Here is a 55,998-nt window from a genome sequence, read left to right as displayed (position 1 = left end):
TCGACCCTGAACCAGATGGAAGCACTGGACATCCTGCGCGAGAAAGGCGTCAAGCGCGTCGGCCCGTACCGCGTCACGCGGACCATGGGCAGCACCGTTTCCGCCTGCCTGGCCACGCCGTTCAAGATCAAGGGTGTGAACTACTCGATCTCCTCCGCTTGCGCCACCAGTGCTCACTGCATCGGTAACGCCATGGAACAGATCCAGCTGGGCAAGCAGGACATCGTTTTCGCCGGCGGCGGTGAAGAAGAACACTGGAGCCAATCGTTCCTGTTCGACGCCATGGGCGCCCTGTCCACCCAGTACAACGAAACCCCGGAAAAAGCTTCCCGTGCCTACGACGCCAAGCGTGACGGTTTCGTCATTGCCGGCGGTGGCGGCATGGTCGTGGTTGAAGAGCTGGAACACGCTCTGGCCCGCGGCGCGAAGATCTACGCGGAAATCGTCGGCTACGGCGCGACCTCCGACGGCTACGACATGGTTGCCCCGAGCGGCGAAGGCGCGATCCGCTGCATGCAGCAGGCGCTGTCCACCGTCGATACCCCGATCGACTACCTGAACACCCACGGCACCTCGACCCCGGTCGGCGACGTCGCGGAAATGAAAGGCGTGCGTGAAGTGTTCGGCAACAAGGCTCCGGCCATCAGCTCCACCAAGAGCCTGTCGGGTCACTCCCTGGGCGCCGCCGGCGTTCACGAAGCGATCTACTGCCTGCTGATGATGGAAGGCAACTTCATTGCCGGTTCCGCCAACATCGACGAGCTGGACCCTGAAGTGGCCGACCTGCCGGTGCTGACCAAGACCCGCGAAAACGCCACCATCAACACCGTGATGAGCAACAGCTTCGGTTTCGGTGGCACCAACGCCACCCTGGTACTGAAGCGCTGGGAAGGTAAGTAATTTCCCGCTGCCGAGCCGCACATGAAAACGCCCCGACTGGTTCGGGGCGTTTTTTTTGCCTGGAGAAATTCGCGCGGCAAACACAAAACCCTGTAGGAGCAGCCTGCGGCAGCTCCTACAGGGGGGCGTGAGGCCTCTGGAGATGAAGCTTTTGTCATGAAACTTAACGCCCTGCGACTGAATGTCGCGGATTCCGCGGGCTGCAGCACTGTTTCCGTTTTTGCAAAAAACCATTACCAAACTCAGTCGTTTACTTAGCAAGCTACCAAACTCTATAACAGAGGCCTGCACACGCCTTGCTGCAGATAACAGAGATTGGAGCTAGCAGATGACTGTAAAAGTAACTGAACGCGACGATTCACATAAATCCCACGAGGGGGTAGCCGCCGGTATCCGGATCTGGGATGTGCATCAACAAGACCTGCTGGTCGGGATGTTCCATTCCGAGACCGATGCGCAAAACTACAAGGCCGAACTGGAAACCCTGGAGCAGCAACGCGAATTGCGTTCCGCATAGGCAAACACAGCATTGAAAGCGACAAACCCCACCATGAGCGGGGTTTGTCGTATTGCAGCCTTCAGCGTGTTACCACATCAGATCATCAGGGATCTTATAGGCGGCGTACGGATCATCCTCGACACTCACTTCTTCGGTTTGCACATTCAGCTGCACGATACGTTGAGGGTCGCGCTCCTGAATCTTCAGTGCCGCCTCGCGCGGAATCACTTCGTAGCCGCCAGCGTGATGCACGATGGCCAGCGAACCGCTGCTGAGCTTGTTGCGCATCAGGGTGTTGACGCTGATGCGCTTGACCTTCTTGTCGTCGACGAAGTTGTAGTAATCCTCGGTCGTCAATTTCGGCAGGCGCGAGACTTCGATCAATTGCTTGACCTGCGCGGCACGGGCCTTGGCCTCGGCCTTCTCCTGCTGCTGGCGGTTGAGTTCCTGGTCGCGCTTGACCTTCTCGGCCATGGCTTCCTGCGCCGCGCGCTGCTGGGAGTCATCCAGCTCGATCTGGCCTTTGTGGGCCAGGCGTTGTTGTTTCTGCTTGTCTTTGCTGACCTGCTTGGCCTGCTTCTGGTTGACCAGCCCTGCTTTGAGCAACTGGTCGCGAAGGGAAATGCTCATGGTGCTTATTACTCACTTAGGCCACTGCTCAACCGCAGCTGGGCAAATTCTTTTCCTGACGTTTGGCTTCGCCCCACAAGGCGTCCAACTCTTCGAGGGTGCAATCTTCCATGGGACGGCGGGTGTCGCGCAATGCCTGTTCGATAAAACGAAAGCGTCGTTCAAACTTGCCGTTGGCGCCACGCAGTGCGGCTTCCGGATCGACCTTGAGATGCCGCGCCAGATTGACCACGGAAAACAGCAGATCGCCGATCTCGTCGGCCACGGCTTCGGGATCGTTTTCCGACATCGCTTCGAGGACTTCATCGAGCTCCTCACGCACTTTATCGAGCACCGGCAAGGCATCTGGCCAGTCGAACCCGACCTGCCCCGCGCGCTTCTGCAATTTTGCCGAACGGGACAACGCTGGCAGTGCGGCGGGAACATCATCGAGCAACGATAGCTGTTCGGGCGCTGAAGATTTCTCCGCGCGCTCCTCGGCCTTGATCTCTTCCCAACGCTGTTTGACCTGCTCTTCACTCAAACGCGGGACATCCAGCGGCGCATACAGGTCACCGGTGGGGAACACGTGGGGATGACGACGGATCAGCTTGCGGGTGATGCCGTCGACCACGCCGGCGAACTCGAAGCGCCCCTCTTCCCGAGCCAACTGACTGTAATAAACCACCTGGAACAACAGATCACCCAGCTCACCCTGCAAGTGATCGAAGTCGCCGCGCTCGATGGCATCGGCGACTTCGTAGGCTTCTTCGAGGGTGTGCGGGACGATGGTGGCCCAGGTTTGCTTGATGTCCCACGGGCAACCGTACTGCGGGTCGCGCAGGCGGTTCATCAGGTGCAACAAATCTTCAAGGCTGTACATCTGCGACTCTCGTCAAACACCCTGTAGGAGCTGGCTTGCCAGCGAAGGCGCTCGTCATGCCAGCGCAAGGCTCAAGGCTGCCTTCGCCGGCAAGCCGGCTCCTACAGAGAGGGGTGGGTCATGGCGTACGGTTACGCCGGGTTTCGATGATGTTCGGCAACTGGGAAATCCGCCCCAGCAACCGCCCCAATGCGTCCAGCCCCGGAATCTCGATGGTCAGGGACATCAACGCGGTGTTGTCCTCCTTGTTCGAGCGGGTGTTGACCGCCAGCACGTTGATCCGCTCATTGAGCAGCACCTGCGAGACGTCACGCAGCAGACCGGAACGGTCGTAGGCGCGGATGACGATGTCCACCGGATAGGTGAGCACCGGCACCGGCCCCCAGCTGACCTGGATAATTCGCTCGGGCTCGCGCCCGGCCAGCTGCAGCACCGAGGCGCAGTCCTGGCGGTGAATGCTCACGCCGCGACCCACGGTGATGTAACCGACGATTGCATCGCCCGGCAACGGCTGGCAGCAGCCGGCCATCTGGGTCATCAGGTTGCCGACACCCTGGATCTGGATATCGCCGCGCTTGCCCGGCTTGTAGCCGGTGGCCTTGCGTGGAATCAGTTCCAGCTGCTCGTTGCCACGCTCCGGCTCGACCAGTTGCTGCGCCAGGTTGACCAGTTGCGCCAGGCGCAGATCCCCGGCGCCGAGGGCGGCGAACAGGTCTTCGGCGGTTTTCATGTTGGCCTTGTCGGCCAGCTTGTCGAAATCCACCGCGGGCAGACCGAGGCGATTGAGCTCGCGCTCAAGCAGCGTTTTACCGGCCGCGACGTTCTGGTCACGGGCCTGCAACTTGAACCAGTGAACGATCTTCGCCCGCGCCCGCGATGTGGTGACGTAACCCAGGTTCGGGTTCAGCCAGTCGCGGCTCGGGGTGCCGTGCTTGCTGGTGATGATCTCGACCTGTTCACCGGTTTGCAGGCTGTAATTGAGCGGCACGATGCGCCCGTTGATCTTGGCGCCACGGCAGTTGTGACCGATTTCGGTGTGTACACGGTAGGCGAAGTCCAGCGGCGTCGCACCCTTCGGCAAATCGATGGCGTGACCGTCCGGGGTAAAGATGTAGACCCGGTCGGGCTCGATATCGACCCGCAGCTGTTCCGCCAGGCCACCGATGTCGCCCAGCTCTTCGTGCCATTCGAGTACCTGGCGCAGCCAGGAGATTTTCTCTTCGTAGTGATTGGAGCCGGACTTGACGTCGGTGCCCTTGTAGCGCCAGTGCGCGCACACACCGAGTTCGGCTTCTTCGTGCATCGCATGGGTGCGGATCTGCACTTCCAGCACCTTGCCCTCGGGCCCGATCACCGCTGTGTGCAGCGAGCGATAGCCGTTTTCCTTGGGGTTGGCGATGTAGTCGTCGAACTCTTTCGGAATGTGCCGCCAAAGGGTATGGACGATGCCGAGCGCGGTGTAGCAATCGCGCATTTCCGGCACCAGCACGCGAACGGCTCGAACGTCGTAGATCTGGCTGAACTCCAGACCCTTGCGCTGCATTTTGCGCCAGATCGAATAGATGTGTTTGGCCCGGCCGCTGATGTCGGCATCGACGCCGGTGGCCTGCAATTCGTTTTTCAGCTGGCTCATCACGTCGCTGATGAAGCGCTCGCGATCGAGTCGCCGCTCGTGGAGCAACTTGGCGATCTGCTTGTACTGGTCCGGCTCCAGGTAACGGAAGGACAAGTCCTCCAGTTCCCACTTGATGTGACCGATACCCAGGCGATGGGCCAGTGGCGCGTAGATGTCGAAGACTTCACGGGCGACGCGGTTGCGTTTTTCGTCGTCGGCGGTCTTCACCGCACGGATGGCGCATGTACGCTCGGCCAGTTTGATCAGGGCGACGCGAACGTCGTCGACCATGGCCACCAGCATCTTGCGCAGGTTTTCCACCTGGCCCTGGGTGCCCATCACCATGGATTTGCGCGGACTCAGGCTGTCGCTGATCGCCGCCATGCGTTGCACGCCGTCGATGAGTTTGGCCACCACCGGGCCGAAGCGCTGGCTGACTGCCGGCAACGGGATCTGGGCTTCGCGCACGCCCCGGTACAGGACCGCGGCGACCAGTGAGTCCTGATCGAGTTTGAGATCGGCGAGAATCTCGGCGATCTCAAGGCCGGTACGGAACGTGGAGTTCCCTTCCGACCACAGATTCTGTGCCGCATTGGCTTGTTGTTCGGCCTCGCGAGCGTACTCGCAGGCCTCTTTCAAGGCTTCGCGATCCAGTGCCAGATCGACACTCACCGCGTGATCGAGCCAAGCCTCGAGATTGATACTGCCGTCGGTGTTGATCGGCTGGTGTGCTCTCACCTGTACCATCTTGCTTACCTTCCCTACGACGCAGATTCAATGCGTCAAATCGCTGACCTTCGTTGCCCGTGCGCCCACATCGGGCTGGGTGCGCGGCTGCACGGGCGGGCCAGTCGGACCAGACGAGCATCCTAGCTCGCTTCAAATAACGCCATGGCCTCGACATGTGCCGTTTGAGGAAACATATCGAGAATCCCGGCACGTTTTAACCGGTAGCCCTGCTTGATCAATTCGACCGTGTCACGCGCCAGAGTGGCCGGGTTGCACGACACGTACACCAACCGTTCGGCGCCCAGGGTCTTGAGCTTGCGAACAACCTCGAAAGCACCGTCACGCGGTGGGTCCAAGAGTACCGCACAAAAGCCTTCGGCGGCCCATTCGGCGTCCGTCAAAGGCTGGGATAAATCGGCCTGAAAAAACTTCGCGTTATGCAGATTATTGCTAGCCGCATTCGCCGCTGCCCGATCGACCATCACCTGCACACCTTCGACCGCCACCACTTCGCGAGCGGCCTTGGCCAGTGGCAAGGCAAAGTTGCCCAGACCACAGAACAGATCGAGTACGCGCTCATCCGCTGTCGGCTTCAACCAGTCCAGCGCCTGGGCGACCATCGCTTCGTTGACTGCGGCGTTGACCTGGATGAAATCCCCGGGACGGTATGCCAGCTCCAGACCCCACTGTTCAAGACGATAACCCAACGACTGATCGGCCTCGACCGGCTGCGGTTCACCGTCGCCATGCAGCCACAACTGGGCTTCGTGGAACGCGCAGAAATCCTTGAGGATCGTCAGGTCGGCGTCGGACAACGGCGCCATGTGCCGCAGCAAAATCGCCAACGTCGAGCCGCTGAACAACTCCACATGCCCGAGTGCCTGAGGTTTGCTCAAGCGTCGCAGCATCTGGGGCAGGCGGGTCATGATTGGTTGCAAGGGCTGTACCAGCACCGGGCAATCATCGATGCCAACGATGTCCTGGCTGCCGGCGGCGCGGAACCCGACTTCGAGTTTCTTCGCCTTCATGTCCCAGCGCACCGCCACACGGGCGCGACGACGGTAGCCGAATTCCGGACCGGTCAATGGTTCGGCCCACTCCTCGGGCGCGACACCGGCGACCTTGGACAATTGCTCGGCGAGCATGCGCTGTTTCAGGGCGAGTTGTTCGTTGTGGGGCAGATGCTGCACGCTGCAGCCGCCGCAACGGCCGGCATGGGCGCACGGTGCCGGGCGGCGCAACTCGCTGGCGTTGAACACCCGCTCGGTCCGCGCCTCGACCACTTTACCGTGGGCACCGAGTACGCGAGCCTCGATTTCTTCGCCGGCCAACGCACCGATGACGAACCAGGTACGGCCTTCGAAAAACGCGATGCCGCGACCGTCATTGGCCAGGCGCTCGATGGTCAGGCGCTGTTTTTTGCCGGTCGGGATTTGCGGGGCCTTGCTGCCGCCGGTGGGCTGGAAGCGCAGGCCTCTTTCATGTTTGGCCATCAGTTGGGCGCGTCGAAAATGCCGGTCGACAAGTAACGGTCGCCGCGGTCGCAGATGATCGCGACGATCACCGCATTTTCAACTTCTCTGGACAGGCGCAGCATTGCCGCCACGGCGCCGCCCGAGGACACGCCACAGAAAATGCCTTCTTCACGGGCCAGGCGACGGGTCACGTCTTCGGCTTCGCTTTGGGCCATGTCGACGATCCGGTCCACGCGATCAGCCTGATAGATCTTCGGCAGGTATTCCTGAGGCCAGCGACGGATACCCGGGATCGCCGAACCTTCCATTGGTTGCAGGCCGATGATCTGCACGTTGTCGTTCTGCTCTTTCAAGTAGCGCGACACGCCCATGATGGTCCCGGTGGTGCCCATGGAGCTGACGAAATGGGTGATGGTGCCCTGGGTCTGACGCCAGATTTCCGGGCCAGTGGTGGTGTAGTGCGCCTCGGGGTTATCACCGTTGGCGAACTGATCCAGTACCTTGCCGCGACCTTCGGCTTCCATGCGCTGGGCGAGGTCGCGGGCACCTTCCATGCCCTCCTCCTGGCTGACCAGGATCAGCTCGGCGCCATAGGCGGTCATGGCTGCCTTGCGTTCGGCGCTGGAGTTGTCCGGCATGATCAGGATCATCTTGTAACCCTTGATCGCAGCGGCCATGGCCAGGGCGATCCCGGTGTTGCCCGAGGTCGCTTCGATCAGTGTATCGCCGGCGTGGATCTGCCCGCGCAGTTCGGCGCGGGTGATCATCGACAGCGCCGGACGGTCCTTGACCGAACCCGCCGGGTTGTTCCCTTCGAGCTTGAGCAATAGGGTATTGCTGGTGGCGCCGGGCAGGCGCTGCAAACGGACCAGCGGAGTGTTGCCGACGCAATCGGCGATGGTTGGGTACTGCAAGGTCATGGCGTATTCGCAATCCAGACTGCGGGGGCGACTATCATACCGGCAAACGTTCGCAGGCCATATCACGCAAAGTGTGGTGCTTATGGTTTATGGGAATAAGCAGATATTTTGCGGTGAACATGAGGGCCTCATCGCGGGCAAGCCCGCTCCTACAGGGGACTGAGGTGATCACATATTTTTCGCTTGAAACACAGTCAATGTGGGAGCGAGCCTGCTCGCGATGGCGTCGTCACGGGCACCACCATCATCCGCCAACAGACGCATATTCAAGCGCAACCCGGTCCCGGTGTTCTGCGCCCACAGCTGTCCACCCTGACGCTGCACCGCATTCCGGGCAATGCTCAACCCCAACCCAAACCCACCATCCCCCGGCCGCGAACCGTCGAGCCGGGTGAACGGCAGGAAGATCCGCTCCAGATCCGCTTGCGCCACTCCACCACCCTGATCCTCCAGCCACAGGTGCCAGAAATCGCCATCACGCCGTCCGCCCAATTGGACGATGCCTCCCGTCGGCGAATGACGAATGGCATTGCGCAGAATGTTTTCCAACGCTTGGGCCAAGGTATTGAGATGACCGCGAACCCAGCAGGATGCATCCACCGTGCATTGCAACTGCGTATCGGGCCAGCCACTTTCATAGCAGGCGTTTTCCGTGAGCATTTCCCACAGGGCCTGGATCTGAATCGCCTCGTCGGGCAACCGGGTGCGCTCGGTGTCCAGCCATGCCAGTTGCAGCGTGTCTTCCACCAGGCGCTGCATGCCATCGACCTCACGACCGATACGTTCGCGCAATGGCTCCAGCCCCTGCTCGCTTTCACTGGCCACCCGCAGGCGGCTCAAAGGCGTGCGCAATTCGTGGGACAGGTCGCGCAACAGTTGCTGCTGCAAGGCCACAGTGCTTTGCAGGCGCTCGGACATGTGATCGAACGCCCGCCCCAGCTCACCCAATTCATCGGAACGATTGGTGGTGCGGCTCGATAGGCGCACATTCAGTTGGTCAGCACGCCAGGCATTGGCCTGCTCACGCAAGTGATTGAGCGGCACTACCAGCAAACGGTAGAGCCCGACGCACAGCAGCAAAGTGAACAACCCCGGAATCACGCCGTTGGTGATCACCCGCCAGAACACCCGGTATTGCCCAGGCAAAAAGCGTTCGGGCAGTTCGATCACCAGGCTGCCAGTGGACGGGTCGCCGGGAAACGGTATGCGTATCCACGGCCGGCCTTTCTTGTGAATGGGCCAATCGAGGCCGCGCAAAAAAGTCAGGCGTTCGACTTCCTTGTCCGTCAGCGATTGGTTGCTCAAGGACTGCAAATCACCACCGATGACACCGACCCAGCCTTTTTCCCGCTGACCCATGCCTTGCAGCCAGTCATCGACACCGGCGCTCTGGCGCTGCTTCCACGCCTGCTCGGCTTCGGCGGCATAACCGGACAGGGTGCCGCGGGCCTCATCGGAGAGGAACTGGTTTCGCTCCTCCATGTAACGCCCCCATGACCAACTCAACCAGATCATCAGCAGACAGAAAGCGACCAATAGACAAGCCAGTTTCCAGAACAGCGAGTGCCTGCCCGGCACGTTACATTTCATCGGCGGCGCTCAGGATGTAACCCTTGCCCCATACCGTACGCACTTCGCGCTCGGTGTAGCCAATGGCCTTGAGCTTGCGGCGGATCTGGCTGATGTGCATGTCCAGGCTGCGGTCATGGGCCGCATAACCGCGTTGCAGCACCTGTTGATAGAGGAAGGCTTTGCTCAATACTTCGTCGACGCTGCGGTGCAGCGTCTCCAGCAGCCGATACTCGCTGCGGGTCAGGCCGCCAGCCTGTTCGCCATAAAACACCTCGAAGCTTTCATCGTCGAAACGCAGGCTGTCCATCAACGGGGCTGGCACTGCCGGTGCGGGTCGGCGGTCGAGTGCCACCCGCCGCAGAATGGCTTCGATGCGCACCCGCAACTCCACCATGCTGAAGGGCTTTGGCAGGTAATCATCGGCCCCCAGGCGAAAGCCGCTGATGCGATCGGCCTCGGCACCGAGGGCCGACATCAGCAACACCGGGGTGGAATGACTCTGGCGCAATTGAGTCAGTACCGCCAGGCCGTCCATGCCCGGCAGCAGGATATCCATCAACACCACGTCGAAAGGCTGCCGGCGGGCAATGTCCAGGCCTTCCTGGCCGTTCTGGCACCAGGTCACCTGGAAGCCGCTGCGGTCCAGGTGCTCGTGAACGTAGGCGCCGAGCACAAGGTCGTCTTCGATGGACAGGATTCGGGGGAGGCCAGCAGTGATGGGAGTCATGACTATCTGCAAACAATTCTCAGTTGAGCGATTATTCAAGATTGCCTCGCCAGGGGCAACCCACGGTTTGTCCGTATCGCCAAAGAGTCGCCCGGGCCGACGAATGACTGCACCATTTTTACGAAGATTGCCCGCGAGCAAATCGCTACACTGCGCAAGTGGTGCATGGCGGATGCATGTACGGGTCTATAAATAGCGGGATGCAGGAGAGATGCGTGCTCAAGAAACTGGGAATCAAAGGCCGCGTGCTGTTGCTGACCCTGTTGCCAACCAGCCTGATGGCGTTGGTGCTGGGGGGGTATTTTACCTGGATGCAACAGGCTGACCTGCAAACCCAACTCATGCAGCGCGGCGAAATGATCGCCGAGCAGTTGGCTCCACTGACGGCGCCAGCCATGGGCCATCAGGACAACGAACTGCTCGAACGCATCGCCACCCAGGCCCTGGAGCAAACCGATGTACGGGCAGTGACCTTCCTGGCTCCCGACCGCACGTTGCTGGCCCACGCCGGCCCGACCATGCTCAATCAGACGCCCTCTGGCAGTGGCACGCAAATGCTGCGCCACAGCGGCAGCGATGCGACCCGCTATCTGCTGCCGGTATTCGGCAAACACCGCAATCTGGCCGGAGACGTGATTCCCGAAGAAGCAGACCGCCTGCTTGGCTGGGTCGAGCTCGAACTGTCCCATAACAACATGCTGTTGCGCGGTTACCGCAGCCTGTTCGCCAGCTTGATGTTGATCGCTACGGGACTGATCGGTGCGGCGCTGCTGGCCCTGCGCATGGGCCGCACGATCAATCGGCCGTTGAGCCAGATCAAGCAGGCCGTGGCCCAACTCAAGGACGGCCACCTGGAGACCCGCTTGCCGCCCCTCGGCAGCCAGGAACTGGATGAACTGGCTTCCGGCATCAACCGCATGGCCGGCACCCTGCAAAATGCCCAGGAAGAATTGCAGCACAGCATCGACCAGGCCACCGAAGACGTGCGCCAGAACCTGGAAACCATCGAGATCCAGAACATCGAGCTGGATCTGGCGCGCAAGGAGGCCCTGGAAGCGAGCCGGATCAAGTCCGAATTCCTGGCCAACATGAGCCATGAAATCCGTACGCCGCTCAATGGCATTCTCGGCTTCACCCACCTGTTGCAAAAAAGCGAGCTCACCCCACGCCAGCTCGACTACCTGGGCACCATCGAAAAATCCGCCGACAGCCTGCTGGGCATCATCAACGAGATTCTCGACTTCTCGAAAATCGAAGCTGGCAAGCTGGTGCTCGACCATATTCCGTTCAACCTGCGCGACCTGCTCCAGGACACCTTGACCATCCTCGCCCCGGCCGCCCACGCCAAGCAGCTGGAACTGGTGAGCCTGGTGTATCGGGACACGCCGCTGTCACTGGTAGGCGACCCGTTGCGGCTCAAGCAGATCCTGACGAACCTGGTGAGCAATGCGATCAAGTTCACCCGCGAAGGCACCGTCGTCGCCCGCGCCATGCTCGAAGAAGAACACGAAGACACCGTGCAGCTGCGCATCAGCATTCAGGACACCGGCATCGGCCTGTCGAGCCAGGACGTACGCGCCCTGTTCCAGGCCTTCAGTCAGGCTGACAACTCGCTATCGCGGCAACCGGGCGGCACTGGCCTGGGCCTGGTGATTTCCAAACGCCTGATCGAACAGATGGGCGGCGAGATCGGCGTCGACAGCACGCCGGGGGAAGGGTCGGAATTCTGGATCAGCCTGAGCCTGCCGAAAACCCGTGACGATGCCGAAGACCTGCCCGCCGCGCCGCTGCTCGGGCGCCGGGTGGCGGTGCTGGAAAACCACGAACTGGCCCGGCAGGCGTTGCAGCATCAACTGGAAGACTGCGGCCTCAACACCACACCGTTCAACACCCTGGAAAGCCTGACCAATGGCGTCACCGCCGCCCACCAGACCGATCAGGCGATCGAACTTGCAGTGCTCGGCATCACCAGCAACGACATGCCGCCGGAACGCCTCAACCAGCACATCTGGGACCTCGAGCATCTTGGCTGCAAAGTGCTGGTGCTGTGCCCGACCACGGAACAGACGCTGTTCCATCTTTCCGTGCCCAACCCCCACAGCCAGCTCCAGGCGAAACCGGCCTGTACCCGCAAGTTGCGACGCTCCCTGTCTGATCTGGTCAACCCGCGCCCGATGCGCCGCGAGCCGGGCGAACCGTTGTCCAGCCGTGCACCGAAGGTGCTTTGCGTCGACGACAATCCGGCCAACCTGATGCTGGTGCAGACCCTGCTCGAAGACATGGGCGCCAATGTGCTCGCGGTGGAAAGCGGTTTTGCCGCCATCAAGGCGGTGCAGAACGAGACATTCGATCTGGTGTTGATGGACGTGCAGATGCCCGGCATGGACGGCCGCCAGAGCACCGAGGCGATCCGCCAATGGGAAAGCGAACGCCATTGCACGCCGCTGCCGATCGTGGCCCTCACCGCCCATGCCATGGCCAACGAAAAACGCGCGATGCTGCAAAGCGGCATGGACGACTACCTGACCAAACCGATCAGCGAACGGCAATTGGCGCAGGTGGTGCTGAAATGGAGCGGCCTGGCGCTGCGCAATCACAGCCCGGAACGCTCCGGCGATGGGCATGCTGGCGCCCACGACCTGTTGGTACTCGACCACGACGAAGGATTGCGCCTGGCCGCCGGCAAGGCTGATCTGGCGGCGGACATGCTGGCGATGCTGCTGGCGTCCCTGGAGGCTGACCGCGAAGCCATCCGCCTCGCACAGCAAAGCAACGACCACAACGCCCTGATCGAACGCGTCCATCGCCTGCATGGCGCGACGCGTTACTGCGGCGTACCGCAATTGCGTGCGGCCTGCCAACGCAGCGAAACCCTGCTCAAGCAACAGGACCCGAATGCCGGCGTGGCACTGGAGGAACTCGACCGGGCGATCAATCGCCTGGCGGCCCAGGCGCGCATGAATGCTTGATGCAGCGCAACTGCGTCAATCAAACATCAGCGTAAGCTCAGCGCAAACCCTGTAGGAGCTGGCTTGCCAGCGAAGGTGGCCTCAGAGACAGCACAGGGTTTGAGATCCTCTTCGCAGGCAAGCCAGCTCCTACAGAAACGGGACAGAGAGGACATCATGCGTACGATTTTTTTCAGCAGCCAGAACTAYGACCGCGACAGTTTTCTAGCTGCCGAACAACCGGTCGGCATCGAGCTGCAATTTCAACCTGCGCGCCTGAGCCTCGACACAGTGGCGCTGGCCCAGGGGTATGAAGCGGTCTGTGCGTTCATCAATGATGACCTCGGCGCGGCGGTACTCGAACGCCTGGCCGCCGGTGGCACTCGCCTGATCGCCCTGCGCTCGGCCGGTTACAACCATGTCGACTTGCCGACGGCAAAACGTCTGGGACTGGCCATCGTGCGCGTCCCGGCCTATTCGCCCCACGCGGTGGCCGAACATGCAGTGGCGCTGATCCTCGCACTCAACCGCCGCTTGCCCCGCGCCTACAACCGCACTCGCGAAGGGGATTTCAGACTGCAGGGGCTGACGGGTTTCGACCTGGTGGGCAAGACCGTCGGCGTGGTCGGCACCGGTCAGATCGGTGCCACCTTCGCCAAAATCATGAGCGGATTTGGCTGCCAGTTACTGGCCTGTGACCCCTACCCCAACCCGCAGGTCGAAGCCCTCGGCGCGCGCTACTTGAGCCTGCCGCAGCTGCTGGCCGAATCGCAGATCATCAGCCTGCACTGCCCGCTCAACGAGCAGAGCAAGCACTTGATCAACCGCCAATCCCTGGCGCACATGCAACCGGGCGCAATGCTGATCAATACCGGACGTGGCGGCCTGGTGGACACCCCGGCGCTGATCGATGCCCTGAAAGACGGTCGCCTGGGTTACCTGGGGCTGGATGTGTATGAGGAAGAGGCGCAGTTGTTCTTCGAGGACCGCTCCGACCTGCCGCTGCAAGACGATGTACTGGCCCGGTTGCTGACCTTCCCTAACGTGATCGTCACCGCACACCAGGCCTTTCTGACCCGCGAAGCGCTGGACGCGATAGCCGCCACCACGTTGCGCAACATTGCAGCCTGGACGGCGGGCACCCCGGAAAACCAGGTGACGGGAGACTGAAACGGATCGAAGGTCATCTGCCTGCGCGATGCGGTGTCCAAGCCCGTGATAGCATATCGCGCATATTTGGAGGACCCATGGTCGAACACGATTTCCGCTACAGCCTGATGAACCCGCAACACACCCTCACCGAATGCCGCGCCCTGGTGCCAGGGCGCTATCAGGTCACCGGCAACGGTGGCTCGATTCGCAACAACGACGTGCTGGTCGTGACCCTCAAGGGTGCCAAGGACTTGTCCATGCGCCTGACCGTCGAAACGGTTCGCCACCTGATCAACCCGCCCGGTCAATGGGTCGCGGTGGCCAGTGGCCCGGTATTCGGCGAACTGGCGATTCATACCTGGCAAGTGAACTGTGACAGCTGCGCCAAAGAGCTGAGCTTCGAGTTCGCCGTCGATGCCAAGCTGGCCAACAAGGCCGAAAAGCCTGCCGCCACTGCGCGGATTGCCGAGCTGGGCTGGACCACCGTTGGCGAGAAACACCTGTGCCCGAAATGCCAGGAGCCTGCGTGATGAAACGCCTCGCTCTGAGCGCGATGGCCGGTGCCAGCCTGCTGGGCTGCGCCGCCGAGCCGGTGCAGTTGCAACAAAACCGCAGCTACATTCTGGAATGGATCGGCGAACGGCCGTTGATGGACTACAGCCACCTGACCATCACCCTCGCTGAAGACGGCCGGGCTTACGGCAATGGTGGCTGCAATCACTGGTTCGCGCCGTACACCCTCGATGGCGACAAACTGACCTTCGGCAAAATCGGCAGCACCCGCAAACTGTGCGCGCCGGCGCTGATGGAACAGGAAAAACGCTTCCTCCAGGCCCTGGAAAACGTCCAGCGCTGGGACGTCTCCCCGATCGAGCAGATGCGCTTCTGGCCAGCCGAAGGCAAGCCGCTGCGTTGGTGGCTTGAGGAGGGTTGATCCCCTAAAAGATCGCAGCCTGCGGCAGCTCCTACATGGATTGTCGTACACCCTGTAGGAGCTGCCGCAGGCTGCGATCTTTTCTCTCAAGAACAACTCAATTCTTCGCCTGCAATGCCTCAAGCTTCGCCATCACCCCCGCCGCCGTCTGTTCCCCCATCAACTGCTCACGCACCTTGCCCTTGTTATCGATAATGTACGTCACCGGCAACACCTCGCTGCGCGGCAGCTCGAACAGCTCGGTAGGGTCCAGCGCCAGCACGGTGAACCTGATTCCCAGCTTCTCGCTCGCGCCCTTCAGCTCTTGCCCCTGGACGTTGTCGAAGTTGACCCCGAACACACCAATTTTCTTGTCCTTGAGCTGCTCGGCCAAGGCATTCAACTCCGGGATCTCGGTACGGCAAGGCCCGCACCATTCTGCCCAGTAGTTAAGTACCAGCCATTTGCCGTCCAGTCGGTCGGCGGCGATCTTGTGGCCGTCCTGGTCGATGCCATAGTCATTCCCGCAGCCCCCCAGCATCAACGCCCCGATGATCGCCAATGCCGCTGCCAGTCGCCTTGTCATGTCGTGTTCCTTGTCAAAAATTGAATGCGCCTGCGACCCATCGCCTCTCACGGTTCTGGATTGCGCGCTGCACAGTTAGAATAGCCGCCACCTTACGCAAGATGCGACCCGCTCATGACCGATCTGACGCTTTATCACAACCCGCGCTGCTCGAAATCCCGCGGTGCGCTCGAACTGCTTGAAGCCCGTGGCCTGACGCCTACCGTGGTCCGTTACCTGGACACTCCGCTGGACGCCGCGCAAATCCAGAGCCTGCTGGGCAAACTCGGGATCAGCGCCCGGCATTTGCTGCGCACCGGCGAGGACGAGTACAAAACCCTCGACCTGGCCGACAACAGCCTGAGCGAAGCGCAATTGATCGCCGCTATCGCCGCCCACCCGAAACTGATGGAGCGACCGATTCTCGAAGTCGGCGACAAAGCCATCATCGGCCGCCCACCGGAGCAGATCCTGGAACTGTTGCCATGAGTGCACCGTACATTCTGGTTCTGTACTACAGCCGCAGCGGCTCGACCAACGAAATGGCCCGGCAGATCGCCCGCGGTGTAGAACAGGCCGGGCTTGAGGCCCGCCTGCGCACGGTGCCGGCGATTTCCAGCGAGTGCGAAGCCGTTTCGCCGGAGATTCCCGACGAAGGTGCGCTGTACGCCAGCCTCGACGACCTGAAGAACTGCGCCGGCCTGGCACTCGGCAGCCCGACCCGCTTCGGTAACATGGCGGCGCCGCTCAAGTACTTTCTCGACGGCACCAGCAACCTGTGGCTGACCGGTGCGCTGGTGGGCAAACCGGCGGGTGTATTCACCTCCACGGCGAGCCTGCACGGTGGCCAGGAAACCACCCTGCTGTCGATGATGCTGCCGTTGCTGCACCACGGCATGCTGATCACCGGCCTGCCGTACAGCGAGTCGGCACTGCTGGAAACCCAGGGCGGCGGCACGCCTTACGGCGCCAGCCACCACGCCGGTGCCGACGGCAAAAGCGGTCTGGATACCCATGAAGTGGCGCTGTGCCGCGCGCTGGGCATGCGCCTGGCGAAGACTGCACAGAAACTGGAGAGCTGAGGTGGCAAAAAAGCCGAAGATTCTTCCCGCCCTCGAATGGCTCGAGCCACGCGTCAAGGCGATGCGTGTCATCAGTCTGCTGTGCTTTTTCGGCTTGGTGGGATTGCTGTGCATCTACTACCTGTTGGTCGCCGACCTGCACGGCGCCCGGCCATGGGTGATTCTGTTGATCGAGCTGGTGCCGTTGCTAATCCTGGCACCGGGGATGATCGTCGGCAGCCCTCGCGGGCATTCGTGGATGTGCTTTGTGGTGAACCTGTATTTCATCAAGGGCGCGTTGGCTGCCTATGACCCGAACCGGCAAATCTTCGGTTTGCTGGAGATGGGTGCGAGCCTGGCGGTGTTCTGTTCAGCGTTGTTGTATGTGCGCTGGCGGTATCAGTTGAATCGCAAGTTGGCTGGCGAGGACGAAGTTTCCGTCGCCTGACAGAAAAGATCGCAGCCTTCGGCAGCTCCTACAGGCTTACACATTCCCCTGTAGGAGCTGCCGAAGGCTGCGATCTTTTGGGGCCACCCAAACCCTCAATGATTGACGGTATAAGCCAGCATCATCGAAATCTGGCTCATCGGCCGCCCGCCACTTTCTTCATGCCACTGGTTGAACACGTCCTGCACCAATGCCAGGTCGCGCAGGCTGCTCGGCACCTTGTCGATGATGTCCTGCGCATTCAGCGCCGCCACCACGTCATAGCTCGGTACAAAGGTGTCCTTGCCGATCATCCGCAAGAAGCGCGGGGCAGACAGACCGCCCAACTGATGTCCGCGTTTTTTCAGAAAGGTCCAGAGCCCGACGATATCGGTCACCGGCCAATCGGCGATCAGCGCGCCGAAGCTGCCCTTTTCATGGGCCACATCCAGCATGAACTGCGCATTGCGCGGCACACTCTTGAGCTTGCCCAGGTGACGGATGATCCGCGTGTCCTGCATCAGCCGCTCCAGGTGTTCGGCGCTCATCAGCACGACTTTCTCCGGGTCGAACTTGAAGAACACTTCTTCGAAGGCCGGCCACTTGGCATCCACCAGGCTGTGCTTTAGCCCGGCGCGGAATACCCGTAGCGCCATCATCGAGAGGTAGCGATCGTCGCTGATCTTGCGCAGTTGCGCGGGAGTCTTGGGAACGGGCAGGTGGGCTTCCAGTTCAGCCGCTGAACCGAAACGGTTCAAGCAGTACTCGTTCAGCCACTTGTAGTCGCGCATGCCCTCTCCTGGAGGTTGAAACAATAAACAAATGTAGGAGTGAGCCTGCTCGCGATCGCGGTTAGTCATTCAACATTGATGTCGACTGACACTACGCGATCGCGAGCAGGCTCACTCCTACAGTTCTTGACTAGAGATTGACCACATTGACGAATCGCGAAGCCGCGCTTTCGTCGATCTTGAGGCTGGTGAAGTCGAACAGGTTGCGGTCCGCCAGTTGCGACGGGATCACGTTCTGCAGGCTGCGGAAAATGCTCTCGGTACGGCCCGGGGTCTTGCGCTCCCAGTCCAGCAGCATTTCCTTGACCACCTGACGCTGCAGGTTTTCCTGGGAGCCACAGAGGTTGCACGGGATGATCGGGAATTGCTTGAAGTCCGAGTAGGCCTGGATGTCTTTTTCGTTGCAGTAGGCCAGCGGGCGGATCACCACGTTACGGCCATCGTCAGCGCGCAACTTCGGTGGCATGGCCTTGAGCGAACCGTTGAAGAACATGTTCAGGAAGAACGTTTCGACGATGTCGTCGCGGTGGTGACCGAGGGCCATCTTGGTCGCGCCGATTTCGTCGGCGAAGGTGTAGAGCGTTCCGCGACGCAGACGCGAGCACAGCGAGCAGGTGGTCTTGCCTTCCGGGATCAGCTCCTTGACCACCGAGTAAGTGTCTTTCTCGACGATGTGGTACTCGATACCCAGTTCTTTGAGGTAGGCCGGCAGCACGTGCTCCGGGAATCCCGGCTGCTTCTGGTCCATGTTCACGGCCACGATCTCGAACTTGATCGGCGCGACCTTCTGCAAGTGCATCAGCACGTCGAGCATGGTGTAGCTGTCCTTGCCACCGGACAGGCAGACCATGACCTTGTCGCCGTCTTCAATCATGTTGAAATCGGCAACCGCCTCACCGGCCTGTCGGCGAAGGCGCTTTTGCAGTTTGTTCTGGTTGACCGTGAGAGTGCCCATGACGCGAAATCCGTGAGGTGTGACGAAAGGCCGGCATTTTACGCAAAAACCCCTCAGGGGCGAAGTGCCTCGCCAAAAGGGCTGTTCGGCACAGACCCGACGGCGATTAACAACCGGGTTTACAGCGCGATTTGCTCTAAAGCCCCTACTCCCTCTGGGGAAACTCCTCCCTATACTGCGACATAAGGTCGTATACGAATTTCAGACCTGTGACTTGCTTGGCCGCATTGGCCCGTAGGCGCTCCACTGGGGGGCGACGGTAAAGACAAGAGGAGTGACTGGCATGATCCATCACGTAGTGGGGCTCTTCACCCATCCTGACCAAGAATGGAAAGAAATCCGTGGCGACCAGGAGGAAAGCATCAGCCACATGTACCTGACCCATACGCTGATCCTGGCGGCGATCCCCGCCGTGTCTGCCTTTATTGGCACCACACAGGTCGGTTGGGTCATCGGCAATCGGGCTCCCGTGATGCTGACCGTAGAAAGCGCGATATGGATGACGGTCATGTCCTACCTGGCGATGCTCGGTGGTGTCGCGGTAATGGGCGCATTCATCCACTGGATGGCCCGCACCTATGACGCCAACCCAAGCCTGGCCCGCTGCATTGCGTTTGCAACCTACACCGCTACACCGCTGTTCATCGGCGGCCTCGCCGCCTTGTACCCGCACTTGTGGCTGGGGATGATCGTCGGCACCGCCGCCATCTGCTACACGGTGTATTTGCTGTACGTGGGCTTACCGACGTTCATGAACATTCCATCTGACGAGGGCTTCCTGTTTTCAAGTTCGGTACTCGCCGTAGGCCTGGTGGTGCTGGTCGCCATCATGGCGTTCACCGTAATTGTCTGGGGACTCGGCGTGGGGCCGGTCTATACCAGTTAGCCGCTCATCACTGATAATCAGAAACGACCGACACAGGCCGCCGCAAGGCGGCCTTTTCATTCTTCAGCAACGAGCAGGCATACGACCATTCGGCACCTTGGCGATTCGCAAGGCCCGAGGGTTGCGGCATACTCGACGTCTCTGGAGATCCATCGAGCATGCCCGAGCAACTCAATACCCGCGTCGAAGACTGTTTCCAACAAGCCGAATCCTTTTTCAAACGACCTTTCAAACGCCCCGTGGTGAGCCTCAAGCTGCGCGGGCAAAAAGCCGGTGTCGCGCATCTGCACGAGAACCTGCTGCGCTTCAATCCGCAGTTGTACCGGGAAAACACCGAAGACTTCCTCAAGCAGACCGTGGCCCATGAGGTCGCGCACCTGATCGCCCATCAGTTGTTCGGCGACCGCATTCAGCCCCATGGCGAAGAGTGGCAATTGATCATGCGCGGCGTGTACGAACTGCCGCCCAACCGCTGCCACACCTATGACGTCAAACGCCGCCGCGTGACCCGCTACATCTACAAATGCCCGTGCGCCGACAGCGACTTCCCGTTTTCCGCCCAGCGCCACAGCCTGGTTCGGCAAGGTCGGCGGTATTTGTGCCGGCGGTGCCGCAATACCCTGGTGTTCAGTGGGGAAATGCGGGTCGAGTAGCGGGATGTGTGGTGGCTGTACTGGCCTCACCGCGGACTCACAGCTTGCCATTCACCTCTCTCACCTCGAAGTCTATTCCTGGATCTAGACACAAGCGGGCTTGCCCGCGAAGAGGCCGGAGCAGAAGCTAGAGAATCACCTTGGCAAACCGCAATTCTGCAATCCGCTCAGCACTGAACCCCAACTCCCCCAACACCTGATCCGTATGCTGCCCCAACGCCGCGCCAATATGCCGGGGCTCAGGCAAACCTTGCGAAAACTTTAGCGGACAAGCCATCTGTGCCTGGGTCGAGCCATCGCCACGGGGCACATCGGTCACCAACTCCCGCGCCTGCAACTGCGGATGACTCAGCGCCTCCCCCAGGCTCAACACCGGCTCGACACAAGCATCCAGCTCCGCGAAAAGCGCGCACAACTCGGCAAAGTCATATTTTTCGAATTCGACCTTCAGCGCGGCTTTAAGCTGTTGCTGATGCGCCGCAGACAGGCCGAGGCCGGCCAGTTCCTCAAGCCCCAACGCCGCGCACAACTGTTTCATGAATGCCGGTTCCAGGCTGCCCACCGACAGCCAGCGCCCATCCCGGGATTGGTAGTAATCGTAGAAGCTGCCGCCATTGAGCACCTGGTCTTCCGGCCCCGGCTCGACGCCACAGGCCAGGTACCCGGCACCTGCCAGCGCATTCAGGCTGAACGAGCAGTCGGTCATGCTGACATCCAGGTGCTGGCCCTGACCGGTTTGCTGCCGGGCAATGACCGCCGCCAGCAAGCCAATCACCCCGTGCAGCGAACCACCGGCGACATCCGCCACCTGCATGCCCAACGGCAGCGGCCCACTGTCGGCACGACCTGTGTAACTCGCCAGCCCGGACAGGGCCAGGTAGTTGATGTCATGGCCGGCGCGGTCCTTGTAGGGGCCGGTCTGGCCGTAGCCGGTGATCGACACATAAATCAATTTGGGATTGATCGCCTTCAGGGCTTCGTAGCCCAGGCCCAGACGTTCCATGACACCCGGGCGAAACTGCTCGAGCACAATGTCGTAGTCCTGTAGCAACGACCTGATCACCTCAAGGGCCTCAGGCTGTTTGAGGTCCAGGGCGAGGCTGCGTTTGTTGCGGTTGAGGTAGGCATGACTGGCTGACACGCCTTGATCATGGGGTGGCAACACTCGCAGCAGATCCATGCGCGTCGGTGATTCGATGCGCAGCACCTCGGCGCCCATGTCCGCCAGCAGCAACGAGGCGAACGGCCCCGGCAGCAGTGTCGAGAAATCCAGAACCTTGAGTGATGCCAGTGGACCGAGCATGAGCGTTCTCCCTTAACGATGCCCACAGCCTAGGCAGCCGATTGCTTTGCAGCAATCACCTTATACGCCACGCGCAGTGACCGTTACGCTCAATCTCCGGGCATGAAAAAACCCGCCGAAGCGGGTTTTTCATTACAACAAGGCTTACTTGGCGTTCGTCGGGGTTGCCCCTTCGACGTGGCCCAGAACATCATCTTTAGGCTCGTCGGCAATGCCGCGACCGCCCGAAGCCAGCTCGGCTTGCAGCACGTCGGTGTCCAGTTCCTTGACCCACTTGGCCACGACGATAGTGGCAACGGCGTTGCCGATCAGGTTGGTCAGGGCACGGGCTTCAGACATGAAGCGGTCGATGCCGAGGATCAGCGCCAGGCCGGCAACCGGCAGGTGGCCCACGGCGGACAGGGTCGCAGCCAGTACGATGAAACCCGAACCGGTCACACCGGCGGCGCCTTTGGAGGACAGCAACAACACCACCAGCAGGGTGATCTGGTGCGTGATGTCCATGTGGGTGTCAGTTGCCTGGGCAATGAACACGGCCGCCATGGTCAGGTAGATCGCGGTACCGTCGAGGTTGAACGAGTAGCCGGTCGGGATCACCAGGCCTACCACGGATTTCTTCGCGCCCAGACGCTCCATCTTGACCAGCATGCGTGGCAGCACCGATTCCGAAGAAGAAGTACCGAGCACGATCAGCAGTTCTTCACGGATGTAGCGGATCATCTTCAGCACGCTGAAGCCATGCATGCGAGCGATGGAGCCCAGCACGATCAGGATGAACAGCAGGCAAGTGATGTAGAAGCAGGCCATCAGTTGACCCAGTTGCACCAGCGAGCCGACACCGTAGGCACCGATGGTGAACGCCATGGCACCGAAGGCACCGATCGGCGCGAGCTTCATGATCATGTTGATGATGTTGAACATCACATGGGCGAAGCGATCGATGAAGTCCAGCAGCGGCTTGCCGTAGGCACCCAGGCGATGCAGGGCGAAACCGAAGATCACCGAGAACATCAGCACTTGCAGGATGTCGCCCGTGGCGAATGCGCCAACGATGGTGGCCGGGATCACGTTGAGGAGGAAGCCGATGACACTTTGATCAGCACCAGCCGCTACGTAGGTAGCGACTTTGGAGGCATCCAGGGTGCTTACGTCGATGTGCATGCCAGCACCTGGCTGCACGACGTTGACCACGACCAGACCCACCAGCAAAGCGATGGTCGAAACGATTTCAAAGTAAAGGAGTGCGTAACCGCCAGTCTTGCCGACCGCTTTCATGTCCTGCATGCCGGCGATACCGCTGACGACGGTGCAGAAGATGATCGGGGCGATGATCATTTTGATCAGTTTGATGAACCCGTCACCCAGCGGCTTTACCGCCACACCGAGCTGCGGATAGAAGTGACCGAGCAAAATACCGATGACAATTGCAACGATCACCTGGAAATACAGGGATTTGTACAGTGGCTGACGAGTCGTCATTGCAAAGTTCCTCAAGGGTGCCCGGTGACAACATCCATCTGTTGCCCGCAACACCGCAATTGCGAACCCTCCTGCACTGGAGGGATTTGTTTTTTCGAGCTGCGCAACGGCAGGCATCTGCACGTTGTATCGCAAGGCCCGTGCCACCTTCCGTAAAATCCCTGCAAGCCTGTTGATCTCCGGGGTTGCAGCGAATCCCCTGTCACCGAACGGCTACAAGCATGTGGCGGATTTCCGCCCTTCCATTAAAAGTCGTCCTGCTATTTGGCGGATATCCGCCCTGTTCATGCCCACGGTGCGCAGCTAACATCCGTCGATCAACGGTCAGATCTGCTGCCATGCGCGAACGCACCATCGCCAGTCATTTCGCCCGCGCTGCCCTTGGTGGTGCGCGTCGGCACGGCTACGACTATTGCGGCGTGCTACAACAACTGGGGATCAGCCCCGAGTTGCTGGACGAGCCCCGGGCACGCATCGCGCCTGAGCAATTCACCCAACTGATCCAGGCGTTATGGCTGGCGCTGGACGACGAGTACCTGGGGTTCGGGCAAGCCCCAAGCAGGCCGGGCAGCTTCGCGATGATGTGCCATGCCGTGATTCACTGTCGCAATCTGGATAAGGCACTCAATCGCGGCTTATTGTTTTATAGCCTATTCCCCGGGGCTCCGCGTTTGACCCTGAGCCGAGAAGATGAATGGGTGCGCCTGAGCCTGGACGATTCGCAACTCTGGGACCCGGACCATTTCCTCAGCGAAAGCCTGCTGGTGATCTGGCACCGTTTCGGCAGCTGGCTGATCGGCCAGCGTATTCGCCTGGAACAGGCCTCGTTCAGCTACCCCCGGCCCGAACACGGCGCCGAGTACGACCTGTTGTTTTCCTGTCCGCTTGAGTTTTCCAGGCCACAGAGCAGCCTGTTGTTTCACAGCCGCTACCTGGCCATGCCGCTGTTGCAGGACGAACGCACCCTCAAGCATTTCCTCGAACGCTCCCCCGCCGACCTGCTCTCGCGTCCGGATGACGGCGACAGTTTGAGCAGCCGCCTGCGGCGCTTGCTCAGTCGCGACAGTTCACGCTGGCCCGACCTGGAAGCCGTGGCCGCCCACCTGCACATCAGCCCGCAGACCTTGCGCCGGCATTTGCGGGAAGAGGGTTCGAGCTTTCAGGAATTGAAGGACCAGTTGCGCCGGGACATCGCGATTTATCACCTGAGCCGCGCTGACCTGTCGTTGCAACAGATCGCCGAGCAGCTGGGGTTTTCCGAACCGTCGGCGTTTCACCGGGCGTTCAAGAAGTGGACGGGGCTGACACCGGGGGCTTATCGGGCGCAGGAACACTGAGGTTCAAGGCTGAATTTTTTGGTGTCTTCACTGGCCTCTTCGCGGGCAAGCCCGCGAAGAGGCTCGAAAGAACACTATCAAACCTCAGGTCAAACCACCGGAAAAAGAATCCGGAACGCCGCACCGCCCATCGGTGAATCACCCAAGGTCAGCTTGGCGCTGTAGCTCTCGATGATGTCCTTGACCACCGCCAGGCCGATGCCCTGCCCCGGGTGCTGGCGATCCAGGCGCTCTCCTCGCTCGAGAATCCGTGCGCGCTGATTTTGTGGTACGCCGGGGCCGTCGTCCTCGACACACAACTCGGTGCCGCTGAGAGTTTCACGCACGCTGATGCGTATTTCGCCCAGGCACAGGCGATAGGCGTTTTCCAGCAAATTGCCCATCATCTCCAATAGAGCGCCTTGCTCGATCGGTACGTAACACGGGTCGGGCAAATCGAACGCGACGTGCACCCGCTTGTCGCGATAGACCTTGTCCAGTGTGTCGCACAGGCTTTTCAGTACCGGGTGCAAGCGCACCTGATGACGTACCAGACCGCTTTTACGCAGGCTGGCGCGCTGCAATTGGTAGCTGATCTGCTGGCTCATGCGTTCGATCTGGGTTTGCAACACCCAGGCCTGATCGCGATCCTCAGGACGCTGGGCCAGGTCTTCACTGACGCCTTGCAACACCGCCAGCGGCGTTTTCAGGCTATGGGCCAGGTCATCGAGGGAATCACGGTAGCGACTGCGCTGCTCACGTTCACTGTGCAGCAAACGGTTGAGAGAACCGGTCAGGCGCAACAATTCACGGGGATGTTCCTCACTGAGGCTTTCGCGGGTGCCACCTTCGATCTGGTCCAGTTCCTGGCTCAAGCGCCGCAATGCCTGCAAGCCCCAGGTCAGTCCGACCCACAGCAACGCCAGCAGCACCAGCAGTGCCGCGCCAAAACCCAGATAAAGATTTTCCCGCAAGCCTTCGAGGGTCAGTTCGTACTCGCGAACCGGCTGCAGCGCCACGATGCTGAAGGCTGCACTTTTACCGCCGAGCAACTTGACCTCGACGTCGTAGACGAAGAACTCCTGGCCATTGGCTTCGCGGATCCGCGCAAACTCGTTGCCACGCCCGTCGTAGCGCGGCTTGTAATTGATGCGTTCTTCCTGGGTCGCCTTCGAACGCCAGACCAGATGCCCTTCACGGTCATAGATGTAGCCAAGCAGCCGGCTGTCGGTGAGGTTGAAGCGTTCGTCAGGCAATTGCGCCGGCATCTGCAGACTGTTGTTCTCCACCCGTGCGGCAGAGATCAGCGTGGTCACGTCCGAAGCCAGACGCTGCTCGATGGAGTCCTGCAACGCCAGGCTGAAGGCACCTTGCATCGCCGGCAGCAGCGCCAACATGAACAACACCGCCAACAGCGTGGCAGCGAGCATCAAGCGAATGCGCAGCGAACGGATCAAGTGCAACGCTCATTGAACAGGTAGCCCAGGCCGCGCACGGTGTCGATCGGTTTGAACCCGCCCGGCCCCTCCAGTTTGCGGCGCAGACGGCCGACCAGCACCTCGATCACATTCGGATCGCGCTCGTCGTCATCCGGGTAGAGCTGTTCCATCAAGCGGTCCTTGGGCACCACTTGCTGGTGATGGCGCATCAGGTATTCGAGGATGCGGTACTCATACGCGGTCAGTGCCAGCGGCTGTTCGTCGAGGGACGCCTGCTTGCGGTTCAGGTCCAGCAGCAACGGGCCAGCAACGATGGTCGACTGGGTGAATCCGCTGGAGCGGCGCAACAAGGCATTCAGGCGGGCCTCCAGTTCTTCGAACTGAAACGGCTTGACCACGTAATCGTCGGCGCCGGCGGCCAGGCCTTCGACCTTGTCCTGCCAGTTGCCGCGCGCGGTGAGGATCAGTATCGGGAAGGTTTTGCCGCTTGAGCGCAACTGGCGGATCAGGTCGAGCCCGCTCATGCCCGGCAGTCCGAGGTCGATCACCGCCAGGTCAAAGTTGAACTGCGCGGTCTGGTACAGCGCCTCCTCGGCGTTAGCCACCGACTCGACCACGTGGCCGCTTTCCGTCAGGCGGGTTTTCAGGTGATGACGCAGCAGCGCTTCATCTTCGACGACCAGCAGTTTCATAACGCTCTCCCGGGCAAATCAACATCTCCAAAAGCACAACGTCTCACCTCAATAGCTAACATGGCAACGGTCACTGTAGGAGCGAGCTTGCTCGCGAAGACGGTGGCACAGTCAACATTGATGTTGCCTGACACACCGCTTTCGCGAGCAAGCTCGCTCCTACAGGTTTCACGTTGGCGCATGCCCTTGTTAGAAAGCGTAGTTGGCGGACAGGTAAGTCTGGGCGCTGCTGGTCAGGTCCAGCGAACCCTGCTTGTTGCCACCGCGCTCGCTCATCTCAGTGCTGGCGTTGCTGCGCAGGTAACGGTAACCCAGTTCAACCGAGGTGTTCTGCGAAACCTGTTGCAACACACCCGCCTGACCACCGATGGCGTAGCCAATATTGCTGTCGCGGCTGAAGCCTGGCGATTCCTGAGTCATTTTGGTCAGGCCGGCCGTGGCACCACCGAACAGCCTGGTGCTGCCGCCCACCGGGTAAAACAGATCGTAGCTGCCCAGGAGGTTTTCCTGACGCAGTTTAATGCCGTTGTGCGAGCCCGATACATTGTCGTATGTGGCGTAGTAGCGGCCCTTGGTATTTTGCTGGCCCAGACGAACACCCCAGGTGGTGTCCTTGCCGATCACGCCATCGGCGTTCGGGTGATTGAGGTTGTCGTTCAGGGCGTGGGACTTTTTGACCTTGTCGCTGGTCTGTCCAAGAGTAAGGCTGGCGAAGTTGTCGTCGGACGCGAAGGCTGCGGAGCTTGCGCCCAGAACCGTGATTGCCAGAAGCAGTTTTTTGAATGCAGTCATTGGGGAGTTACCTCATGTGCCGTTTGTTTTTTGGGTACGGGGCAAGGTTACGCAGCGGGTCCTGAACTCCCCCTGAACGCACTCTGAACCTGGGCTGAACCGCCCTTTCCCGAATGTTTCGACACGTTTCAACAGGAGTTTCGACCATGCGCATGTTCTTCGCCGTCCTCCTACTGGCCTTGTGCGGGCTCAGCCAGGCCGCCATCCAGACCCGGGAAATCCCCTACCAAAGTGCCGACGGCACGAAAATGATCGGCTATTACGCCTATGACGATGCGATCAAGGGCCCGCGCCCCGGGGTCGTGGTGGTGCATGAGTTCTGGGGCCTGAACGAGTACGCCAAGCGCCGCGCCCGGGATCTCGCCAGCCTGGGCTACAGCGCCCTGGCCATTGACATGTACGGTGATGGCAAAAATACCGAGCACCCCAAAGACGCCATGGCGTTCATGCAAGCCGTGGCAAAAGACAGTGCCGTGTCGAGCGCGAGGTTTCAGGCCGGGCTCGACCTGCTGAAAAAACAACCGCAAACCGATCCGCATAAAATCGCCGCCATCGGCTACTGCTTCGGTGGTGGCGTGGTGCTCAACGCCGCAAGACAGGGCGTGCCATTGGCAGGCGTGGTGAGTTTCCATGGCGCCTTGGCGACCAACACGCCGGCAACGCCAGGCAGCGTCAAGGCGAAGATCCTTGTGGAACACGGGTCGCTGGACAGCATCGTCACCCCGGAAAACATCACGGCTTTCAAGAACGAGATGGACAAGGCCGGCGCCGACTACAAATTCGTCAGCCTCGACGGCGCCAGGCACGGCTTCACCAACCCGGATGCCGACCGGTTAAGCCATGGCGATCATGGCGGGCCGGACATCGGCTACAACAAGGCCGCGGATGAAAAATCCTGGGCGGACATGCAGGCGTTTTTCAAGAAGATCTTCAGCTGAGCCGGTAGACCGCTTCGCGAGCAGGCTCGCTCCCACAGGAATTGTGCAGCGACACAAATCCACTGTGTGCGAGCCTGCTCGCGAAGGCAGCAACACCGATCTGAAGCTTTGCACTACCCAGTCCCAAGGCAACCCGGCAAAATGCCCCCCATGAATTCAGCCCCCGCCCTGCCCGTCTGCTGCACGCCCCTCGATGACCATTGGCCGCTGCCGTTTGTGCTGCCCGATACGGTCCTGTTGAGCACTCACTTCGATAGCGTCCGACTGGCCAGCGATGACTTTCAGCGCAGCGCTGTCGAAGCGCCGGCGAGCATCCAGCGCTCGGTCGCCAAACGACAGGCAGAGTTTCTCGCCGGGCGGGTGTGTGCCCGGGCTGCGTTACAGCGGCTCGAAGGTTTGAGCTTCATTCCGGCCATCGGTGAAGACCGGGCACCGGTCTGGCCTGCTCATATCACTGGCTCGATCACCCACAGCACTGGCCGGGCCGCGGCGATCGTGGCGAACAAAAGCCATTGGCGCGGCCTGGGCATGGATCTGGAAAACCTGCTCAATGCCGAACGGGCCGAACGCCTGGCCGGGGAAATCCTCAACCCGCCGGAGCTACAGCGCATGGCGGCCGGTGATCACGATCAACGGGCGTTGCTGGTCACCCTGACGTTCTCGGTCAAGGAAAGCCTGTTCAAGGCGCTCTATCCGATCGTTCAGCAACGTTTTTACTTCGAACACGCCGAAGTGCTGGAATGGCGTGAGTCGGGTGAGGTGCGGTTGCGATTGCTTACTGATTTGTCCAGCGAATGGCGCAACGGCACCGAGCTGGATGCGCAGTTCGGGGTCAAGGATGGGCAGTTGTTGAGTCTGGTCAGCATCAAGGCCTGAGTTTTTTGGGCGCACATTCGGGCCCCTTCGCGAGCAGGCTCGCTCCCACATTGGATCTATGTCTCACCACAAATCCCTGTGGGAGCGAGCCTGCTCGCGATGAGGTCATATCAGACAACACAAGGCTCAACGCTTCTCCTGATTGCGTGGCCAGCTCAAGCTGAAGCACGCCCCGCCCAGGCTCTTGCTCTTGCCAATCAATGCCCGCCCGCCATGCCAATGGATGATGCGTCGCACAATGGACAGGCCTAACCCATGGCCTCCAGACGCCCGGGTGCGGCTGTCGTCGAGTCGCAGGAACGGCGTGAAGATCTTCTCCCACGCCGACTCCGGCACACCCGGCCCGTCATCCTCGATATCCACCCGGCATCGCTGCTGCCCCACCTGATAACTGATAGTCACCCGTGATTGCGCATGACGCATAGCGTTGCTCACCAGGTTCTGGATCGCCCGGTGCAGATAACGCGGTTCGGCCTCGACCCAGGCGTCGTCGTTATCGGCCGCCGACAGGCACAACCCCCGCTGCACCGTGACATCGGCACGCAATGGCGCCAGCTCTTCGATCACCTGATTGACCAAGGCATCCAGATCGATCCGCTGAAAGTTCAGCGCCGGCGAACCCTGTTCGAGCCGCGCGTAGGTCAGCATCTCGTCCACCAACCGGTCGAGATCCTCGATGTCGTGGTCCATGCCCTGGCAGTATTTTTCCAGGGCTTGCGGCGTGGTGGCCGAACCGATCATCTCCAGGCCAAAGCGCAGGCGGGCCACCGGCGTGCGCAATTCGTGGGACACCGCGCGCACCAGTTCGCGCTGGATCGCCAGCAACTGCTGCAAGTGCTCGGCCATACCGTTGAACGCCGACGCCAACCGCCCCACAGAATCCGCGCCGCGCGCAGGCACGCGGGTTTCCAGACTGCCCTTGGCGATGCGCGTGGCGGCGGCCTCGAGGCCACGCAAGCGTCGCTCCAGCTGACGCACCAGCAGATAGACGATCAAGCCGATCAGCGTCAGGCCCAGCGCGGCGATCAGCACCAGCCATTCCGGCGGATAAGGATTCATCTGATACAACGGGCCGATTTCCAGGACCCACGGCGTGCCGACCATGCCAGCAAATACCCGGATCGAATCGCCGCCTTTGCCCAACGCCATCACAGTGTCGCCCTCGGACACCCGGCGGCGCTGGTCTTCGTCCATGTCCGCCTCGTCAACCGTGACCAGGCGCAGGTCGAAGCCGAAGCCCTTGCTTTCCTTTAATTGCGCCAGGCGCAAGGGCTGATCGGCTACCGGGGTGCGCACCAGTTCATCGGTCAACAGGTAGATGGTCGCCCGGGCCAGTTGCTCGCTGATCTGCTGCACTTCCCCGGTGAGCATCAACTGTTCCTTGTCGCTCACCAGCTTGTATACCTTCGCCGCGTGCGGCCCGGTCTGTTCCACCAATGCCTGGCCACGCAACACACGGGTGCGCTGGGCCAGGTCGAGGTCGGTCCCGGCAAAGGTTTTTAGCGCCAGCGGAATCCCCAGCAGCCGCTCCCACACCAGCAAGGCCCGGTGGCGCTCGGTCTGGTTCATCGGTTGCAGGTTGTCGGCCATCAGCGTGAATGTGCCGTGGGCCAGACGCTCGCGGTATTGCTCGCTGCGCACCTGATTGAGCAGGTGCAACGCCAGCACACCGAGCACCGCCACCAGAATCAGCGCGGCGCACATGCCGCCATAGATACGCAGGAAGATCGAGTTCACAGGGTCTGGTCTACGCAAGCCTCGGGAACGAACAGATAGCCTTTGCTGCGCACGGTCTTGATCAGCCGTGGATGCTCCGGGTCATCGCCGATCTTCGGGCGGATGCGCGAGATGCGCACATCGATGGAGCGGTCCTGACCGTCATAGCCGATGCCCCGCAGTGCGGTGAAGATCTCCTCCCGGGAGAGGATGCGCCCGGCATTGGCCACCAACAGCCAGAGCAAGTCGAATTCGGCGCTCGTCAGCTCGATGCCGTTGCCCTGCAACCAGGCTTCGCGCAAGGCGTTGTCGACGATCAGCGGGCCGAACTGTAGACGCCGCTGTTTTTCCGGGGCGGCTTCGGGTGCTTCACTGCGACGCAGCAGGGCCTGGATGCGCGCCAGCAACAGACGCGGGCGTACCGGTTTGCACACGTAGTCGTCAGCCCCCAGGTCCAGGCCGAGAATCTGGTCAGTGTCATCGGTGCGGGCGGTGAGCATCAGGATCGGGCCGTCATAGCGGGCGCGGACCTTGCGGCAAATGCTCAGGCCATCTTCGCCGGGGAGCATCAGGTCGAGGATCACCAGGTCCGGTTGTTCCTTGATGATGCGGTTCGCAGCGAGTGCACCATCGCCTTCGATCGATACACGCAGGCCATTGGCTTCCAGGTAATCGCGGGTCAGTTCAGCCAGTCGCTGGTCGTCCTCCACAATCAATACCTGCCAGGCTTCTTGCTCCACGGGTGACCTCTGCTTGCCAAAAACACCAATAAGGAAGGATCCGCCCGTCTTTTTTGTAATGATTCGGGGGGACAAATATGTATACACGCTGGGCCGATTGTATAAACGCCGCCCGTCGAGAACACAAGCAGGTAAATGCGTTCGGACGAAGCGGTTTTTTGTGATAGGGTTCGCGCCCTTAAAAATCCGATCGAGCGTTTTCGATCGTAGAAAATCCCTGAAAAAAGGTCCGGTCCAGCAGTGTCGCGGCCTACACGCCGGTTCCCTCTTTCACACACAATTTACGCACAGGTTTATCCACAGGTAGTACGTTGCAATCCCCCCCTAAAACGCATTATCTTGTAGCCCGGCGCTAAAAAAACCCTAGATATAGGGTTTTGCGCGAAAAACCAAACACAAACCAGACACCAGTTTCAAGCGCTTTTACTGCCTCTGTCCGGTTGAACCAAACGTATTTTCGAAAGACCAAACCGCGCATGCGGATGGCTACTGTATTTCGGCCCCGAGTGGTGAAAACGGTACGGGTGTTGCAGTCCCAACTGTCACCTGCAATGGACCAAGGTTTCAGGCCCAAGGCGTGAGACCAAAGACTTCGGCATGGAAGCGGCGCTCGATAAAGCCCCCTTCCTACTGTCCCGAAGTCGTTATGCCCGGCGCTCGCCGGTTGTAGTGCTTCAGGACGGAACGGTGGGCACCGTGATGGTGCCCAAACAAACATAGAGAATGTGGAGACACTCCCCCATGCAAACCGACACAACTCGCGAGAACCCGCAGGGCACCTTGCCGCAGGCCGCTGATTCGAATTCGGATCTGTCCGCCACCGCGCCTGGCCAACTGCGCGTGATCAAGCGTAACGGCACTGTCGTTCCCTACACCGATGACAAAATCACCGTCGCCATCACCAAAGCGTTCCTCGCAGTTGAAGGCGGCACCGCTGCTGCCTCGTCGCGAATCCACGACACTGTTGCCCGCCTGACCGAACAGGTCACCGCGACCTTCAAGCGTCGCATGCCATCGGGCGGCACCATCCACATCGAAGAAATCCAGGACCAGGTCGAACTGGCCCTGATGCGTGCCGGCGAGCAGAAAGTCGCTCGCGACTACGTGATCTACCGTGACGGTCGTTCGAAAGAACGCGCTGCCCACGCACCGGCCGAGGAAGCGGTCAACGCTCACCCGTCGATCCGCATCACCCGTGCCGACGGCAGCCTGGCGCCACTGGACATGGGCCGCCTGAACACCATCGTCACCGAAGCGTGCGAAGGCCTGGAAGAAGTCGACGGCGACCTGATCCAGCGCGAAACCCTGAAGAACCTGTACGACGGCGTGGCCCTGAACGACGTCAACACCGCCCTGGTGATGACCGCCCGTACCCTGGTTGAACGCGAGCCGAACTACTCGTTCGTGACCGCGCGCCTGCTGATGGACACCTTGCGCGGCGAAGGCCTGGGTTTCCTCGGCGTCGCCGAAAGCGCCACCCACCACGAAATGGTCGACCTGTACGCCAAGGCGCTGCCGGCCTACATCGCCAAAGGTATCGAGTTCGAACTGCTGAACCCTGTGCTGGCCACCTTCGACCTGGAAAAACTGGGCAAGGCGATCAACCACGAGCGCGACCAGCAATTCACCTACCTGGGCCTGCAGACCCTGTACGACCGTTACTTCATCCACAAGGATGGCGTGCGTTTCGAACTGCCGCAGATCTTCTTCATGCGTGTGGCCATGGGCCTGGCAATCGAAGAGAAGCACAAAGAAGACCGCGCGATCGAGTTCTACAACCTGCTGTCGTCCTTCGACTACATGGCTTCGACTCCGACCCTGTTCAACGCCGGTACCCTGCGTCCACAGCTGTCGAGCTGCTACCTGACCACCGTGCCGGATGACCTGTCGGGCATCTACCACGCGATCCACGACAACGCCATGCTGTCGAAATTCGCTGGCGGCCTGGGCAACGACTGGACACCGGTGCGTGCGCTGGGTTCGTACATCAAGGGCACCAACGGCAAGTCCCAGGGCGTCGTGCCGTTCCTGAAAGTAGTGAACGACACCGCCGTAGCGGTTAACCAGGGCGGCAAGCGCAAAGGCGCTGTATGTGCCTACCTGGAAACCTGGCACATGGACATCGAAGAGTTCATCGAGCTGCGCAAGAACACCGGTGATGACCGTCGTCGTACCCACGACATGAACACCGCCAACTGGATCCCGGACCTGTTCATGAAGCGCGTCTTCGATGACGGCAAGTGGACCCTGTTCTCGCCGTCCGAAGTACCGGACCTGCACGACCTGACCGGCAAGGCCTTCGAAGAGCGCTACGAGTACTACGAAGCCCTGACCGAGTACCCGGGCAAGGTCAAGCTGTTCAAGACCATCCAGGCCAAAGACCTGTGGCGCAAGATGCTGTCCATGCTGTTCGAAACCGGCCACCCGTGGCTGACCTTCAAGGACCCGTGCAACCTGCGCAGCCCGCAGCAGCACGTCGGCGTGGTCCACAGCTCGAACCTGTGCACCGAGATCACCTTGAACACCAACAAGGACGAGATCGCCGTTTGCAACCTGGGCTCGATCAACCTGCCGAACCACATCGTGGGCGGCAAGCTGGACACCGCCAAGCTGCAACGCACCGTGAACACCGCCGTGCGCATGCTCGATAACGTGATCGACATCAACTACTACTCGGTGCCGCAAGCGCAGAACTCCAACTTCAAGCACCGTCCGGTCGGCCTGGGCATCATGGGCTTCCAGGACGCGCTGTACCTGCAGCACATCCCTTACGGTTCCGATGCTGCCGTCGAGTTCGCCGACAAGTCGATGGAAGCGGTCAGCTACTACGCGATCCAGGCGTCCTGCGACCTGGCCGATGAGCGTGGCGCCTACGACACCTTCCAGGGCTCGCTGTGGTCCAAAGGCATCCTGCCGCTGGATTCGCAACAGATCCTGATCGAGGCCCGTGGCCAGAAGTACATCGATGTCGACCTGAACGAATCCCTGGACTGGGCACCGGTTCGCGCCCGTGTACAGAAAGGCATTCGTAACTCCAACATCATGGCCATCGCACCGACCGCGACCATCGCCAACATCACTGGCGTTTCGCAGTCGATCGAACCGACCTACCAGAACCTGTATGTGAAATCGAACCTGTCGGGCGAATTCACCGTGATCAACCCGTACCTGGTTCGCGACCTGAAGGCTCGCGGTCTGTGGGACTCGGTCATGATCAACGACCTGAAGTACTACGACGGTTCGGTGCAGCAGATCGAGCGCATCCCGCAAGAACTCAAAGAGCTCTATGCGACCGCCTTCGAAGTGGACACCAAGTGGATCGTCGACGCGGCAAGCCGTCGTCAGAAGTGGATCGACCAGGCTCAGTCGCTGAACCTGTACATCGCTGGCGCTTCGGGCAAGAAGCTGGACGTGACCTACCGCATGGCCTGGTACCGTGGCCTGAAAACCACTTACTACCTCCGTGCCCTGGCCGCGACCAGCACCGAGAAGTCGACCATCAACACCGGCAAGCTGAACGCTGTTTCCAGCGGCGGCAACCACGGTGACGACTCGGTCCTGGCAGCGCCTGCCGGTCCTGCTCCAGTGCCGAAGGCTTGCGCCATCGACGAGCCGGATTGCGAAGCTTGCCAATAAGCTGAGCCGGTAAGCGCTGAAAGGCGCTTATCTGAAACCCCCGATGAGCCTCTGGCTTGTCGGGGGTTTTCTTTTGTCTGCCTTAAGATCTTTATCTGCCACCCACAAAAAAGCCCCTCTTCCGAGGGGCTTTTCATACAGCACAATCCAGCATCAAGCCATCTGAATGATGGTCTGCATGATGGTGCTCTGGGTGGAGATGGTCTTGGCGTTCGCCTGGTAGTTGCTCTGCGCCTTGATCAGGTCGACCAGTTCGTTGGTCAGGTTGACGTTGGACTCTTCCAGGGAGTTGGAAACGATCGAACCCAGGGTGCCAGTCTCCGGCGCATCGTAGCCCGGGATGCCCGACGCGTAGGTTTCCTTCCAGCTGGTGCCGCCGACCGGCTGCAGGCCTTGTTCGTTGGTGAAGCTGGCCAGGGAGATCTGGCCGATCGGCTTGGTCTGGTTGTTGCTGAAGTTGGCCAGCAACACACCGCTGCCGTCGATGGTCAGGTTGGTGATCTGGCCAGTGGCGTAACCGTTCTGCGCCGGAATCGAACGCGCGGTGTCGGCGTTGAACTGGGTGGTGTTGGCCATGGCGATGGTCAATCCAGCCGGATCGGCTGCGGCGCCGTTGGCTGTCCAGACGCCATTGGTGACACTGCCCGGAGTCCAGTTGGTGATTTTCAGGTCACTGCTGATCACCGAAGTCGGCGGCGTGGTTGGCGGCGTCACCGGTGTGCTGACCGAGGTCAGTTTGCCGGTGGAATCGAACGACATGGTCGAAGCAACCGGCGCGGTAACGGTAGGATCACTGCCATCCGGATTACGGCCATCGATCAGCGTGTAGGTGTCCCACGTGTTCGCTCCAGTCTTGACCATGTATTGATCCATGGTGTGCTGGTTACCCTGAGTATCGAAGATCGGGGTACTGAACGACTTGGTAAAGGTCTCGGTCTTGGACGGGTCGAACTTGTTCGCCGCAACCGTCTGGTCGATCACCGCCGAGGTGGAGTTCAGGTTGATCGTCGACGACACGGTGCTGGTGGATTTCGGTGCCAGGTTGGAGGTATCGATGCGCAGGTCGGTCAGCACGCCATTGACGATCTTGCCGTTGGCATCCACACCGTAACCTTGCAGGCGGGCCGTACCGTCGCTGTTGGTGACGTAGCCTTCCTTGTCGGTCTTGAATGTACCGGCACGGGTGTAGGTCAGCGAACCGTTGTTGCTCAGGACAAAGAAACCGTTGCCCTGGATACCCATGTCGAGCACGTTACCCGTGTTGCTTACGTCACCCTGGCCGAACTGCTGGGAAACGTTGGCCAGGCGCACGCCGTTGCCGACGGTCTTGCTGCCGGTGCCCAGGCGGGTCGCCGAGTACACGTCTTCGAATTCTGCACGGGACGATTTGAAACCAGTGGTCGCGACGTTGGCGATGTTGTTGCCGGTCACGTCCAGTTGTTTGTTGGCTGCATAGAGACCGCTAAGGCCGATATTGAAAGACATCATCCACTCCTTTGTGCCGTGTTAGTCGGCTCTACATACCAATGGTTTGTACTTTGGACAGGGCAACGCTGCCCAGCCCGGCCAGATTGAGCATCAACTCACCGCCGGTCTGGCTGATGGTCACGCTGTTGACGGTCGCCGGCAGGTTGGTGATCAACGCGACGGACTGACCATCGATCGTGCTCGTGGCGCCGAAGGTGTAGGTGCCCGCAGGTACCGTCTCACCCGCATCGTTCTTGCCGTCCCAGATGAAGCTGGCGTTGCCGGCCTTCTGCGAACCGAGGTCGATGGTGCGCACGGTCTTGCCGTCGGCGTCGGTGATCTTCAGGGTGGCGGACACCACCGAAGACGGAACCACCACCGTGCCACTGAGGCTCTTGGTGGTATCGACCACAGCCTTGTCGCCCGGCGCGATGACCGAACGGCCCACCAGCGACGACGCCTGCAAGGCCTGGGACGAGTTGTAGTTGCTGGCCAGGCCGCTCACGGTGTTGTTGAGCGTAGTGATGCCTTCCAGGCTGCTGAACTGCGCCAACTGGGCCACGAACGCGCCGTTGTCCTGGGGCTCCAGCGGGTTCTGGTTTTTCAGCTGGGTCACCAGCAACTGCAGGAACGCATCCTTGCCCAGGGCCTGGTTGCCCGTGGCGCTGCCGGTTGCCGACGCGAGGCCGTCAGTCGTGGCGTTGGTCTTGATCGAGGAATTGGCCAGGATATCGTTGAGGCTCAAACCGCTGGTGGAATCGGTAACACTCATCTGAGTCGTCCCTTATCACTGACCGAGGGTCAGGACCTTCTGCATCATGGTTTTGGCGGTGTTCATCATTTCGGCGTTGGTCTGGAACGAACGGCTCGCAGAAATCATGTCGGCCATTTCTTCAACCACGTTGACGTTCGGGTAGTAGACGTAGCCCTTGGCATCGGCCGCCGGATGGTTCGGCTCGTAGCGCGCCTCGAGGTTGCTCTGGTCTTCGACCACACCCAGCACCTGCACGCCCTGACCGGCGGCATCCTGGTTCTGGAACAGCGAGTCGCTGCCGCCGCTCTGGCCGCCCTGGAACATGGTGGCGAACACTGGATGACGCGCGCGGTAGGTCTGGTCGATGCTCGACGAAACCGTCTCGGCGTTGGCGATGTTCGAAGCGACGGTGTTCAAACGCGTGGTCTGCGCACTCATGCCGCTACCGGCAATGTTGAAAACACTGGATAGAGACATGGCTTACTCTCCGCGCAGGGCTGATACCAGCCCTTTGAATTTGCTGTTGAGCAGGGTGAAGCTGGCCTGGAAGCCGATCGCGTTTTGCGCGTAGTTCGACTGTTCCAGCTGGGCGTCCACGGTGTTCTGGTCGATCGACGGTTGCATCGGCGTGCGATACAGCAACGACTCGTCGCCATTGCCCAGGCCTTCAGCCTCGATGTGACGGCTGTTGGTCATGTTCAAGGCGAAGGTGCCGCTTTTGGTTTTCTCGTTCTGCTCGGCGAGCACTTTCGAGAAGTCCAGGTCCCGAGCCTTGTAGTTCGGGGTATCGGCGTTGGCGATGTTGTTGGCCAGGACTTCGGCACGCTGGGCGCGGAAGCCCAGGGCTTGTTCGTGGATACCGAGCGCTTTATCGAAGCTGATACTCATGTCGGGAAACCTTCGGGTGACCTGATTTTTCGTAGGATCAACTTAGCAAGCCCCATGCCAATTCAAAAAAGCCCGGAAACCGGGGCTTTGCCGGCCATGGCAACGCGGCAATGCCAGAAAAGCGGCAACGGTTTTCCGCCGCATGCCGCTTTTCTGCCGCTTGTCCTACGCAACACGTCCCCCCTGTAGGAGCTGCCGAAGGCTCGGGCCGCGTTCGGCAGCTCCTACGTGATGCAAAAGCRCCAGGCATAAAAAAGGAGCCCCGAAGGGCTCCCGTTTTTATGCCTGGCGCTTTTGCATCACTTCGCCTGGTAAATGATCCCCGGGCTGCACTGGACCATCTGGTAATGATCCGGCAACCCGTTCAGCGCTTCGGAAGCACCGAGGAACAGGTAACCGCCCCGCTTCAACGTGCTGTGGATGCGCAACAGGATGTCCTTCTTCACCTCGGCGGAGAAGTAGATCAACACGTTGCGGCAGAACACGATGTCGAACTTGCCCAGACTCGCGTAGCTGTCCAGCAGGTTGAAGGAACGGAATTCCACGCGGCTCTTGATCGGCGCCTTGATCACCCAGCGTCCCGGTCCTTTCGGGTCGAAATAACGCTGCAGACGCTCGGGCGACAGACCGCGGCCGATGGCCAGGCTGTCGTACTCACCGGTCTTGCAGTTGTTCAGCATGGTGCCGGACAGGTCGGTGGCAACGATCTGCACACCCATCCTCAACTGACCCATGTTGACCCGCTCGAACTCGTCGATGGACATCGACAGCGAATAGGGTTCCTGGCCCGACGAGCATGCCGCCGACCAGATGCGCAGGCGCTGGCCGGGACTGGCCTTGATCGCTTCGGGCAGGACCTTGTTCTTCAAGACTTCAAACGGGTAGGTGTCTCGAAACCACAGGGTTTCATTGGTGGTCATGGCATCCACCACCTGCTCGCGCAAACCGCTGCGCGGTTGCGTCTGCATGCGCTGAACCAGCTCACCCAAAGACTTGATGCCTTGCTGTTCCATCAGTTTGTTGAGACGGCTGGAGACCAGGTACTGCTTGTTTTCACCGAGCAAAATGCCACAGGCTTTTTCCAGGAATACCCGGAACTGTTCGAAATCCAAATTACCCGTAGACAATGATGCCGCCTCTTAAATCGTGTTGACTGCCTGGGGTGCGAACCCCTAGCTGATATCTGCTGCTTTGATCCGGTCGACTACCCGGGATGCCAGGTCATCAGGACGGAACTTGGCCAGGAAGTCATCGGCACCGACCTTCTTGACCATCGCCTGATTGAATACCCCCGACAACGAAGTATGCAGGATGATATGAAGCTTTTGCATGCGCGGGTCGTTGCGAATTTCCGCCGTCAGGGTGTACCCGTCCATCTCCGGCATCTCGATGTCGGAGATCATCATCAGGAACTCTTCTTCCGGTTTCTTGCCCTCGTCGACCAGTTTGCGCAGGTAATCCAGCGCTTGCCGACCATCGTTCAACGCCACCACTTCGACGCCGACCGTTTGCAGGCAACGCGTGACCTGCTTGCGCGCCACCGACGAGTCATCGACCGTCAGCACTCGCAACGAAAGCGCCTTGTGCCGGGTTTCGACATCCACCACACCCACGGAAATCGCTTCCGGCGTCGGTGCCACTTCCGCCAGCACCTTCTCGACGTCGATGATTTCGACCAACTGATTGTCGACTCGCGTCACCGCCGTCAGGTAGTGATCGCGCCCGGTGCCCTTGGGCGGCGGATGGATCTCCTCCCAGTTCATGTTGACGATGCGTTCCACCGAGCGAACCAGGAAACCCTGGGTCTTGGTGTTGTACTCCGTGATGATCACGAACGGATTGTTCTTGTCCTTCAACGCACCGGAGCCAGTCGCCATTGCCAGATCAAGGATCGGAATGGTCGCCCCCCGGATGTTCGCCACGCCGCACACGACAGGACTGGACTTGGGCATCAGCGTCAGTTTGGGGCATTGCAGCACCTCCCGAACCTTGAACACGTTGATCCCGTACAGCTGCTGGCCGTCGAGACGGAACAACAACAGCTCAAGGCGATTCTGCCCCACCAGTTGCGTGCGCTGGTTTACCGAATCCATTACACCAGCCATGCCCAGACTCCTACACCAACGCCAAGTGTTGTTGCGACGCGCCTTCATCACTAAACGGCACGGCGCTTGCTTTTTTAATCGTTATGAACACAGAACCGACATTTTTCCGACGCCTGACCACACCCTGCCGAAAATTGCTCGGCGTGCTGGCGGCTGTTTGCCTGTTCAACGCTGGCAGCCCTGCCCTTGCTGACGCGGTTACCTTGCCTGACATGCTTATCGGCGTCACTCAGGGCTTTCTTGAATTCACCGTAGAAGACTATCTGGCTACCAGCCAAACGGAAGGTCGCTACGAGATCCAGATCAACCCGCTCGATCCGCGTATGCACATGCCCATGTGCGACAAGGAATTGACAGCAACCCTTGAGAGTCCCAAGCCGTTGGGACGGGTTACGGTCAAGGTCCGCTGCGAGGGCGCTTCCCCCTGGACAGTCTTCGTACCCGCTCAAGTCCGCCTGTTTCGCGATGTCGTGACCAGCGCCCGGCCACTGCGCCGCGCAGCCATTGTCGAACCTGGGGATGTGGTCCTGCGCGAGCGCGATATCAGCCTCATCAGCCAGGGCTACCTGACCTCTCTCGATCAGGCGATCGGGCAGCGACTGACCCGACCAATGGTCGCCGACCAGGTGATTACCCTGGTGCATATCGAACAGGCCGAGGTCATCCGCAAGGGTGATCAGGTGGTGATTACCGCCCGCAGCGGCACACTCAGCGTGCGCATGCCGGGCGAAGCCCTGTCAAACGGCAGCCTGAGCGAACAGATTCGGGTGAAGAACCTCAATTCCCAAAGGGTCATCAAGGCGCAGGTCATGGCGCCGGGGCAGGTGGAAGTGTCCATGTAAGGCGCTCAGTTCATCGGAATGTGGCACTTGCCGCGGCTGTTCCCTAGACTGTGTTCCAGGCACGGTAAGCGCTGGCGCGCGCAAGGTTCATTGATAAATGGGCCTAAAGTTTTCCAGGGAATGGCCGAAACCATGGCAAGCGTCCAAATTCCCAGAGGTTTTTTATCATGGTCATCGATTTCAGCCGTTTGAACAGCTCCTCGTCCCTTACGGGCAGTACACGTACCAGCGCCAGCAAGGAAAGCGCCGAAGCCGGCAAATCCTTGCCGCTGGAGTCCGCGGCCGAACAGGCCGGTACCGTCAAAAGCGGGGAATCGGTACATCTCAGCGATGAGGCTCAACAGTTGCAGAAGGTCACTGACAAGCTGCGCGATCAACCCGCCGTCGACAACGCCCGCGTGGCCGAGTTGAAAGCAGCGATTGCCGATGGCAGCTATAAAGTCGACAGCAACCGTGTAGCCAACAAACTGCTCAACTTCGAAGCCCAGCGCTAGGCCACCGCCAGCGCCAGGCTTTTGGACGCTTAAAACCCAAGGCCAGCCATGCACGACACTCATTTACTGCAACTGATCACCGACGACTTTGCTCCAGCGCAACACCTGCTGGAACTGCTGCAGACCGAATCCCTCGCATTGCATGGCCGCGACATGCCATTGCTCGAGGACATCCTGGCGCAGAAACAGGCATTGGTCGTTTTGCTCGAACAGCATGGCCGCAAGCGCAGTGAAGTCCTCGCCAGCCTCAACCTGCCGACCAACCGTGGCGGTCTGGAGCAACTGGCCAGCCAGTCGAGCATTGGCGAGCAGTTGCTGGCGCAAAGTGACGTGCTGACCGATCTCCTGGCCCAGTGTCAGGCCATCAACGCCAACAACGGCCAGTCGATCCTCACTCAGCAGGCCGCTACGGCCACCCAGCTGAAAATCCTCACCGGCGGTGAAACCCCGGCGCTTTACGATGCCAGCGGAACATTCTCCAAGCTTGCCAAGCCGCGCCCGCTCAGTCAGGCATGAACCGGTCAATGCCCCCGCTCTATCAAGACGCGCAACATACTGGCAAACTGCTAGCCTGCCGTAGTCAAATTTTGTCTGGAGATTGATTAACCGTGTCCAATGCCTTATCCGTGGATGATGCTCCGCAGCCACCCAAGGTGCTCTCCACGCCCTTGGAAATCTCCAGCAACCTGCGCCAGCTGCTCGAAAGCCATGACCCGCTGATCATTACGTTCCACGAGCGCAGCCAGCGCTTCCAGAGCTACCTGGTGGACCTGGACCGTGACAGCAATATGATTGCCCTGGACGAAATGATTCCCCGTGACGGCGAGCGCTACCTGCTGGCGGGCGAGCCGTTCAGGGTCGAAGGCTTTCACGAAGGCGTACGCATAGCCTGGGAAAGCAACGGCCAATTGAACATCGACGAATCCGGTGGCAGCCGCTGCTATCGTGGCACCCTGCCCGATGAAGTGGTGTACCACCAGCGCCGTAATGCGTTCCGTGCGGCACTGAAGCTGGCACAACTGGTCAACGTCAACCTCGACGGCGAAAGGCTCAAGGCCTCCATCAGCGGCAAGCTGCTGGATATTTCCGCTACCGGCTGCAAACTGCGTTTCGACGGTGACATCACTGGCAGCCTGCAACTGGGTCAGGTTTACGACCGCTTCAGCGCCGAACTGCCCTTTGGCAAGATGACCGCGCCGGTCGAGTTGCGTTATCTGCACTTCGAAGAAAAAATCTCCACCACCTTCGCCGGCGTTCGCTTCCATAACATGAGCGGGCTGGTGCAGCGTCAGGTCGAACGCTTCGTCTACCAGTTGCAACGCGAAGCGCGTCGCTTCGACAAAGACGATCTCTGATGTAGCACGGCCCCTGTAGGAGCCGGCTTGCCGGCGAAGGCGTCCTTTAACCTTGCATCGATACAACGGACGTCTTCGCTGGCAAGCCAGCTCCTACAAAAACGGGCAGTCCCTTGCGGTGACTGCCCGTTTTTTTATGCCCTGATTTAAGGCCTGGCCTCGCTGAAGTTCGGGTCTCGCCCTGTATCAGGGTCTTGCGGTGGCTGATCGGTTTCATCCTCGGTTACATCAGCCTCAGGTTCTGATTCAGGCTCTGACCCGGTACTCACCGGATTTTGCATCTGATCCTGCACCACCTGCTCATCAACACGCGGGTCGAGGCAGGCCACCAGCGGTGAACTCGTCATGTTGTCCGGCATGGCCACGTGATGCAGCGGCGCATCTTCCACCTGATGCAGGTTGGTCACAGCTTTCGGGCGAATCCGCCATACCAGCACCAACGCAAAGAAACTGAAGAAGGCATAGAGCATCTGGCTGCCGAACAGCTTCATCAGCACGCCTGCCACCAGCGGCCCGATACTCGCGCCAACGCCGTAGGTCACCAGCAACATTGCCGTCAGGGATACCCGGCGATCGCCTTCGACATGGTCATTGGAGAACGCCACCGCCAACGGATACAGGCAGAACTGCACCAGCGAACAGACAAAACCGGCGATAAACAGAACCTCCAACGGCACCTGCGGCATGATCGCCAGCGGCAGTGCAGCCAGGGCCAGGCTGAATGCGAAACTGCGGATCAACACGGCCCGATCGTAGCGGTCGGACAACCAGCCCAACGGCCACTGCACCAGCAACCCGGCAAAAATACAGCTACCCATGAACAGGCCGACCTGCTCCGTGGACAATCCTTGCTGCGAGGCATACAGCGGCGCCAGACCGTAGAACGAACCGACGATCAGCCCTGCCCCCAGCACCGTACTCAATGATTGCGGCACACGCTTGATAAAGAACCGTGGCTCCATGGGCGCCGGATGCAAGGGTGCAGGGTGGATCCGCCGGGTCAGCGCCACGGGCACCAGGCACAGGGCGAAACACAGGGCGACCAGCATCAGCAGTTCCAGCCCCAGCGCCGGGTGCATGACCAGAATCAGTTGCCCCATCACCAGGCCCAGGTAAGAGGCGATCATGTAACCGCTGAACACCAACCCGCGCTGCTTGGCTTCGGCCTGTTCGTTCAGCCAGCTCTCGATCACCATGTACTGGCACATCATGCCGAGGCCGACGATCACCCGCAGGAACAGCCAGGCCGGCAGCCAGTCGATCAGGCCATGACCCAACACCGCCGCGCCGACGATTCCGGCACAGGCCGAGTAGGCCCGGATATGCCCGACCCGGGCAATCAACCGGTGACCGATCTTGCCCCCCAGCACCAGGCCGAAGTAGTTGGCGGCCATCAACGCACCGACCCACAGGCTGTCGACATGGTCGGCCGCCAGGCGCAGGCCCAGGTAAGTACTCAACAGGCCTGAACCGATCAACATCATCAGCGAGGCGAAATACAGTGCTCGAAAGGATTTCCAGATTTGGCGCATCGGCGTTCCGAGCGGCTCCTTGCAGTGATAATCGGCTATCGCTAAACGATAGCCGGATGTCGACGGATCGTCAGGCCTGGGCTGCTAAAACACGCCGTTCCCAGGGAGTAATTTCATTATGGAAACTGCTCAGCTCCAGGGTCTTCGAAGCGATGTAGCCTTCGATGAATTCCACGCCGAACAGTTCCTTGGCCAACTGGCTACGTTTCAGACGCTCCAGTGCCGCATGCAAGGTACAGGGCAACGAAAGATTGTCTGGCACTTCGAACTCACCCTGGATCGGCGCGCTCGGCTCTAACGCGTCCTCGATGCCATGCAACCCCGCCGCCAGGCTTGCGGCAATCGCCAGATACGGATTGGCATCAGCGCCCGGCAAGCGGTTCTCGACCCGGCGGGCCACCGGCAAACTGGCCGGTATGCGCAAGCCGGCTGCCCGGTTGTCATAGGACCAGCAGGCATTATTCGGTGAGGCGTAAGGGTGGCACAAGCGCTGATAGGAGTTCACGTTCGGCGCAAACAACGCAGTGAAGTCGGCCATGCACACTTGCTGTCCGGCAATGAAGTGACGGAAGGTTGCCGTCTCCCGCCCCGCCTTGTCACTGAACACGTTTCGCCCCGAATCGATCTCGACGACACTCTGGTGAATATGCATCGAACTGCCCGGCGTATGCGCCAGCGGCTTGGCCATGCACACCACGCTCAGGCCGTGCTTGAGGGCAACTTCCTTGAGCAAGTGCTTGAACAGGAACGTCTGGTCGGCCAGCAGCAATGGATCGCCATGCAGCAGATTGATCTCGAACTGGCTGACGCCCATTTCGTGCATGAACGTATCGCGGGGCAGCCCCAACGCAGCCATACATTCGTAGACTTCATTGAAGAAGGGGCGCAGCCCATTGTTGGAGCTGACGCTGAACGCCGACTGACCATCCTCGCGACGACCATCCAGCCCCAGCGGTGGCTGGAACGACTGAGTCGGGTCGGTGTTAGGCGCAAAAACGAAGAACTCAAGCTCGGTCGCCACCACGGGCGCCAGGCCGCGGGCCGCGTAACGGGCAATCACGGCCTTGAGCTGACCACGGGTCGACAGGCTGGAGCTGGTGGTGGTGCCCAGTTCATTCGCGTCGCAAATGGCGAAGCCCCGCGGTGGATGGCTCCAGGGCAAGCGGTGGATTTGTGCTGGGTCCGGGATCAGCGCCAGGTCGCCATCATCGCTGCCGTAAAAACGCGCCGGCGGGTATCCGCCCATGATGCATTGCAACAGCACGCCCCGCGCCATCTGCAATCGTCGACCGTCGAGAAAACCCTCGCAGGTCATCACTTTGCCCCGTGGAACGCCATTCAAATCCGGCGTGACACACTCAACTTCATCAATGCCCGTCAATCGCTGCGCGAGTGAACTCAGGCCAACGGTGGTCATGACGCAATCCTTGTTATTGTGCGAGCCGCGAACGGCGACCGTACAAAATAGGCTCCGCGTGTTCGGAATTTCAAGCAGCGTCGATAAATATGCTGCCAGTCAGGGCAGGTAAAGGCGGAACACCCCACCGCCCAACGGACCACCATTGCCGATTTCGGTGCGTCCGCCGACACCGTTGCGCTGATGCAACGCGGCAATTCGTCCGGCAAAGTACAGGCCCAACCCGGTGCTTCCGGTGCTTTGATTGATGCCCTGCACGTAATCGGCCTGGTGCTCGATCATCTGCGCCGGATACCCCTGGCCATCGTCATTGATGGTCAACACCAGTTGCCCGGCTTCGTCGCTGACGCTGATCAAAACGGCATGCCGTGCAAAGCGGATGGCATTGTTGATGCAGTTGGCCAATACCGACGCGATCAACTCACGGTCGAAGAAACCCAACGGGCTCAGCGGGTCCACTTCATAGGTGGCCATGATGCCGCGGCTGGCGAACACTTCCTGATGGCAAGCCAGTTGCGCTTCGATGAAGTCGTCCAGTTCATGGTAGGCCGGCTGCAACGGCATCTGGTTGACGCCGAGCTTGTACAGCCCCAGCAACTGCACCAGCATGCCGTTGAGGTGGGCAAATTCGAAGTCGATCACGCCCTGCTCCGGCGTCTGTTGCGCCGACTCCGGCAATCGCGCCAGCCATTGGCTGTGGGCCTGCATCAGCATGGCCAGCGAGTTCTTCATATCGTGCACGGTAGAGGCGATCACCGTGGAAAAATCCAGTGCCTGTTGGTTGTCGTTCATTGGCCAAACGCCTTGCTTTTCAGCTTCTGGTAACGCGGATAACGCGCGTCGGAGTCGGGCATCAGGCCGACCATTTTCAGGCAGGTCCGGCATTCTTCCAGCTCCGCTGAAGGAACGCCGGTATCGGTGCCGTGCAACAACGACTGCGCCAGGTTCAGGGCGATACTGATGTTCTTCGGCTGCATCGCCAGGGCTTTGCGGAACACCGCTCGCGCCTCCACCAGATTGCCGGTCTTGTACACGCGCACGCCCTGACGGTTGAGTTCCGCCGCGGCGTTGCCGGAGTTGAGGATGCTCGGGTCGTCGGTCTGCTTGGCGATGTCCTTCATGACCACAGGATCATCGCCGTAGATTTCCACGCAGTTTTTCAGCATCGCGGTACCGGCCTCGGTCTGCCCGAGCATCTTCAGCTGCTTGGCCACCAGCAACGCCGCTTCGGCGCTCATGAATTGCTCCATGCCATCCAGACGCAACAAGGCTTGCTCGGTGAGCTTGTCAGCCGTCTCGGCATCGTTGAGCAACAGGCTGGTGGCCTTCATCAGGCGCGCGCGGATTTGCAGGCCCGGATCGGAAGGGTTTTCCTTGGCCACGGCGCTCAACGTGGTGTTGATTTCCAGACGGGTCCGCGTGTCCAGGCCCCTTTCGCTGCCCTTGCTGATCAAGGCGTGGGCCAGGCCAAGGTTGCTTTCGGCATCCTTGAACCGTGACTGCGCACCCTGGCTCACAGCCTGGCGATAGGCCTTGGCCGCCGTGTCGAAATCCTCGTTGGTCATCGCCAGCTTGCCCAGCAACGCCTGGCGGCGAACCGCCAGCGGCGACAGGCGAATCGCTTCCTCCAGAACACGCTGTGCACCCTTGGTATCGCCTTCGGCGACCAGCACGTCCGCCATGCCGTCATACAGCGACGGCATCATCGGGAAGACTTTCAGGGCTTTTTCGTAAATGCCTTTGGCCTGCGCGACCTGACCGCGCTTGAACAGCAACTTGCCCAACCCGGCAAACGCCCATGGCAATGGGCGGTCGGCGATGATGCCGTCGTACAGGCGCTCCAGCGCTTCGTTCTGATTGAGGTCGCGCAGGGCATCGGCGCGATAGCGCAGGCACAGTGGCGAATAGCGGATGTCTTGCTTGCACAGGGCGATGCAGGCGTTGAGCACTTCCATCGGCTTGCCGCGATCAAGGGCCTGCAGGATCGGCTTGAGCAGGGTCTTGCGCTGCTCCAGGCGCTCCAGGCGCTGGGCCAGGCTGGATCGGTTGAACGGCTTGGTCAGGTAGGCATCGGGCTCGTGCTCCAGCGCACTGAGCACCATGGCCTGGCTGGTTTCGGCGGTGACCATGACGAACACCGCTTCATGGCTGATCAGCTTTTCTTCCATCAGGTCTTCGAGCACCTGTTGGCCGTTTTTCTTGCCGTCACCCAGGTGAAAGTCCTGCAGGATGAAGTCGTATTGCTTCTGCGAGCACATTTTCAGCGCCTGCTCGCCGGTATCGGCAGTGTCCACTTCCTTGACGCCCAGTTCGCGCAGCATCGACCTGACCGAACTGCGGAAGTCCGAGAAATCATCGACGATCAGAAAACGCTTTTGGTGATACGACAGCATCGAAGATTTCCAGGCAATGTAAGAAGAAGAACCCAAAGGCAAATACACGGACGGACTCAACTTCGCAGCCCTTGTTTTGGCGCGCAGATGATAACGGGTGGCACTAGGCTATCAAACACCTTCGCATAGACAATGAGCCCCCATGCCGACCGGAAGAGACGAACAAGTCCCTGACAGCCCGGGTTATCGGCCAGCAACAGCGTTCCCTTGAGAACCTTCCCCAACGCTCACCCTGAATAGGTGAAGGCGTTACTGAGAACGAGACATCGCGCACAAAAAAGCCCCGCCGGAATCAATCTTCCGGCGGGGCTTTTCTGGACAGCAAAGTGCTGATAAATGATGGTGTCCCAGGGCAGGTTCGAACTGCCAACCGTCCCCTTAGGAGGGTCAAATTAGAAGCGGCTCCACTTGAGACAACCCAGCAATTACGGGGATGCGTCAAACAGAGAAGCACCACAAACCCAACGCTCGAGTAAAGGGTGACTACGATCACGGCTGAAGCGGTCTACCATCCTCGCCTAATGGCCGAAAATAACCTTTAATGCGCCTAGAATTGCGTACACAAAGCTGGATGTGTGTCTTCTGACGGAACAGTGTTCCAGGAAAGAGCTCATCTCCTTCCCAGAATGGGGCTCGGACTGAGTCAAACGGATCCAACTGACCCTCCTCACGCAACCCATGCAGAGTCTCGAAGACCGCGCAATCGAGATGCCGCTTGAGCAAGTCCAGATCGCCCTTGAAGCCCGGTTCATTGATCGGCATAGCGGTTTGAGCATCTGCCGAAATAGAAGCAAGATCACTATGCGCCTGCTGCACAAGGATCAAAGCATTCTCGTCGGTGAGGTTAAGGCAAAACCCCAAATCAATCACAGCCCCAACAACGAACGGATTGTTGATCGCCTTTATGGCGCGCTTATCATGATCGCGGAGAAAGGTTGCATAGTTCAGCGCTCGCTCTGGATTGTTCTCCCAGAAATAAACGCCTTTGCCGAGCCAGTCGTATGAGTTTTTGCTGGGATTCAGCTGAGTGTTGCCGGAAAGCACCATCTCGCCTGTTTCTCGGTCACACCCATGAAATCCCAGGACGAACGAGGGAAGAAGCTGATACATCAACGATAGGCTTCGTTGAGCTCGCCTTTTTGATCGACTATACCAATCCGCTGGAGGAAGGTTTTAGCTGACTTTTTGTCTTGGGATACAGCTTGGGCTGCCTGGTGAATACGCGTAGCAGCCTCAGCATACGAAAGACGCTGGTTCTCGCGGAACTCATCAAGTCGCAATGTCTTGGCCGGCATAAAAAACCTCTGGCAGTGACTCTATCTGTAGGGGAAATATACTGAACTCTAGTCCAGCTATCAAACGCCAGCCATCCGACTGGCAGCCCGGCAAACACCAAGGAGTGCGTTTTGCCCCCCTTCAGAAACCAGCTTAGCAACGCAGACAACCCGAGTTGCCTGATTTATATGGTGTCCCAGGGCAGGTTCGAACTGCCAACCTTCCCCTTAGGAGGGGGATGCTCTATCCAATTGAGCTACTGGGACACAAGTCGGCCGCGACGAAAACGCAGCGCGATGGACGGCGTGCATGTTAACGGCCGGGCCGGCTTTTGTCATGTCGTCCGTTGGGCTTTTTAAGTGTAGGCAGACGCCTCGGCCAGGCGCGGACTTGTTTACCGTACAAATTGCATTACTGCAAAAAGCCATCATTGCAAAATGCAAGACCCGGCTTTCGCAAAAATATCTTAATCCGTTGTTTTTAAAGAATTTAATTGTCGATAGACTCTGGCATGCGAGCTACTTCAACTGTTCTCACAGAACAACGGAGGCCGCCTCATGAACAGCGCCCTTTTACTCTCGAGTGCAATCGCTCTGACGGTTTGCCGGGTTTTCATTTTACCCACGAGGGCGGTGCTACGCAGGTTGCCCAGCGAATGCCACATTACCTTCAACTGCAGAAAGCGCCGCAGTTGGCCGTGATGAGCAGCCAGCACGGCTTTGTCAGTCAGGAGGTCAGCCAGGAAACCATCCTGGTACCGGCTCCGCCTGCCGAACGCTTGGTATTTTGAATGACCCTCACCAGGAGCACAGCATGTCCAAACCAGCCGCGAGTTTCTTCATCCTCGCCTTGTTGAGCGGCATTTTTCATCTGTCATTGACCCAGGACATGGTCGTCACCCTCCCCCTGATTGTCTGTGGTGTATTCAGCGCTCTGTTCGTGCTCGCACTGATTGCCGGACGCAAGATCAAGTTTGATCCGGTCCTGCGTTAATCCAGGTATGGCAGATCCGGCGCAAAGGCCTGCCATCCATCCTGAATTCCCCCCCTCCATACGACTCTCCCTAGTAAATCGGCCATTTGCCACTATTCTGTAAAAGGCAAGGAACAGGGATCGAGTCCGCTTTTGCTGCCCGTCAGAAACCTTTCGTCGGGTGGAGAATGTGTTAAGCGATACGAACCGGTCGAACTTTTCAAACCAGTCAGCATTTCTGATAATTGGTGCTGGCATAAAGCCTTTATACAGTTCAATATTTGTCACAGAATTGACGCCAAGGATCTGGCTTGTTTGGGGCATGATGCGCGCCTCTATCAATTCAGGTTGAACATTTGGTCAGAGCGCTTGTCCTACCAGACATCCTGCGGCCAATCCCGAAACCGCTCCCCTGAACTAACCGGTTAAATATATGCGCCCATTGAAACAGGCAATTTATTCCAGCCGTACGGCTGACAAGTTCGTCGTACGTCTGCCAGACGGAATGCGTGAACGCATTGCCGAGGTGGCTCGCAATCATCATCGCAGCATGAACTCCGAAATCATTGCGCGCCTCGAGCAGAGTCTTATTCAGGAAGGTGCACTGGGAGAAGAGCTGAGCATGCGCCTGGACAGCCCGGAGCTTTCCTTGCACGAACGCGAGCTGCTGCAGCGCTTCCGCCAACTTTCCCACCGACAGCAGAACGCCCTGGTTTCGCTGATCGCTCATGACGCTGAAATGGCCGCCGACGCGTCCTGATTCAGCCAGAAAGCTCAAGCCAGCCTGATCGCTGGCTTTTTTTTGCCTGAAATCCGGGCACAAAAAACCCGCCTGACGGCGGGTTTTAGTGAAACGGACTTTAGAGCAGGAAGATTGTCGCAAGCCCCAGGAAGATGAAAAAGCCGCCGCTGTCGGTCACGGCAGTAATCATCACACTGGCGCCCATTGCAGGATCACGCCCCATCTTCGCCAGGGTCATCGGAATCAAGACCCCCATCAACGCCGCCAGCAACAGGTTGAGCGTCATCGCGGCGGTCATCACCACGCCCAATGACCAACTGCCATAGAGCAGGTAGGCAACCGCACCAATCACCCCGCCCCAGATCACGCCGTTGATCAACGCGACGGCCAATTCCTTGCGCATCAGGCGCGAGGTATTGCCGGTGCTCACCTGGTCCAGCGCCATGGCCCGAACAATCATGGTGATGGTCTGGTTACCCGAGTTACCACCGATCCCCGCCACGATCGGCATCAAAGCCGCAAGCGCCACGAGCTTCTCGATCGAACCTTCAAACAAACCGATGACCCGAGAAGCCACGAACGCGGTAATCAGGTTGATCGCCAGCCAGGCCCAACGGTTACGCAGGGACTTCCAGACCGACGCAAAAATGTCTTCTTCTTCACGCAGACCCGCCATGTTGAGAACTTCGCTTTCGCTCTCTTCACGGATCAGGTCGACCATTTCATCGATGGTCAGACGGCCGATCAGCTTGCCGTTCTTGTCGACCACAGGCGCGGAGATCAAGTCGTAACGCTCGAAGGCCTGGGCCGCATCGTAGGCGTCTTCGTCCGGGTGGAAACTCACCGGATCGCTGGCCATCACCTCGGAAACCTGTTTGTCCGGATCGTTGACCAGCAAACGCTTGATCGGCAACACGCCCTTGAGGACGCCGCCGTAGTCGACCACGAACAGCTTGTCGGTATGGCCCGGCAACTCCTTGAGACGGCGCAGATAACGCAAGACCACTTCGAGGCTGACATCCTCGCGGATGGTCACCATCTCGAAGTCCATCAGCGCACCGACCTGCTCCTCGTCGTAGGACAGAGCCGAACGCACACGCTCGCGTTGTTGCTGGTCGAGGGTCTCCATGAGCTCATGGACGACGTCTCGCGGCAGCTCGGAGGCCAGGTCAGCGAGTTCGTCGGCATCCATGTCCTTGGCCGCTGCCAGGAGCTCGTGATCGTCCATGTCGGCGATCAGCGATTCACGGACCGAATCGGATACTTCAAGAAGGATGTCGCCGTCGCGATCGGCCTTGACCAGTTGCCAGAGCGTCAGACGATCGTCCAGCGGCAAGGCTTCAAGGATGTAGGCGACGTCGGCGGAGTGCAGGTCATCGAGCTTGCGTTGCAACTCGACAAGGTTCTGCCGGTGGACCAGGTTCTCGACCCGGTCATGATGCGGGCCTTCCTGGCGGTGAGTCAGGTCTTCTACCACTCGCTGGCGCTGCAGCAACTCAACCACCTGAGCCAGGCGATCCTGCAAGCTTTCCTGCGTTTTCTTTACTTCAACATCGGACATAGGCGAACTCCACTCCCAGCAGCGGGGCACGCCGGAAGGATCAATCAGTCAATTCATGATTGGTAAAACGGGGTACTGAGTAACTACTGGGTAAGTCCATGGAGGTATTCCACAAGCCCCGGCGGGGCTGACGGGCGCAATGATACACCGCCTGACGGTTTTAAACGTTAAAAAATCTTGGCTGAAACAAGCGCTTGCACAACAAACCTGAGCATCGTCCTGATCCACAAAAATGCGACGACGCATTCCGAAAAGAAAACACACCCCCCTCGAAAATTGTAGCCGCTACCCTTGAAAAGGAACGTCATGGAGGATGCCTGATGCCATCAGTTGCACAATTCTTATTACTGCTCGGCCTGCTCAGCCCCCTACCCCTGGCGCTCGCCACCACCGTTCAGCGCTGCGAGGCGGCCAATGGGCGCATTACCTTCACCACACTGAGTTGTGCCACGGGAGAAAGCGTTTCACTTCAGGACGTACGTGCCTTTACACCCGGCAGCACGATGGCGCTTATGCCACCAGCCGAACCCCGTGAAACATCAGGAATGAAAATCCAAAGGAAAGACCCGACCGTGGTCGGTCAGGCGCAGGACAAGTGCGGAAACCTGATCAGTGCCAGGGAGCGCCGTGAAGCAATCATCAATCAGCGAGTGGTCGCCGGCATGAGCCAGCAAGACGTCGAAAGCGCCCTCGGCAAGCCGGACAAGATCAGTATTCGCAATTCAGCCACGAGCTACCGTTACGACACCCTGCGAGGTCGCAGTGCACAGGTGGAGTTCGACGAGAGGGGATGCACGAAAGGAAAAGCCAAATCCCGGACGGCAAAAAGCCCGCATTAAATGCGGGCTTTCTGTTGTATGGTGCACTCGACAGGATTCGAACCTGTGACCGCTCGGTTCGTAGCCGAGTACTCTATCCAGCTGAGCTACGAGTGCAATTTGTGTTTTTAGACCAGACCACAACTGGTTGAAACCAAGTTACTTGCATTACTGCAACTAACTCTTAAATGGTGCACTCGACAGGATTCGAACCTGTGACCGCTCGGTTCGTAGCCGAGTACTCTATCCAGCTGAGCTACGAGTGCATTTGTTGCCGCGCATTATAGGCCGTCTAATCTCTATGTCAAACACTTTTTTTAGTAATTTCAACAACTTACCGAAAAAGCCAGATTACAACGTACTACGCAAATAATGGCGGAGAACGGGGGATTCGAACCCCCGACACCCTTTTGAGGTGTACTCCCTTAGCAGGGGAGCGCCTTCGGCCACTCGGCCAGCTCTCCGCAACACGGGGCGTATATTAACCAGCTTCTTCCCCGTTTGCAAACATAAAAAACGATAAAAATTAATGGCTTGGTTCTTCGTCCTTCTCTTTCTTGATACGCAGGTAAATTTCCTCCCGGTGAACAGCCACCTCTTTGGGGGCATTAACACCGATGCGCACTTGATTTCCTTTGACGCCGAGCACGGTCACGGTGATTTCGCCATCACCGATAATCAGGCTTTCTGCGCACCGACGAGTCAGAATCAGCATACCTTTCTCCTCACGCATTACATTTCAGGGACAACAGTCTGCAAAAAAAAGGCACTCGACCCACAACCGGAGCGGTCGCAGCCCTACATGCCTGAGTATTGACTAGCGCGAGCAAAAGAACAGGCTCGGGGGTCACGCCATTCAAAAAAACAAAAGGCGCGGTCAGACCGCGCCTTTTGGCAAACGCATCACTCGCCCTGGCGGGCCGGTGCGTCCAGTTCGAAAGCCGTGTGCAGAGCGCGCACAGCCAGTTCCAGGTACTTCTCTTCGATCACTACGGAGACTTTGATTTCCGAGGTCGAGATCATCTGGATGTTGATGCTTTCCTTGGCCAGGGATTCGAACATGCGGCTGGCCACGCCTGCGTGAGAACGCATGCCAACGCCGACGATCGACACCTTGGCGATCTTGGTGTCGCCCACGACTTCACGGGCACCCAGCTCGCCAGCGGTTTTTTCCAGCACGGCCTGCGCCGCCTGGTAGTCGTTGCGGTGCACGGTGAAGGTGAAGTCGGTGGTGTTATCGTGCGCGACGTTCTGCACGATCATGTCGACTTCAATGTTCGCGGCACTGATCGGGCCGAGAATCTTGAAGGCAACGCCCGGGATGTCTGGCACGCCACGGATGGTCAGCTTGGCTTCATCGCGGTTGAAAGCGATACCGGAAATGATCGGCTGTTCCATGGTTTCCTCTTCATCAATAGTAATGAGGGTGCCCGGACCCTCCTTGAAGCTGTGCAGTACGCGCAGCGGAACGTTGTACTTGCCGGCGAACTCGACCGCGCGGATCTGCAACACCTTGGAACCGAGGCTGGCCATTTCCAGCATCTCTTCGAAGGTGATCTTGTCCAGGCGCTGAGCCACGGACACCACACGCGGGTCGGTGGTGTAGACACCGTCGACGTCGGTGTAGATCTGGCATTCGTCAGCCTTCAGGGCTGCCGCCAGCGCCACGCCGGTGGTGTCGGAACCGCCACGACCGAGGGTGGTGATGTTGCCGTGCTCGTCGACGCCCTGGAAACCGGCGACAACCACCACACGACCCGCCTTCAGGTCACCGCGAATCTTCTGGTCATCGATCTGCAGGATACGCGCTTTATTGTGTGCGCTATCCGTCAGAATCCGCACCTGGTTGCCGGTGTAGGACACCGCCGGCACGCCACGCTTGATCAGCGCCATGGCCAACAGGGCAATCGTCACCTGCTCGCCGGTGGAAACGATCACGTCCAGTTCGCGCGGAACCGGTTGGCCGTCGCCACTGATTTGCTTGGCCAGATCGATCAGACGGTTGGTTTCGCCGCTCATTGCAGACAGCACAACCACCAGGTCATCGCCGGCATCGCGGAATTTCTTAACCTTGTCGGCGACCTGCTCGATTCTCTCGACGGTGCCGACCGAGGTGCCTCCAAATTTCTGTACGATCAAAGCCATTTCAAAGCCGCCTCTGCCCATGAAGGGCGCC

Annotated in this window: 54 protein-coding genes, 4 tRNA genes and 1 pseudogene (1 of these 59 running past the window's edge); 23 read left to right on the top strand and 36 right to left on the bottom strand. The window is 59.7% G+C overall.

Translation table 11 applies throughout. The features are described from left to right. Both fabB and AC1DWG_RS10935 read left to right on the top strand, forming a co-directional pair. Positions 1–900: the 3' portion of a beta-ketoacyl-ACP synthase I gene (gene fabB / locus AC1DWG_RS10940; protein ID WP_477764811.1), read on the top strand. 321 nt of this gene lie to the left of the window's left edge; the window shows 900 of its 1,221 coding nt (coding positions 322–1,221); its start codon lies beyond the left edge, outside the window; its stop codon occupies positions 898–900. Between the two features lie 328 nt (positions 901–1,228). Further along, complete coding sequence (locus AC1DWG_RS10935; protein WP_223456119.1) at positions 1,229–1,417, top strand: hypothetical protein; 189 nt, start codon at positions 1,229–1,231, stop codon at positions 1,415–1,417. A 69-nt stretch (positions 1,418–1,486) separates the two neighbouring features. On the opposite strand, the gene AC1DWG_RS10930 is transcribed toward AC1DWG_RS10935, so the two are convergent. The 7 genes from AC1DWG_RS10930 to AC1DWG_RS10900 form a co-directional block, all read right to left on the bottom strand. Further along, positions 1,487–2,029, bottom strand: a complete 543-nt coding sequence (locus AC1DWG_RS10930) for a DUF2058 domain-containing protein (protein ID WP_007988773.1) — start codon at positions 2,027–2,029, stop codon at positions 1,487–1,489. A 28-nt stretch (positions 2,030–2,057) separates the two neighbouring features. Then, positions 2,058–2,891, bottom strand: a complete 834-nt coding sequence (gene mazG / locus AC1DWG_RS10925) for a nucleoside triphosphate pyrophosphohydrolase (protein WP_477754820.1) — start codon at positions 2,889–2,891, stop codon at positions 2,058–2,060. A 118-nt stretch (positions 2,892–3,009) separates the two neighbouring features. Further along, a complete protein-coding gene (gene relA, locus AC1DWG_RS10920) occupies positions 3,010–5,253 on the bottom strand; it encodes a GTP diphosphokinase (RefSeq protein ID WP_477760160.1) in 2,244 nt (747 codons plus the stop codon). Positions 5,254–5,375: 122 nt separating this feature from the next. Then, positions 5,376–6,728, bottom strand: a complete 1,353-nt coding sequence (rlmD, locus tag AC1DWG_RS10915; RefSeq protein WP_477754818.1) for a 23S rRNA (uracil(1939)-C(5))-methyltransferase RlmD — start codon at positions 6,726–6,728, stop codon at positions 5,376–5,378. Then, complete coding sequence (cysM, locus tag AC1DWG_RS10910) at positions 6,728–7,630, bottom strand: cysteine synthase CysM (protein WP_477764812.1); 903 nt, start codon at positions 7,628–7,630, stop codon at positions 6,728–6,730. Before cysM ends, rlmD begins: the two co-directional genes overlap by 1 nt. A 168-nt stretch (positions 7,631–7,798) precedes the next feature. Beyond that, complete coding sequence (locus tag AC1DWG_RS10905; protein ID WP_477787777.1) at positions 7,799–9,220, bottom strand: histidine kinase sensor domain-containing protein; 1,422 nt, start codon at positions 9,218–9,220, stop codon at positions 7,799–7,801. After that, positions 9,210–9,929 carry a response regulator transcription factor gene (locus AC1DWG_RS10900; protein WP_477787776.1) on the bottom strand — a complete coding sequence of 240 codons (720 nt, stop codon included), beginning with the start codon at positions 9,927–9,929 and terminating at the stop codon, positions 9,210–9,212. The genes AC1DWG_RS10905 and AC1DWG_RS10900 overlap by 11 nt, the downstream gene beginning before the upstream one ends. 215 nt (positions 9,930–10,144) lie before the next feature. Here AC1DWG_RS10900 and AC1DWG_RS10895 point away from each other — a divergent pair, with 215 nt between their 5' ends. The 4 genes from AC1DWG_RS10895 (at position 10,145) to AC1DWG_RS10880 (ending at position 14,963) form a co-directional block, all read left to right on the top strand. Continuing rightward, positions 10,145–12,898: a response regulator gene (locus tag AC1DWG_RS10895; protein WP_477754814.1), complete on the top strand. Its 2,754-nt coding sequence runs from the start codon at positions 10,145–10,147 to the stop codon at positions 12,896–12,898. A 156-nt stretch (positions 12,899–13,054) separates the two neighbouring features. Beyond that, the gene (locus AC1DWG_RS10890; protein ID WP_477754813.1) at positions 13,055–14,047 is read left to right on the top strand and encodes a 2-hydroxyacid dehydrogenase; all 993 of its coding nucleotides are present in this window, start codon (positions 13,055–13,057) and stop codon (positions 14,045–14,047) included. A 77-nt stretch (positions 14,048–14,124) separates the two neighbouring features. Beyond that, positions 14,125–14,559, top strand: a complete 435-nt coding sequence (locus AC1DWG_RS10885) for a hypothetical protein (protein ID WP_477787775.1) — start codon at positions 14,125–14,127, stop codon at positions 14,557–14,559. Then, entirely contained in the window at positions 14,559–14,963 is a 405-nt protein-coding gene (locus AC1DWG_RS10880; RefSeq protein ID WP_477754812.1) for an META domain-containing protein, read from the top strand. The genes AC1DWG_RS10885 and AC1DWG_RS10880 overlap by 1 nt, the downstream gene beginning before the upstream one ends. A 97-nt stretch (positions 14,964–15,060) precedes the next feature. Here AC1DWG_RS10880 and AC1DWG_RS10875 read toward each other — a convergent pair whose 3' ends face one another. Further along, positions 15,061–15,528 (bottom strand): TlpA disulfide reductase family protein, encoded by a 468-nt coding sequence (locus tag AC1DWG_RS10875; RefSeq protein ID WP_477754811.1) that lies wholly within the window; start codon positions 15,526–15,528, stop codon positions 15,061–15,063. Positions 15,529–15,642: 114 nt separating this feature from the next. Here AC1DWG_RS10875 and arsC point away from each other — a divergent pair, with 114 nt between their 5' ends. Genes arsC through AC1DWG_RS10860 form a run of 3 tightly spaced genes read left to right on the top strand, consistent with a single transcriptional unit; the run spans position 15,643 to position 17,016 of the window. Then, entirely contained in the window at positions 15,643–15,996 is a 354-nt protein-coding gene (gene arsC / locus AC1DWG_RS10870; RefSeq protein WP_477754810.1) for an arsenate reductase (glutaredoxin), read from the top strand. Beyond that, positions 15,993–16,589 carry an NAD(P)H:quinone oxidoreductase gene (gene wrbA, locus AC1DWG_RS10865; RefSeq protein WP_477754809.1) on the top strand — a complete coding sequence of 199 codons (597 nt, stop codon included), beginning with the start codon at positions 15,993–15,995 and terminating at the stop codon, positions 16,587–16,589. The genes arsC and wrbA overlap by 4 nt, the downstream gene beginning before the upstream one ends. Position 16,590: 1 nt before the next feature. After that, complete coding sequence (locus AC1DWG_RS10860) at positions 16,591–17,016, top strand: DUF2069 domain-containing protein (protein WP_477764815.1); 426 nt, start codon at positions 16,591–16,593, stop codon at positions 17,014–17,016. Positions 17,017–17,111: 95 nt separating this feature from the next. On the opposite strand, the gene AC1DWG_RS10855 is transcribed toward AC1DWG_RS10860, so the two are convergent. Together AC1DWG_RS10855 and ttcA are read right to left on the bottom strand one after the other, a co-directional pair. Beyond that, on the bottom strand, positions 17,112–17,786 hold the full coding sequence (locus tag AC1DWG_RS10855; RefSeq protein WP_477787774.1) for a DNA-3-methyladenine glycosylase I: 675 nt from the start codon (positions 17,784–17,786) through the stop codon (positions 17,112–17,114). A 130-nt stretch (positions 17,787–17,916) separates the two neighbouring features. Further along, the gene (gene ttcA, locus AC1DWG_RS10850) at positions 17,917–18,741 is read right to left on the bottom strand and encodes a tRNA 2-thiocytidine(32) synthetase TtcA (RefSeq protein ID WP_223456101.1); all 825 of its coding nucleotides are present in this window, start codon (positions 18,739–18,741) and stop codon (positions 17,917–17,919) included. A 283-nt stretch (positions 18,742–19,024) separates the two neighbouring features. Between ttcA and AC1DWG_RS10845 the strand changes: the two genes are divergently transcribed. Continuing rightward, complete coding sequence (locus AC1DWG_RS10845; protein ID WP_150726117.1) at positions 19,025–19,627, top strand: Yip1 family protein; 603 nt, start codon at positions 19,025–19,027, stop codon at positions 19,625–19,627. 158 nt (positions 19,628–19,785) lie between these two features. Continuing rightward, positions 19,786–20,280: a SprT family zinc-dependent metalloprotease gene (locus AC1DWG_RS10840; protein WP_218427337.1), complete on the top strand. Its 495-nt coding sequence runs from the start codon at positions 19,786–19,788 to the stop codon at positions 20,278–20,280. A gap of 127 nt (positions 20,281–20,407) precedes the next feature. On the opposite strand, the gene AC1DWG_RS10835 is transcribed toward AC1DWG_RS10840, so the two are convergent. Together AC1DWG_RS10835 and AC1DWG_RS10830 are read right to left on the bottom strand one after the other, a co-directional pair. Continuing rightward, positions 20,408–21,583: a CaiB/BaiF CoA transferase family protein gene (locus tag AC1DWG_RS10835; RefSeq protein WP_477787773.1), complete on the bottom strand. Its 1,176-nt coding sequence runs from the start codon at positions 21,581–21,583 to the stop codon at positions 20,408–20,410. 144 nt (positions 21,584–21,727) lie between these two features. Further along, entirely contained in the window at positions 21,728–23,062 is a 1,335-nt protein-coding gene (locus tag AC1DWG_RS10830; protein ID WP_477764817.1) for a dicarboxylate/amino acid:cation symporter, read from the bottom strand. A 338-nt stretch (positions 23,063–23,400) separates the two neighbouring features. On the opposite strand from AC1DWG_RS10830, the gene AC1DWG_RS10825 reads away from it, so the two are divergent. Beyond that, positions 23,401–24,399: an AraC family transcriptional regulator gene (locus AC1DWG_RS10825; RefSeq protein ID WP_477752829.1), complete on the top strand. Its 999-nt coding sequence runs from the start codon at positions 23,401–23,403 to the stop codon at positions 24,397–24,399. Between the two features lie 89 nt (positions 24,400–24,488). On the opposite strand, the gene AC1DWG_RS10820 is transcribed toward AC1DWG_RS10825, so the two are convergent. The 3 genes from AC1DWG_RS10820 to AC1DWG_RS10810 form a co-directional block, all read right to left on the bottom strand. Then, positions 24,489–25,835, bottom strand: a complete 1,347-nt coding sequence (locus AC1DWG_RS10820; protein WP_477764818.1) for an ATP-binding protein — start codon at positions 25,833–25,835, stop codon at positions 24,489–24,491. After that, entirely contained in the window at positions 25,832–26,509 is a 678-nt protein-coding gene (locus tag AC1DWG_RS10815) for a response regulator transcription factor (RefSeq protein ID WP_108215270.1), read from the bottom strand. Before AC1DWG_RS10815 ends, AC1DWG_RS10820 begins: the two co-directional genes overlap by 4 nt. Before the next feature lie 189 nt (positions 26,510–26,698). Then, complete coding sequence (locus tag AC1DWG_RS10810; protein WP_477752831.1) at positions 26,699–27,301, bottom strand: hypothetical protein; 603 nt, start codon at positions 27,299–27,301, stop codon at positions 26,699–26,701. A gap of 146 nt (positions 27,302–27,447) precedes the next feature. Between AC1DWG_RS10810 and AC1DWG_RS10805 the strand changes: the two genes are divergently transcribed. Both AC1DWG_RS10805 and AC1DWG_RS10800 read left to right on the top strand, forming a co-directional pair. Beyond that, positions 27,448–28,239: a dienelactone hydrolase family protein gene (locus tag AC1DWG_RS10805; RefSeq protein ID WP_477764819.1), complete on the top strand. Its 792-nt coding sequence runs from the start codon at positions 27,448–27,450 to the stop codon at positions 28,237–28,239. Between the two features lie 150 nt (positions 28,240–28,389). Next, a complete protein-coding gene (locus AC1DWG_RS10800; RefSeq protein ID WP_477764820.1) occupies positions 28,390–29,115 on the top strand; it encodes a 4'-phosphopantetheinyl transferase family protein in 726 nt (241 codons plus the stop codon). Between the two features lie 126 nt (positions 29,116–29,241). Here AC1DWG_RS10800 and AC1DWG_RS10795 read toward each other — a convergent pair whose 3' ends face one another. After that, on the bottom strand, positions 29,242–30,852 hold the full coding sequence (locus AC1DWG_RS10795) for an ATP-binding protein (protein WP_477752834.1): 1,611 nt from the start codon (positions 30,850–30,852) through the stop codon (positions 29,242–29,244). Then, positions 30,849–31,571 (bottom strand): response regulator, encoded by a 723-nt coding sequence (locus tag AC1DWG_RS10790; protein ID WP_477752835.1) that lies wholly within the window; start codon positions 31,569–31,571, stop codon positions 30,849–30,851. The genes AC1DWG_RS10795 and AC1DWG_RS10790 overlap by 4 nt, the downstream gene beginning before the upstream one ends. Before the next feature lie 741 nt (positions 31,572–32,312). Between AC1DWG_RS10790 and AC1DWG_RS10785 the strand changes: the two genes are divergently transcribed. Next, complete coding sequence (locus AC1DWG_RS10785) at positions 32,313–35,207, top strand: ribonucleoside-diphosphate reductase subunit alpha (RefSeq protein ID WP_477764822.1); 2,895 nt, start codon at positions 32,313–32,315, stop codon at positions 35,205–35,207. Positions 35,208–35,360: 153 nt separating this feature from the next. Here AC1DWG_RS10785 and flgE read toward each other — a convergent pair whose 3' ends face one another. From flgE to AC1DWG_RS10755, 6 genes are all read right to left on the bottom strand, one after another. Then, complete coding sequence (flgE, locus tag AC1DWG_RS10780; protein ID WP_477764823.1) at positions 35,361–36,692, bottom strand: flagellar hook protein FlgE; 1,332 nt, start codon at positions 36,690–36,692, stop codon at positions 35,361–35,363. Between the two features lie 31 nt (positions 36,693–36,723). After that, entirely contained in the window at positions 36,724–37,446 is a 723-nt protein-coding gene (gene flgD / locus AC1DWG_RS10775) for a flagellar hook assembly protein FlgD (RefSeq protein ID WP_477787772.1), read from the bottom strand. 15 nt (positions 37,447–37,461) lie between these two features. Further along, positions 37,462–37,905 carry a flagellar basal body rod protein FlgC gene (gene flgC, locus AC1DWG_RS10770; protein ID WP_007937507.1) on the bottom strand — a complete coding sequence of 148 codons (444 nt, stop codon included), beginning with the start codon at positions 37,903–37,905 and terminating at the stop codon, positions 37,462–37,464. A 3-nt stretch (positions 37,906–37,908) separates the two neighbouring features. Beyond that, complete coding sequence (gene flgB, locus AC1DWG_RS10765; protein WP_103397733.1) at positions 37,909–38,316, bottom strand: flagellar basal body rod protein FlgB; 408 nt, start codon at positions 38,314–38,316, stop codon at positions 37,909–37,911. 299 nt (positions 38,317–38,615) lie between these two features. Beyond that, positions 38,616–39,443 carry a protein-glutamate O-methyltransferase CheR gene (gene cheR, locus AC1DWG_RS10760; protein WP_414875210.1) on the bottom strand — a complete coding sequence of 276 codons (828 nt, stop codon included), beginning with the start codon at positions 39,441–39,443 and terminating at the stop codon, positions 38,616–38,618. A gap of 45 nt (positions 39,444–39,488) precedes the next feature. Further along, positions 39,489–40,421: a chemotaxis protein CheV gene (locus AC1DWG_RS10755; protein WP_477752839.1), complete on the bottom strand. Its 933-nt coding sequence runs from the start codon at positions 40,419–40,421 to the stop codon at positions 39,489–39,491. A gap of 83 nt (positions 40,422–40,504) precedes the next feature. Between AC1DWG_RS10755 and flgA the strand changes: the two genes are divergently transcribed. From flgA to AC1DWG_RS10735, 4 genes are all read left to right on the top strand, one after another. Further along, complete coding sequence (flgA, locus tag AC1DWG_RS10750; RefSeq protein WP_477787771.1) at positions 40,505–41,263, top strand: flagellar basal body P-ring formation chaperone FlgA; 759 nt, start codon at positions 40,505–40,507, stop codon at positions 41,261–41,263. A 167-nt stretch (positions 41,264–41,430) separates the two neighbouring features. Then, positions 41,431–41,757 (top strand): flagellar biosynthesis anti-sigma factor FlgM, encoded by a 327-nt coding sequence (gene flgM / locus AC1DWG_RS10745; protein ID WP_477764827.1) that lies wholly within the window; start codon positions 41,431–41,433, stop codon positions 41,755–41,757. 48 nt (positions 41,758–41,805) lie between these two features. Next, on the top strand, positions 41,806–42,273 hold the full coding sequence (locus AC1DWG_RS10740; protein WP_477764828.1) for a flagella synthesis protein FlgN: 468 nt from the start codon (positions 41,806–41,808) through the stop codon (positions 42,271–42,273). Between the two features lie 92 nt (positions 42,274–42,365). Next, positions 42,366–43,112, top strand: a complete 747-nt coding sequence (locus AC1DWG_RS10735) for a flagellar brake protein (RefSeq protein WP_477787770.1) — start codon at positions 42,366–42,368, stop codon at positions 43,110–43,112. A gap of 146 nt (positions 43,113–43,258) precedes the next feature. On the opposite strand, the gene AC1DWG_RS10730 is transcribed toward AC1DWG_RS10735, so the two are convergent. From AC1DWG_RS10730 to AC1DWG_RS10700, 7 genes are all read right to left on the bottom strand, one after another. Beyond that, the gene (locus tag AC1DWG_RS10730) at positions 43,259–44,644 is read right to left on the bottom strand and encodes an MFS transporter (RefSeq protein WP_477752844.1); all 1,386 of its coding nucleotides are present in this window, start codon (positions 44,642–44,644) and stop codon (positions 43,259–43,261) included. Positions 44,645–44,714: 70 nt separating this feature from the next. Then, on the bottom strand, positions 44,715–45,959 hold the full coding sequence (locus AC1DWG_RS10725) for a glutamine synthetase family protein (protein ID WP_477764839.1): 1,245 nt from the start codon (positions 45,957–45,959) through the stop codon (positions 44,715–44,717). A gap of 201 nt (positions 45,960–46,160) precedes the next feature. Further along, positions 46,161–46,853, bottom strand: coding sequence for a sensor histidine kinase (locus AC1DWG_RS10720; RefSeq protein WP_477787769.1), 693 nt, complete (start codon positions 46,851–46,853; stop codon positions 46,161–46,163). Further along, positions 46,850–48,454 carry a response regulator gene (locus tag AC1DWG_RS10715; RefSeq protein WP_477764830.1) on the bottom strand — a complete coding sequence of 535 codons (1,605 nt, stop codon included), beginning with the start codon at positions 48,452–48,454 and terminating at the stop codon, positions 46,850–46,852. The genes AC1DWG_RS10720 and AC1DWG_RS10715 overlap by 4 nt, the downstream gene beginning before the upstream one ends. A 489-nt stretch (positions 48,455–48,943) precedes the next feature. After that, a complete protein-coding gene (locus tag AC1DWG_RS10710; protein ID WP_477787768.1) occupies positions 48,944–49,564 on the bottom strand; it encodes a hypothetical protein in 621 nt (206 codons plus the stop codon). Continuing rightward, a complete protein-coding gene (locus tag AC1DWG_RS10705; protein WP_477787767.1) occupies positions 49,564–49,749 on the bottom strand; it encodes a hypothetical protein in 186 nt (61 codons plus the stop codon). The genes AC1DWG_RS10710 and AC1DWG_RS10705 overlap by 1 nt, the downstream gene beginning before the upstream one ends. A 169-nt stretch (positions 49,750–49,918) precedes the next feature. Next, a tRNA-Arg gene (locus AC1DWG_RS10700) sits at positions 49,919–49,995 on the bottom strand. A gap of 291 nt (positions 49,996–50,286) precedes the next feature. Here AC1DWG_RS10700 and AC1DWG_RS10695 point away from each other — a divergent pair. The 3 genes and pseudogenes from AC1DWG_RS10695 to AC1DWG_RS10685 all read left to right on the top strand — a co-directional run bounded on the left by AC1DWG_RS10695 (position 50,287) and on the right by AC1DWG_RS10685 (position 51,461). After that, positions 50,287–50,519 (top strand): annotated as a pseudogene (locus tag AC1DWG_RS10695) (hypothetical protein). Between the two features lie 23 nt (positions 50,520–50,542). Next, positions 50,543–50,722, top strand: a complete 180-nt coding sequence (locus AC1DWG_RS10690) for a PA3371 family protein (RefSeq protein WP_477764834.1) — start codon at positions 50,543–50,545, stop codon at positions 50,720–50,722. A gap of 412 nt (positions 50,723–51,134) precedes the next feature. Continuing rightward, the gene (locus AC1DWG_RS10685) at positions 51,135–51,461 is read left to right on the top strand and encodes an Arc family DNA-binding protein (protein WP_003178899.1); all 327 of its coding nucleotides are present in this window, start codon (positions 51,135–51,137) and stop codon (positions 51,459–51,461) included. A 100-nt stretch (positions 51,462–51,561) separates the two neighbouring features. On the opposite strand, the gene mgtE is transcribed toward AC1DWG_RS10685, so the two are convergent. Further along, positions 51,562–53,004 (bottom strand): magnesium transporter, encoded by a 1,443-nt coding sequence (mgtE, locus tag AC1DWG_RS10680; RefSeq protein WP_477787766.1) that lies wholly within the window; start codon positions 53,002–53,004, stop codon positions 51,562–51,564. Positions 53,005–53,324: 320 nt separating this feature from the next. On the opposite strand from mgtE, the gene AC1DWG_RS10675 reads away from it, so the two are divergent. Next, positions 53,325–53,843: a cell envelope protein SmpA gene (locus AC1DWG_RS10675; RefSeq protein ID WP_477764840.1), complete on the top strand. Its 519-nt coding sequence runs from the start codon at positions 53,325–53,327 to the stop codon at positions 53,841–53,843. 19 nt (positions 53,844–53,862) lie between these two features. Here the strand turns inward: AC1DWG_RS10675 and AC1DWG_RS10670 are convergent. The 5 genes from AC1DWG_RS10670 to AC1DWG_RS10650 form a co-directional block, all read right to left on the bottom strand. Next, a tRNA-Arg gene (locus tag AC1DWG_RS10670) sits at positions 53,863–53,939 on the bottom strand. Positions 53,940–54,011: 72 nt separating this feature from the next. Then, a tRNA-Arg gene (locus tag AC1DWG_RS10665) sits at positions 54,012–54,088 on the bottom strand. Between the two features lie 107 nt (positions 54,089–54,195). Continuing rightward, a tRNA-Ser gene (locus tag AC1DWG_RS10660) sits at positions 54,196–54,286 on the bottom strand. Positions 54,287–54,348: 62 nt separating this feature from the next. Next, entirely contained in the window at positions 54,349–54,537 is a 189-nt protein-coding gene (gene csrA, locus AC1DWG_RS10655; protein ID WP_002554426.1) for a carbon storage regulator CsrA, read from the bottom strand. 188 nt (positions 54,538–54,725) lie between these two features. Beyond that, positions 54,726–55,967 carry an aspartate kinase gene (locus AC1DWG_RS10650; RefSeq protein ID WP_007971040.1) on the bottom strand — a complete coding sequence of 414 codons (1,242 nt, stop codon included), beginning with the start codon at positions 55,965–55,967 and terminating at the stop codon, positions 54,726–54,728. Positions 55,968–55,998: the final 31 nt, after the last annotated feature.

It is taken from the genome of Pseudomonas sp. P4_B3 (assembly GCF_056402295.1).
Note: the sequence above shows the minus strand (reverse complement) of the source record. Positions and strands in the feature narration are given on the sequence as shown.

What these genes read in the sequence shown, in the direction of transcription:
- AC1DWG_RS10935 (WP_223456119.1), top strand. Translation starts at nt 1,229, where the DNA reads ATGACTGTAAAAGTAACTGAACGCGACGATTCACATAAATCCCACGAG.
- AC1DWG_RS10930 (WP_007988773.1), bottom strand. Translation starts at nt 2,029, where the DNA reads ATGAGCATTTCCCTTCGCGACCAGTTGCTCAAAGCAGGGCTGGTCAAC.
- mazG (WP_477754820.1), bottom strand. Translation starts at nt 2,891, where the DNA reads ATGTACAGCCTTGAAGATTTGTTGCACCTGATGAACCGCCTGCGCGAC.
- relA (WP_477760160.1), bottom strand. Translation starts at nt 5,253, where the DNA reads ATGGTACAGGTGAGAGCACACCAGCCGATCAACACCGACGGCAGTATC.
- rlmD (WP_477754818.1), bottom strand. Translation starts at nt 6,728, where the DNA reads ATGGCCAAACATGAAAGAGGCCTGCGCTTCCAGCCCACCGGCGGCAGC.
- cysM (WP_477764812.1), bottom strand. Translation starts at nt 7,630, where the DNA reads ATGACCTTGCAGTACCCAACCATCGCCGATTGCGTCGGCAACACTCCG.
- AC1DWG_RS10905 (WP_477787777.1), bottom strand. Translation starts at nt 9,220, where the DNA reads ATGAAATGTAACGTGCCGGGCAGGCACTCGCTGTTCTGGAAACTGGCT.
- AC1DWG_RS10900 (WP_477787776.1), bottom strand. Translation starts at nt 9,929, where the DNA reads ATGACTCCCATCACTGCTGGCCTCCCCCGAATCCTGTCCATCGAAGAC.
- AC1DWG_RS10885 (WP_477787775.1), top strand. Translation starts at nt 14,125, where the DNA reads ATGGTCGAACACGATTTCCGCTACAGCCTGATGAACCCGCAACACACC.
- AC1DWG_RS10880 (WP_477754812.1), top strand. Translation starts at nt 14,559, where the DNA reads ATGAAACGCCTCGCTCTGAGCGCGATGGCCGGTGCCAGCCTGCTGGGC.
- AC1DWG_RS10875 (WP_477754811.1), bottom strand. Translation starts at nt 15,528, where the DNA reads ATGACAAGGCGACTGGCAGCGGCATTGGCGATCATCGGGGCGTTGATG.
- arsC (WP_477754810.1), top strand. Translation starts at nt 15,643, where the DNA reads ATGACCGATCTGACGCTTTATCACAACCCGCGCTGCTCGAAATCCCGC.
- wrbA (WP_477754809.1), top strand. Translation starts at nt 15,993, where the DNA reads ATGAGTGCACCGTACATTCTGGTTCTGTACTACAGCCGCAGCGGCTCG.
- AC1DWG_RS10855 (WP_477787774.1), bottom strand. Translation starts at nt 17,786, where the DNA reads ATGCGCGACTACAAGTGGCTGAACGAGTACTGCTTGAACCGTTTCGGT.
- ttcA (WP_223456101.1), bottom strand. Translation starts at nt 18,741, where the DNA reads ATGGGCACTCTCACGGTCAACCAGAACAAACTGCAAAAGCGCCTTCGC.
- AC1DWG_RS10845 (WP_150726117.1), top strand. Translation starts at nt 19,025, where the DNA reads ATGATCCATCACGTAGTGGGGCTCTTCACCCATCCTGACCAAGAATGG.
- AC1DWG_RS10840 (WP_218427337.1), top strand. Translation starts at nt 19,786, where the DNA reads ATGCCCGAGCAACTCAATACCCGCGTCGAAGACTGTTTCCAACAAGCC.
- AC1DWG_RS10835 (WP_477787773.1), bottom strand. Translation starts at nt 21,583, where the DNA reads ATGCTCGGTCCACTGGCATCACTCAAGGTTCTGGATTTCTCGACACTG.
- AC1DWG_RS10830 (WP_477764817.1), bottom strand. Translation starts at nt 23,062, where the DNA reads ATGACGACTCGTCAGCCACTGTACAAATCCCTGTATTTCCAGGTGATC.
- AC1DWG_RS10825 (WP_477752829.1), top strand. Translation starts at nt 23,401, where the DNA reads ATGCGCGAACGCACCATCGCCAGTCATTTCGCCCGCGCTGCCCTTGGT.
- AC1DWG_RS10815 (WP_108215270.1), bottom strand. Translation starts at nt 26,509, where the DNA reads ATGAAACTGCTGGTCGTCGAAGATGAAGCGCTGCTGCGTCATCACCTG.
- AC1DWG_RS10810 (WP_477752831.1), bottom strand. Translation starts at nt 27,301, where the DNA reads ATGACTGCATTCAAAAAACTGCTTCTGGCAATCACGGTTCTGGGCGCA.
- AC1DWG_RS10805 (WP_477764819.1), top strand. Translation starts at nt 27,448, where the DNA reads ATGCGCATGTTCTTCGCCGTCCTCCTACTGGCCTTGTGCGGGCTCAGC.
- AC1DWG_RS10800 (WP_477764820.1), top strand. Translation starts at nt 28,390, where the DNA reads ATGAATTCAGCCCCCGCCCTGCCCGTCTGCTGCACGCCCCTCGATGAC.
- AC1DWG_RS10785 (WP_477764822.1), top strand. Translation starts at nt 32,313, where the DNA reads ATGCAAACCGACACAACTCGCGAGAACCCGCAGGGCACCTTGCCGCAG.
- flgE (WP_477764823.1), bottom strand. Translation starts at nt 36,692, where the DNA reads ATGTCTTTCAATATCGGCCTTAGCGGTCTCTATGCAGCCAACAAACAA.
- flgD (WP_477787772.1), bottom strand. Translation starts at nt 37,446, where the DNA reads ATGAGTGTTACCGATTCCACCAGCGGTTTGAGCCTCAACGATATCCTG.
- flgC (WP_007937507.1), bottom strand. Translation starts at nt 37,905, where the DNA reads ATGTCTCTATCCAGTGTTTTCAACATTGCCGGTAGCGGCATGAGTGCG.
- flgB (WP_103397733.1), bottom strand. Translation starts at nt 38,316, where the DNA reads ATGAGTATCAGCTTCGATAAAGCGCTCGGTATCCACGAACAAGCCCTG.
- AC1DWG_RS10755 (WP_477752839.1), bottom strand. Translation starts at nt 40,421, where the DNA reads ATGGCTGGTGTAATGGATTCGGTAAACCAGCGCACGCAACTGGTGGGG.
- flgA (WP_477787771.1), top strand. Translation starts at nt 40,505, where the DNA reads ATGAACACAGAACCGACATTTTTCCGACGCCTGACCACACCCTGCCGA.
- flgM (WP_477764827.1), top strand. Translation starts at nt 41,431, where the DNA reads ATGGTCATCGATTTCAGCCGTTTGAACAGCTCCTCGTCCCTTACGGGC.
- AC1DWG_RS10740 (WP_477764828.1), top strand. Translation starts at nt 41,806, where the DNA reads ATGCACGACACTCATTTACTGCAACTGATCACCGACGACTTTGCTCCA.
- AC1DWG_RS10730 (WP_477752844.1), bottom strand. Translation starts at nt 44,644, where the DNA reads ATGCGCCAAATCTGGAAATCCTTTCGAGCACTGTATTTCGCCTCGCTG.
- AC1DWG_RS10725 (WP_477764839.1), bottom strand. Translation starts at nt 45,959, where the DNA reads ATGACCTGCGAGGGTTTTCTCGACGGTCGACGATTGCAGATGGCGCGG.
- AC1DWG_RS10720 (WP_477787769.1), bottom strand. Translation starts at nt 46,853, where the DNA reads ATGAACGACAACCAACAGGCACTGGATTTTTCCACGGTGATCGCCTCT.
- AC1DWG_RS10715 (WP_477764830.1), bottom strand. Translation starts at nt 48,454, where the DNA reads ATGCTGTCGTATCACCAAAAGCGTTTTCTGATCGTCGATGATTTCTCG.
- AC1DWG_RS10710 (WP_477787768.1), bottom strand. Translation starts at nt 49,564, where the DNA reads ATGTATCAGCTTCTTCCCTCGTTCGTCCTGGGATTTCATGGGTGTGAC.
- AC1DWG_RS10705 (WP_477787767.1), bottom strand. Translation starts at nt 49,749, where the DNA reads ATGCCGGCCAAGACATTGCGACTTGATGAGTTCCGCGAGAACCAGCGT.
- AC1DWG_RS10690 (WP_477764834.1), top strand. Translation starts at nt 50,543, where the DNA reads ATGTCCAAACCAGCCGCGAGTTTCTTCATCCTCGCCTTGTTGAGCGGC.
- AC1DWG_RS10685 (WP_003178899.1), top strand. Translation starts at nt 51,135, where the DNA reads ATGCGCCCATTGAAACAGGCAATTTATTCCAGCCGTACGGCTGACAAG.
- mgtE (WP_477787766.1), bottom strand. Translation starts at nt 53,004, where the DNA reads ATGTCCGATGTTGAAGTAAAGAAAACGCAGGAAAGCTTGCAGGATCGC.
- AC1DWG_RS10675 (WP_477764840.1), top strand. Translation starts at nt 53,325, where the DNA reads ATGCCATCAGTTGCACAATTCTTATTACTGCTCGGCCTGCTCAGCCCC.
- csrA (WP_002554426.1), bottom strand. Translation starts at nt 54,537, where the DNA reads ATGCTGATTCTGACTCGTCGGTGCGCAGAAAGCCTGATTATCGGTGAT.
- AC1DWG_RS10650 (WP_007971040.1), bottom strand. Translation starts at nt 55,967, where the DNA reads ATGGCTTTGATCGTACAGAAATTTGGAGGCACCTCGGTCGGCACCGTC.